This is a genomic window from Colwellia sp. MB3u-4, assembly GCF_014077065.1.
GTDB lineage: Bacteria > Pseudomonadota > Gammaproteobacteria > Enterobacterales > Alteromonadaceae > Cognaticolwellia.
Map to the genome: position 1 here is coordinate 57,672 of NZ_JACGVE010000066.1, position 57,671 is coordinate 115,342.

Genomic DNA, 57,671 nt, shown 5'->3' on the forward strand with positions numbered 1-57,671 from the left:
CCAAGTTATAGACCAACCTGGTTATGACACCTGTGTAGAGTTTACAACACTAACACTAGAATCTTTGCCTAATGAGCTATATCCAAGCGAGATATGGCAGACAAACTGTAAGAAAAAAAATGGCAGTGAAGCCAAAATATTGCATCTGATGTTACTAGGAAAAGACAGTTTTTATCATGTCCAAAAAATTTGGCAAGACAGCTTTATCAGTAGTGAAATCGAGCAATGGCAAAATCGTTTTAAACAAATTTATCTTTGTGACAGCAGGGCAACTGTCACTGTTTGCCCTGATGTTTATTCTTTATAAGTTGTTTTGATATTTTAGATGAAGCAATTAATCAACTTTTCGGCGTTTGCCACTTTCAGCACGTTTTTTGTTTTCGGTTTGGACATAAACGGTATCCGTGGTTGCCATGCTTGCATGACCAAGATCTTCTGAAAGATCTTTTAGGGCACGACCTCTTTCAATTTCCATACTCGCACCTGTGTGCCTCAACCAGTGGGTAGAAGCTTCTTTAAGTTTTAGGGCTCTGTTTTCACCTTCAACTTGCTTCATGTTTTGATAAGCTAAGTCAAAAACTTCTTGCACAATACGCCTTAAATGACGAGAACTCATGCCTCCTTGCCCCCGAATTTTTTCAACTAAAACGGTATTTTCACCATTAGCAGGGAGTTGAGAAAGTCCGCGAGACAATCGATACCGGCTTAGAAAACTCATAAAGTCGGGTGGTACTGTGGTATCACGAAGCTTACGGCCTTTGCCAAACACTTTAAACCACCAGTTTTCATCTTCATCTTGCCAAAAATGCCCCATAATAGGTGACCAAAATTCACGGTCACTAAGCTCTGATACCCTTAGGAATAGGGTTTTTAATGCGGCAATAACGAATAAGTTTCGTTCATAAGACTGGTTTTCGTCTGCCATATCAGTGGCAGTATCTAGCAAATATTGCCACTGACTATTAGTTAAGCGTTTAACTTCTTTAACTTGTACGTCATTAATGAAATGTTTGCAGTCTTTTTTAGCAATTTGTGCAGGGTTGCCGTAGCAAAGTTCTTCAGCCATTAAATAGTTGTAGAAAACGATAATAGCGGTAAATGAAGAAGTTAATGTTTGTTGAGATGGACGATATTTCTTCTTATCAACATCTTTAATAATTTGACTTTTTGCGGCTTGAATTTTAAATGGTTGCCAATGCTCATTAATGACAAAATAGCCGTTAGTTAATTTGAAGCGTTCTTGGTTACTGGTACCAATCCAGGTTACGGGAGGTTTCCAACAAAAGTCAGCATATTGTAAGATGTCAGTTTTTCTTAATCTGTCTATGGGGGTTTTGTTTATAAAGAAACTCCAGAGCAGAAACTTTTCAATTTCATTGCGAAAACGATCGTAAGTATGGGCAGATTTATTTCGACCTGTGTAGGCTAAAAAATCTTTTCCCCAATGCCAATGTTCTAACCACCATACTTGAGGTCCAGATTCTGTCTCAGACACAGCAATAGACTTAGCGTCTAATGCTGTGTCCAATGCAATATCAGGTGTTAATAAAGTTTTAACGCTTGGATAATCTTCAAAGGTAAATTCACATAACTCAGGGTAAGTTGGAAATAATGGCTCGGGACAAGTTTTCAATGCAGACATTAGCTGGCTCAAAATAATCGATAAATACTGTGTGAAGCCACTATAAATGAACTACCCCACTATGTCCAATATTATAGAGTATCGGACATAGTAGGGTGTATGGAGGGCAGTGCTATTGCCCTGTAATCACCTGTTAATCCAAACACATTATTGGATCGTTCCAGTCAATGCTTGCAAACATCTTCAGCTATATTTAGTGGCCTGCTTTAACATTTTGTGTTTTAAGTAAAACGGGTTTACAAATATAACGCTGGATACAATTTGAATTAGCGTTTTTGTATTCCCAATAATAATTCCCACTATTTCTGTGTGTGCGCTACGTGCATGAAATGTTTTATTGTGAGACTTACCTCGTTACTTTTCACGTAGCGTCACGTTCAATTATGTAATTTGATTCAATTTAAAGCTATTTTTAATCTTTCAATGGTATGGCTCCATTTCGGTGTTATCGGTTTACAAACAGAGTTTTGATTACCAAATAAGCCTATTTCACTAAACGCTGTTTTGATTGATTTCGTGTTATGCCATTTTACCACTACCCAGTATTCAGCACTGTTTCATCTAAAGCTTCAAATGATAAGTCATATATTGCGTCAAAAACCTCTGTATTCGCACTCGCCCAAGCAATAGAAAATAACACCTTTTCATGCTTCTTGGTTACGTTAATTTGTTAGGTTCATTTTCGCATTATTGTACTTAAATTTTCATCACCTTTAGTTAGACCCATTTGTTCATCCATTTTTTATATTACAAAATACCGTAACTAACTATTGTTTAAACCTACTTTCTCGATGAAAAGCCAAGTAATCGTGGTGTTGTTCCTTCTTATCCATGATGAGACTAAAACCGTGAGTCATTTTCACAAGGAATGCCGTCTCTATCACCATCCATTTTTGTGTTTGGACAGTAATTAATAAAGTACACGGCTTCTGCGCGAGATGTCATTTGGCTGCAATGCTGCCTGCCGTCACACGAAAATTGTGAGTCATTATTAGAAAAAGCGCCTTCTAACAATGAATTATTTGGTCTTAAAATATTTGGAGTTTGCTGTGTGGGCTTGTTTGAAGGCGCTAACCCTAATCGTTGAAATGCAAAAGCAGCAATCCCTATGACCACAAGTATTAAGACAAGCTTACTTTTAGGCGCTGAGGTGTTTTTATGAATACGAGGTTTATGTCTTTGTATCGCTTTAGCGGCTACACCTTCAATACGACAGTTAATCGCTTTGGTTTTACCGTTATGTTTTTCTACTTCAAAGTAGATGAAATCACCTACTTTAGGCTTCCTGCTCATGTTTTTTTAATGAAGAGATATGAATAAACGTATCTTGAGTAAGGTCTCTCGATTGAATGAAGCCAAATCCTTTATCATCTTTCCAGCTTTTTAACTGTCCTTTGTGCATCACGGTTCCATTGCAGATGTTGCTTTAATCAGGTATTAATTTACTAATATAATGTCTCATTATAACATACACTTAGGTAGTTTATGTTGAACAAACTATATTTGGAATCATGCTTTTAAACATAAGGCATGCCAGGAAACATCATCTCTACTGAGTTTGTCACCTTAATGTTTATTAGATAATATCAGTGATAAACCATGCTGCTTTGCTTCAGCTATTGCTCTTTTTGCATTAAGTTAAAATGCTGTGCGACCGTCTTCAAAATTTCTATGGCACAACGTGATAACAAGGTAACCATTTTTATTTAATAGATTATTGATAGTTTTAAGGCTTTTGCTTTGTTCGTCTGGTGATAACTGCATCTAAATAGCACTTACAAGGATGATATCGAAAGTTTTCTCTATGATTGTTTTAAGATTTGGTAACGAGTCATCTAACCACTAAGTGCCCTTTCTAAGTTTCATTCACGACATAAGTATTTCGATGTTCAAAGCAGTATTACACAACAGGATGACTCATAGCGTCAAATATGTGTAATTTATCTTAGTATAAAGCGAGTGACATCTTATTTATGCTTATTAATAGCAATGTTAAAACCTAGAGTTTTGTTTTTATAATAACTATCATCCATTTACGCATCCATTTTAATATTTAAGCATTGGTTAGCGAAAAAATTACTTTTTGTACGTGATGTCATTTCACTACAGTATCACTCTTTTACAAGGGGTATATCGATGAGATTTTACTTAAATAACTCATTTCACATGGCTTATAGCTCTTGACAATAGTATGGATATTATAAAAAAGTGCATTTTTAAACCTAAGCCGAAAGGTATGGTAAAAGAGTAGGTGCTCGCTGAACCACCGCACTTAACCAAAAAAGTCATGGCTAACTAACCAGCGTTATATTTTTTCGTTGTTCAGTGATAGTTCGCGTGAACTGCTGTTGCAACAAACTCAGTAGAGATGCGTGTTGAACTCCCCCCTTTCTTTCGGCTTAGGTTTAAATTCGAGTTACCTTGATTACATTTACTGATTTAAAACTATAAAATGCGTGTTGTGTGTTGATTCTATTTGTTTTTATGGCTAGTTGGCCACGGTACTTGTGCAGCGTTACGTTTAAAATATATTATTTTGTACTAACCCTTATAGTCACAATGAGTTATATGCTCATTATAATCCTTGCTCTTTAATAACCAGAGTAAGTTGTGAAGTACTCATGAGTTATTCCTCATGATATAAGTAAACCGGCACTGATCTCAGAATAGGTTTTTCTCCAATCACTACTTTAAACGAGCTACGGGTATTTTTATTTTCTTTAATTTTATAGCGAACCTCAACATCTACATCTTTCACATCACCCTCACACAATAAATAAATAGGAGATGAAATTTTTTGTGTCAAAATACTTTTTTCTGATTCACTGCCATCTTTATGCTTTATTATTACCGGCTCTTTTAGTTTAAAGTTTCCGTCCATCGAGCTGTAATGTTTGTCGTAATATAAGGCGAAGGTTTTAAGATGTTTATATTTTTCCAAAGTCTCTCGGTCATATTTAGCTTGCTCTGAGGTGAATTGAGATAACAAGGCTTTAACATCTTCATATGTTTTGCGATAGTTTGGCCGTTGCCAAGTGCCACTGTATGAAATACGGCTATATTGCTGTTTATGCACATTTAAACGACGTTTAACTTGTTTAATATTGGCTCTAGGTCTGCCAATAGCGCGCAATAATTCTTTATTCATCGGTGTCCAATTGCCGTCAACTTTTGTTCTAGCGTCAACAGTTGAAGCTAGTAACTCACCAATAAGATGTTTTGTCTCATTAATATCAATAATGGTTTCTTCACATTCTGTTGGCAATGCAATAACCGCATGAAAAGTTTCCGTACTACCTGGTAACGCAAAAGAACTGGGTGCATCGTTATACTCTAAAGCGAGCACTTTTTGTAAGGCGGTCACTATTTTATATTGCTCTGAAAACCCCTGCTCTTTTTCGTTGAACCTTTGTTCTTCTATAAATAATAGTCGGCCATTAAATTTGCAGTAATTTACAAAGGTTTTTTGTGCTAAGTCTAAAGTAGCAAAATAGCTTTTAAGGGTTTGACCTATTTCATCATAACGTTGTTCAAAGCTGATTTTTTGTTTTGTCATGGTAACTTGAGATTAGCTAAGGAGGGTTAAAATGATTCTACCAAGATAAACTGTATAAATAAACAGTGTACGGTTAAAAGTTAACACTGGCTAAGATAATAAATTAATATGACGTCTGCAGAGGCAAAAAATAGTCTAACTAGTCTTAAAAATTATACTGCAATAGCTAAGAATAAAAACTCGCTCTTGATTAGAAAAGCATACAACCGCCAGTCAACTAATCTGACTCACAAGTTAAAATTAATTCCGCTGATAATTCATAAAAACATCAAAATGTTAAGTGGCTTATTGTTTTGTGCACAGCTGACACTCACTTTAAAACAGGTTAGTTATATACCAAAGCTGCTGAATGGCAGGTGTCTAGGTAGATATAACTGTCGAGTATAAACTTAGCATCTGTGTTCGTAGTTCATAGCTCAGTATTATTTACCGTAACAAATACTGAGCTATGCAATGTCACCTGCACTATTTTTTCAACCATAATTCAATATCTTGACGATGGGGAATAGAGCCACTGTGCACGTTTATTTCATCAATAATTATGGCCGGTGTACTCATTACGCCATAGGCCATAATTATTTCGGGATCAGTCACTTTATTTATTTGGATATCAATATTAAGTTCACTGGCTATTTTTGAAATTATTTCTACTGTTTTTATACACTTAGCACAACCCGTACCTAGTACTTTTATTTCTTTCATTAGCGTTTCCTATTTAATGTAAAACTAAAATAAAGCGTTAAAATTCAAGGCTTAAATAAATGGTGTTAGAAAATTAAAAATCCAACCAATTAATGTAAATGCGATAAGTAATAGCATAAAAAGCACCGCCAATAAGCGCCACTGCATCACTTGCTTTAATAAAATAAACTCGGGAAAACTTGCAGCAACAGTGCTCATACAAAAGGCGAGTGTTGTACCAATAGGCAACCCTTGCTTAATTAAACCTTCCATAACAGGAATAACGCCAGTGGCATTAGAATATAATGGTATGCCAAGTAATACCGCAGCGGGAACCGACCACCACTGACCATCACCTAAATGTGCTTGAATCCAACCGTCAGGCACAAAACCATGTAAAGCAGACCCTAAGCCCACACCTATGATGACCCATTTCCATACCCGAGAAAATATTTCTAACATTTCTTGTTTAGCAAAAGTATGTCTTTCTTTAAAGGATAAAGCTGCTGGTCGTTTGGCTTTCTCTGTAGAAGCGTTTTTGCCTTGTGCTAAAGCTTTTGCAGCAAAAGATTGCAACCAACGTTCCGCTTTGATGGCATCAAGAAAAACGCCGCCTAAAATACCTACCGACATACCCACAACAACGTAAAGCACCGTAAACTTCCAGCCTAATAAACTCAGTAACAATAATACGGCTACTTCATTAATCAGCGGTGATGTAATGAGGAATGACATGGTTATGCCCACAGGAATACCCGCAGAAGTAAAACCTAAAAATACGGGAATGCTTGAACAAGAGCAAAAGGGTGTTATTGCGCCAAAACTTGAGCCTAATAAATAACCGACACCTTTATGTTTACCGGCTAAGTAATCACGAACACGCTCTACATTCATTGACGCTCTTAACAAGGCAATAGCGTAAATCATCACAAGCAACAAAAAAAATATCTTAGTGGTATCTTCAATGAAGAAATGTAATGCGTCGCCTAATTTTGTTGCTTTTGACAGACCGAATATATCAACAACTAACCACGAGGCTAGATCTGTAAATACTTGAAACATAAACGTTCCCTATTGGTTTACCTATAACTAAAAACTAAAACAGGTAGTAAAGTTTATTCTATAAAGATAGATATAAAGTGCTAAAACTAAAACATCTGGTAGCAATAAATTTATAAAGCACAAAAAAGTTAATGCCCTGCTAAGAAAAAATGATGAAATAATAACTTAGGGCCTTTAAACAAATGATGGCCTCAAAAAATCGCCATTAACAATAGAGCCATGACAAAGCAAAATCGACCACAATATTTTTTAAATATACTCTTTCTACTTCATGTAGTTACCTTGATAAAAACAAGATAACAAGTTAACTTAATGTCGATATTTCTTCTTGCAGTTTAAAACGTACAAGTTCTGCTAAAGTTCTTACCTCAAGCTTTTTCATGACTTGTGAGCGGTGTACTTCAACTGTCCTTTCACTTATTCCAAGGTCATGAGCAATAACTTTGTTCATTTCACCTTTTGCCACACGCTCAAAAATTTGCCGTTCGCGTTCAGAAAGTAAGGCCAGTTTGCTTAGTGTAATGCTACGATCATGTTGTTGCTTACTCCTACTAGCATCAATCAAAAGGGCTTGATTAATTCTGTCGAGTAGGTCTTGCTCTCTGAAGGGTTTGCGGATAAAGTCGAGCGCGCCTTGGCGCATAGCCTCAACCGCCATAGGAATATCGCCATGACCGGTAATAAAAATGATGGGTAGCGAAGCGCCACAATTGTTCAATTGTTTTTGTAAGTCTAAACCGGTCATACGCGGCATGCGAATATCTAGAATAAGACAACCGCGCATTGTTTTGTCGTAGTCATCTAAAAAATCAGCCGCATTACTGTATGATTTAACTAATTGCCCTGTAGTTTCTAACAACAGACTTAAGCCTTCTCGAATCCCTTCATCGTCGTCAACAACATACACTATTTGTGCTATTTGCATATTAGCTGTCTCGCTTAGTGGTAGGCAAAGTGAAATAAAAGGTCGCACCACCATTTTTATTATTAAAAAATTTAATCAATCCGTTATGTGCCTCTATAATCGCTCGGCTGATCACTAACCCCATGCCTATGCCCGTTTCTTTGGTGGTTGAAAAGGCTTTAAATAAACTGTTTCCAGCTTGCTCTGATATGCCATCGCCGCTGTCAACAACCCCAATTTCTAATTCATTACGGTTATTCATCTTAGCTTTTAAGAAAATTTCATTACCATTACTACAATTAACTGCACTCATGGCCTGCATGCCATTGCGCAGCAAGTTTAATATAACTTGTTGAATTTGCAATACATCGATCTTAACCATAGGCAGTTTTCTTGCAATAACTAGCTCTATTTTAATATCATAAAAGCGAGCTTCAGCTTGGGCAAGTTGAGCAACCTCAGTGATTAAATCATAGCAGCCTACCAATTTTTTCACCCGATTATGTGGCTTAGCCATCGACTGTATACGCTCAATAATTACACCAGCACGCTGCGCATGTTGACTTAATTTGTCAAACACCTCGGGTACACGTTCGTATTGACCACAAGCTAGCAAGCGTTTTCCTGCTTGCGCAAATAAAGAGATTGCCGCAAGTGGCTGATTAATTTCGTGAGCAATGCCAGACGCCATTTCTCCCAGCGCATTTAAGCGAGCCACATGCGCCAATTTTTCTGTCTGCAAACGAGCGCTATCTTCAGCAATGCGTTGTTGATAAATGTCACTCGAAACCCCCTCAATACGCAGATCATTTGCATCCATAATAAAGCGATAAGTCGTTCCCGGTAATTGTTGAAACAAGCTGGTTAAATACTTGGCTTTGTTTTTTAATTGCTGAGTTCTAATTCTATTCATCAATGCTTGATAGACCAACAGCCCAGACAATACACTCAGTAATAAGCTAACCGTTAAATGACTATTGAATTGACTACCTTGGGCAAAGTTTAACGTAAAAAGAGAATACCCTTCCCCGCTGCCATTCAGCCAAGTGGCATATTGAATGGCCATTACACCCAGCCCAGTTAATAAAGCCAGCCACAAAGCAACCGTCTGCGATAAATTTTGCAGAAAAACAGATGCTTGTATAAGGCGTGGCTCAGTCTTCATAAGGCTCTGAATGAACTTGAAAATGAAATCAGTATATTGAATTTTAAACCCTAAGCCAATTGTGGTTATCCACATAAGCGTGTGGCAATCACCAATTGTTAAGGGAAGTTATTCGCTGATAAATTATGGGTACTTATTAAATTATTGAGCATGTTTGAGTAAACGGCTTAGTGCATGTTCTACAAACACCATTAATTCAATTGGGCTAAACAAGCCAACATAAGCTAATACAAGCTAATAAAAGGCCATTTGCCTCAATAAGCAGCAGTAATTGCCGGTGACTACATATTTAAGGAATGTAAGATGAAAAAAGAAAATTCGCAATATGATGCTATGGATAAAACGCTACATGCCGCTATGTCTAAATTGACATCAGGGTTATCACCAAGCGCACTAATGGCCGCCTATGCTGATTGGGCTGTGCACTTAGCTTTATCACCAGGTAAACAAGCTCACCTTATGGAAAAAGCGACTAGAAAGTCTACTCGACTCGCAGGCTATCTTAGCGAGTGCACAACACAGAAAGGTCAAAATCAGCCTTGCATAGAACCTTTACCCTTCGATAAACGCTTTAGCGACCCAACTTGGAAAAAGTGGCCATTTAATCTTTTATCCCAGTCGTTTTTACTCAACCAGCAGTGGTGGTCAAATGCAACAACCGATGTGAACGGTGTCACTCAACAGCATGAGAATGTGGTTGAGTTTGCCACTCGGCAAATGTTGGATATATTTTCACCCTCAAATTACTTGCTGACCAACCCGCAATTACTGGAACAAACTAAACAAGAAGGTGGTCAAAATTTAGTCCGGGGTATGCAAAACCTGATGGACGACATGCAACGCAATATGGGTAATAAAAAACCTGTGGGTACGGAGGGATATGCGGTTGGCAAAAATCTTGCTGTTACGCCTGGAAAGGTGGTTTATCGCAACCACTTAATTGAATTAATTCAATATGAACCTGTAACAGAGCAGGTTCGTCCAGAGCCTATTCTAATCGTGCCGGCATGGATTATGAAATACTACATTCTTGATTTATCAGCTCAAAACTCGCTAGTTAAATACTTAACCGAGCAAGGGTTTACCGTGTTTATGGTCTCATGGAAAAACCCAGACCAAGACGACCGTGATTTAGGCATGGCTGATTACCGCAAGTATGGCGTTATGGATGCCATCGACACCATAGGTAAAATTACCGGTAAAGCGAAAATCCATGGTATTGGTTATTGCTTAGGCGGTACATTACTCTCAATAGCCGCGGCTGCTATGTCTAGAGACGGTGACGATAGAATTCAATCACTTTCATTATTAGCCACTCAAGTCGATTTTTCAGAAGCCGGTGAATTAATGTTATTTATTAATGAAAGCCAGGTTAGCTTTTTAGAAGACATGATGTGGGAACAAGGCTATTTAGACGCGAAGCAAATGTCGGGCGCTTTTCAATTACTGCGCTCAAATGACTTGATTTGGTCGCGCATGGTACATGATTATTTAATGGGTAACCGCACGCCGGTTAACGACTTAATGGCATGGAATTCCGACACCACTCGTATGCCGTATAAAATGCATTCACATTACTTACGTAAGCTATTTTTAGATAATGACCTGACTGAAGGTCGCTATCTTGTAGACGATAAACCCATTTCTATTTCTGATATCCGCGCTCCTGCATTTGTTGTTGGCACGCAAAAAGACCATGTGGCCCCTTGGCAGTCAGTTTATAAATTTCATTTATTGAGTGATACTGACGTTACCTTTTTGTTAACCAGCGGTGGTCATAATGCCGGCATAGTGAGCGAACCTGGGCATCCACGCAGAAGTTACCAAATAGCCACCACTAAAAAAGAGGCTAAATATACTGACCCAAACAGCTGGGAAGCTAAGCAAGCACATCATGAAGGATCATGGTGGCCAGAGTTAACAAAGTGGCTGCATAACCATTCCAGTAAATTAACTGCCCCGCCTACCATGGGCGCGCCCAACAAAAAACTTAGTGTACTTTGTGATGCCCCTGGCACTTATATATTTCAAAACTAAAAGCTTGAGGAAAAGCAAGATGAAGATACTCGAAGGAAAACGAGGGTTAGTGGTAGGTATTGCCAATGAGCAATCTATCGCAGCGGGCTGTGCTAAGGCATTTTCACTAGCCGGTGCAAAACTTGCTATCACCTATATTAATGAAAAAAGTAAGGCCTATGTTGAACCCGTGGCAACTGAGGTTAACGCCGAAATATTGTTACCACTGGATGTACAAGATGACAGTCAACTTGATGCTGTTTTTCAGCGTATCGCTACAACGTGGGGCGAGTTAGATTTTATTTTACACTCAATTGCCTATTGTCCAAAAGACGACTTACATGGACGGGTCACTGATTGTTCTCGAATAGGCTTTTCTCAAGCAATGGATATTTCTTGCCATTCGTTTATCCGTATGGCCCGTAAAGCAGAACCTTTAATGAAAAATGGCGGCTGCCTACTCACGGTTAGTTACTATGGCGCAGAAAAAGTGGTCGAACATTATAATATTATGGGACCAGTAAAAGCAGCGTTGGAATCGTCGGTACGTTATTTAGCCGCCGAACTTGGTCCAGCAGGTATTCGAGTTAATGCGCTTTCTCCGGGCCCATTACAAACACGCGCAGCCTCTGGCATCGCTTTTTTTGATGAGCTGATCAATGACGCAAGAGCGCGAGCACCTAAGCGCCAACTAGTCACTATCGAAGACGTAGGCAACATAGCCACCGGGCTTGTCAGTGACGCGGCTAAAAGTGTTACCGGCAATATTACCTTTGTTGATGCCGGTTATCACGTGTTGGCTTAAACGAGGAAATGTCATGGAATATATTGAAAACAAGACCTTTGATGAAATAGCTGTCGGCGACATAGCAGAACTGACTCGGGTACTTAAACCGCAAGATATTGAATTGTTTGCCGTCATGTCAGGCGATGTTAACCCTGCCCATGTTGACCTAGAATATGCAAAAGCGGATATTTTTCATAAAGTAATCGCCCATGGTATGTGGGGTGGTGCGCTTATATCAGCCCTATTGGGGACACAATTACCGGGTCCAGGCACCATTTATTTAAATCAATCTTTGAGTTTTAGGCGTCCGGTTAGTATTGGTGACAAGGTATTAGTACGGGTGACAGTGATAGAAAAAATTGCGGACAAAAAACAGGTATTGCTTAAATGTGAATGCCTAAATCAGGACGGCGAATGCGTTATCATAGGCGAAGCTAGGGTTATAGCGCCGAGCGAGAAAGTACGCCGACCCAGAGTGATATTACCTGAGGTGCATTTACATGAGCACGGGGCGCATTATCAGAAATTACTTGAATCAACCAAAGACATTGCCCCCATTAGAGTGGCAGTGGTGCACCCTTGCGATGAAATATCCTTGCTTGGAGCCATTGAGGCAAAACGCCAAGGGGTTATTGAGCCCATTTTGATCGGCCCTAAAGATAAAATTATTGCGGTGGCCAGCCAAGCCGGTTGCAGCTTGGCTGGCATAAAATTGATTGATGCACCACACAGTCATGGTGCAGCGGAAATTGCCGTTGAAGAAGTGCGAAAAAATAATGTTGACGCCATCATGAAAGGTAAATTGCATACTGATGAATTAATGCAAGCTATATTACATAAAAGCAAGGGGTTACGTACTGAACGCAGAATGAGTCATATATTTGCATTAGACGTGCCCACTTACCATAAACCACTATTTATTACCGATGCCGCCATCAATATCGCTCCCGATCTAAACGCCAAGCGTGACATTGTACAAAACGCTATCGATTTACTGCATACTTTAGGCATAACCCTTCCTAAAGTAGCGATTTTATCTGCGGTTGAAACGGTTAATTCAAAAATACTTTCAACCCTAGACGCCGCTGGATTATGCAAAATGGCTGACCGCAAGCAAATAACGGGCGGTATAATCGATGGACCCTTGGCATTTGACAACGCTATTTCAAAATCTGCTGCGGCGGCTAAAGAGCTAGTATCAGAGGTTGCCGGTGACGCCGACATTTTAGTCGCACCCGACTTAGAAGCCGGCAACATGATCGCTAAACAGCTGATATATTTAGCGGGTGCAGAATCTGCCGGTATTGTACTTGGCGCTACAGTACCCATAATTTTAACCAGTCGGGCCGACGGAACACTTTCACGACTTGCCTCTTGTGTGTTAGCTCAGCGCTACGTCGATTATACTAAGAAGACTATTTTATGAACGATGCGGTACTGGTTATTAACGCAGGATCGTCGAGCATCAAGTTTGCGCTTTATAGCTTTGCCACCCCTAGTTCGCAGGCATTACTCAGTGGTAAAGTCGTCAATATTGGTCAAAGTCCGACACTTTATGCCATAGACGCTAAAGGCAATGATTTAACCAACAACGACCTTGCTGCATTTAATGATCAAACGACACATGAAGCGCTAATAAAGTGGCTGATTGAGTGGCTTAATCACCATAACCAAGGTTATAAAATTAAAGCTGTTGGTCATCGTGTAGTACATGGCGGTCGCGACTTTTTAACGCCAACAATACTTACAGTTAGCGTAGTTAAACACTTAAAGACACTGATCCCACTGGCGCCACTGCATCAAGGGCATAACCTTGCCGCTATTGAAGCCTTTTTTAACTGGGCTCCTGAATTACCCCAAGTCGCTTGTTTTGATACCAGTTTTCATTCCACACAACCCGCGCTTGCACAACTGTTTGCTCTACCGCGCGAATATAGCGATAAAGGCATTATTCGTTATGGATTTCATGGTCTTTCTTATCAGTATATTGCCAGCTGTTTGCCACAATATTTGGGCACACTTGCCAATGGACGCGTTATTGTCGCTCATCTAGGCAACGGCGCGAGTATGTGCGCCTTAAAGCAAAGACAAAGCGTAGCAACAACTATGGGCTTTACAGCGCTTGATGGTTTAATGATGGGCCAACGTTGCGGCAGCCTTGATGCCGGTGTTGTTATCCACCTTTTACGCCATTATAAAATGAGTGTAGAAGAGGTAGAACATATGCTCTATAAAGAGTCTGGGCTACTGGGGGTTTCGGGTATTAGCAGCAACATGCAAATACTAGAACAAAGTAACGACCCACAGGCAAAACAAGCCATTGACTTGTTTTGTTATCGCGCTGCTCGCGAACTTGCTGCTCTGGTTAGCACCTTATGTGGCATTGATGCCATTGTTTTTACTGCCGGTATTGGCGAAAATTCCGCGGCCATACGCGGACAAATTTGTCAGCACTTAACTTGGCTTGGGGTTAGTTTAAATGCAAGTAAAAACCGTCAGCATAAAAGCGTTATTAGCCAAGATGACTCAAGCGTTAAGGTGCTGGTAATACCCACAAACGAAGAGATTATTATCGCCCAAGCGACCCAAGAATTACTTATGGGTCGCTAAACGCCTTACTTCAGCAGCAATGAATACAGGATCAATGTCGCGTCTTCTGGATGAACTTTAGCGGACATACCCAGATGTTCAGCTAATTTTTTTATACGATAATTACTGCTGAGTTCAATTGAAAAAAGACGTTTTATATTATTGGCCTTTGCATGCTCAAATAACGAATGCAGTAACACAGTCGCAACCTCCTCATAGGGATAATCATCTGCAACGGTTATTGCCATTTCACTTTCGCCCGGCACTTTGTCAGCCGCGTAGCGACACATTCCAATTTCTTTTTCGCCTTCTCCAGTTTTAATCGTCGCGATATAAGCCATGGTATCTACATAGTCAATATTACTCAGCACGTTCAACATGGAAGGCGATAATTCTTTTAAACCTTCAAAAAATCGTTCATATTTTGTTTGCATTGATAGCTTTTTTACAAAGGCTGCTTCTAAGTGCTTGTCTTCAGGAGTGATGGGCCGGATGGTGATCTCAAGATCGCCAATAGTCACGTTTTTATGATCGCTGGTCAGTTTTTCAGTCATGCTAAATCCTCTTGATGCAAACTTAATTGTTTATGGTGATTGTAAGTAATGATAGAAGAATTTTGTGACTTAACCATTGGGGATTCCCTCTAAAGCACTGTGGTTTGTACTTATACCAAGGGGGAATACCTATACTGATGATTTTTATTATTTTTTTTCTTATGTTATGTGGGCATTATTTCTTATTTAAGACAATGTTCTTGCATCTACAGTGATCACCTAGGTACCTAGTGAGATAAGGTGAAAAGTCACTAAGGGGAAGCCACATTCAAATGTCGGACATCCCTAATATTGGTAAAACAAATACCAAGGTACAGTTTGTTCGATCGCAACACTTAAAGCGTGCATTACAAGCCAAATGTTGCAGATCAAAAAATCCCCCAATATATGCTAGTTGCCACCGATTCAATATAACAAGCATAAACACGACCTTTTATGGAAATAAATGATGAAAAAACCTGTCATTAGGTTAATGGCGTTTAGCCTTATTGTTATTGTGATCGCAGCTTTTTCTTGGCAATGGTGGCAAAGCCAACAAACATTATTGCCTGCAGATATTGCAACAGGTAACGGCAGAATAGAAGCCGACCAGATTGATATTACGACTAAGTACGCCGGCCGCGTTAAACATATTTTAGTTCAGGAGGGTGACCTGGTTACCCTTGATCAAGTGCTAGCTAACATGGATACCACAGAACTTGATGCACAATTAGCACAAACACAAGCACAAGTTCTGCAAACACAGGCTGCTGTAGTCGAAAGTTCCGCATTAATAGCGCAACGAGAAAGTGAATTAACCTTGGCAGAGCTTGAATTCAAGCGCGTTGCTGCGTTAGTTAAAACCGGCGCAATATCACAAAGTTTGGCTGACCAAAAGCAAACCATTAAAGCTACTGCCATTGCGGTTTATAATGCAGCTAAAGCCCATGTAAACACACTTGAACAATCAGTATTGGTTGCTCAAGCCGAAGTCAAACGTGTGCAAACACAAATTGACGAAGCCGTGCTTAAATCTCCTGCAATGGGACGAGTACTCTATCGATTAGCGCAACCCAACGAAGTATTAGGCAGCGGCGGGAAAGTATTAACCATTATTAACCTTGGCGATATATATATGGAGGTTTTTCTCCCCTCTGCACAAGCCTATTTAACCCCCATAGGCGCTCAAGCTAGGGTGAAACTAGACATACTCGATATCGCTATTCCAGCACAAGTGAGCTTTGTTTCTCCTGAATCACAATTCACCCCCAAACAAGTTGAAACACAAAGCGAGCGCGATAAATTAATGTTTCGAGTCAAATTACGCATACCTCAAGCTTTGGTATTAAACCATATTGAGCAAGTTAAAACGGGCGTGCGCGGGGTTGCGTATATTCGCTTGTCAGCAACCAAAGGGAAACAAGCCTCTGCTTGGCCGGTATTTTTACAAAAATTACCTGATGATATTAATCCTGCCGAACAAAGTAGTCAGTAGAGGACACCTTAAGTGAGTAAAACAATGCAAACGGTAACGCGTATCCAAAAAGTTACTCATCATTATCATAATACGCTAGCGCTTGACGATATTACGTTAACTATTTCTGCTGGCATGATGGTCGGATTACTAGGCCCTGATGGTGTGGGTAAGTCAACGCTGATGGGCTTAATTTCTGGCGCACGAAAACTGCAACAAGGTCAATTAACCGTCTTAGATGGCGATATGGCCTTAGCGAAACATCGAGAATTAATTGGTCCTCGCATTGCTTATATGCCACAAGGTCTGGGTAAAAACTTATATGCAGAACTGAGTGTAGAAGAGAATTTAGACTTCTTTGCAAAATTATTTAACCAGCCTGCTCATGAGCGCAAGGCGCGAATTGACAAGTTAACAAAAGCCACCGAATTACACGCTTTTTTATCACGTCCGGTTAAAAAACTCTCAGGTGGCATGAAACAAAAGCTTGGCCTGTGTTGCGCGCTTATTCATGATCCTGACTTACTGATATTAGATGAACCAACTACGGGTGTCGACCCCCTTTCAAGACGACAATTTTGGCAACTTATTGCGTCTATCAGGGCACAACGCCCGACCATGAGTATATTAGTCTCTACCGCCTATATGGATGAAGCTGAAGGTTTTGACTATTTAATTGCCATGGATGCCGGACGTGTTCTTGATACCGGTACGCCACAGGAAATAAAAGCTAAAACCCATACTAAGGATCTAGAAAGCGCATTTGTGCGTTTATTACCGCAAAAAAAACGGGCTAACCATAGTAAATTGATCATCCCACCCTTTAAAAAAAGTAACGCGTCACCTGCAATTATAGCTAAAAATTTAACCCGACGTTTTGGCGATTTTACCGCAGTAAATGATGTCAGTTTTGAAATACAAGCAGGAGAAATTTTTGGTTTTTTAGGCTCAAATGGTTGCGGTAAAACCACAACCATGAAAATGCTCACAGGCTTGCTGTCGGTTAGCAGTGGTGAGGCCTACTTATTTGGTAAAGCGGTCAATGCAAACGATATACAAACACGTCAACGCGTTGGCTTTATGTCACAGGCTTTTTCATTGTATGGCGAATTAACCGTAGCGCAAAATCTGACCTTACATGCGCGTTTGTTTCACCTCGCCCCAGCTCAAGCAGCACAGAGAATTAACACACTCACTAAACGCTTTGGTTTGCATACCTACATGGATGAAGCTGCCGCGTCTTTACCTCTGGGTATGCGCCAACGTCTGTCGCTTGCAGTAGCGGTTATTCATCAACCAGAAATGCTCATTTTAGATGAACCTACGTCAGGTGTTGACCCCGTTGCCCGAGACCAATTTTGGGCTTTATTAGTTGAGCTGTCGCGCACCGACAAGGTGACTATTTTCATCTCTACCCATTTTATGAACGAAGCCTTACGCTGTGATCGCATTTCATTGATGCATGCCGGTGAAGTACTTATCTATGGTACCCCTGAGCAATTGATTGAGAAAAAAGGCGCTGAGACTTTAGAGCAGGCATTTATTGCCTATTTAGAAGCAGCGATTAAACAAAAAAAATCAATTGAAAATATACTTTCATTGCCTATCCCAGCCTCACCTCCAGAGTTACAGCCTAGCGCCTTAGAGCTAGAGTTGCCGGCATCAAATAAAGACAGTGCCAAACATAATCGATTTAGCTTTCATCGGCTATTGGCTTACAGTTACCTTGAAACTATGCAAGTATTGCGCGATCCGATACGCCTTGCCTTTGCCTTTATCGGCAGTGCCATATTATTGATAGTCATCGCTTATGGTATTTCACTCGATGTAGAAGACTTAAATTACGCCGCGTTTGACAATGACCGTAGCCCAGAAAGTCGTCAGTATTTAAGCAATTTTCAGGGCTCACGTTATTTTGTTAGTCGCCCTGATGTTCATAGTAATGATGAGTTAGAGCAACGCTTAACATCCAATGACATTACGCTGGCACTTGAGATCCCTGCCGGATTTGGCCGAGCGCTTAAAAATGGCGAATCGCCTAGCGTATCTGCTTGGATTGACGGCTCCAACACTATTCGCGCTGGCACTATTGCAGGTTATGTAACCGGCGTGCACTTGCATTATATTACCGAGCTAGCCAACAATGCAGGTATTGACGCCAGTGCCTTGGCAAAGGTTAACTTAGCATCGCGTTATAGATACAATCCTGCTTTTAAGACCGTTTTTTCGATAGGGCCTAAAACACCTGCAATGTTGTTGCTATTGTTTCCCGCTATTCTAATGGCCGTTAGCATATCTCGAGAGAAAGAAATGGGCACCATTACTAACTTTTATGTAACACCCACCAACAAACTAGAGTTCTTACTAGGTAAACAACTGCCTTATATAGTTATAGGAATGCTTAATTTTTTCATTTTAACCTTTATGGTGGTGTTTTTACTGCAAGTGCCATTACAAGGCAGCTTTTTTGGTCTTATGCTCGGCGCCTTGTTTTATGTGTTTGCGGCCACAGGTTTTGGCTTGCTGGTGGCTTCAATCACCCAAACCCAAGTGGCTTCAATTTTTGCTACCGCGATCTTATGTATGCTACCCACCTTACAATTTTCAGGCATTGTGCAACCCACTTCAACACTTGAGGGTGCGGGACATATTATTGGCACAATTTGGCCTGCTACTTATTACATGCATTTAAGTGTTGCCGCTTTCACTAAAGGCCTGGTGTTTGGTGATTTAGCGAAAGACATTATTTTACTGGCCCTTTTTGGTCCTGTCTTTATCGCTATAGCCGCTACCTCACTTAAAAAGCAGGAGCGCTAACTGATGAATACCTGGCTCAATATCTATTGGTTAGGCACGAAAGAATTACGTAGCCTAGTAAGCGACTTCATCATGTTGATGCTCATTGTTTACTCGTTTAGTTTGGCCATATATGCCGAGGCGACAGCCATTAGTGAATCGGTACATAATGCGTCAATTGCGATTGTTGATGAAGACCAGTCGGCCTTGTCTGGCACCATTGCTAACGCGCTCTATCCACCCTATTTTAAAACGCCAATATTTATTTCGGCCCCTCAAACAGACCGAGCAATGGATCAAGACAAATTTATGTTTGTGGTTACCATTCCGCCTAAGTTTGAGCAAAATGTGCGTCAGGGTCGTCAACCTACAGTGCAAATAGATATTGACGCTACAGCAGTCACACAAGCCAGTATAGGCAATGGCTATATACAGAGCATTATTAGCCAAGAAGTGAATTATTTTTTTAAGCGCTCAGACCAAAGCACCGCCTACCCAGTAGAACTTATTATGCGCCAAGCCTTCAATCCAAACGGCAACGGCATGTGGTTTAGTGCTATTAATGCACTGCTTAATCAAATCACTATGTTAACCATTATTTTGACCGGCGCAGCACTTTTGCGTGAACGCGAGCATGGCACAATTGAACACTTATTGGTGATGCCTTTGAATGCGTTTCAGATAGTGATGGCTAAAATTTGGGCCAATGGCTTAATTATTTTGATCGCTTTTACTTTGTCAATGTTTCTGGTGGTAGAGAATATACTCGATATCCCCGTTGCCGGTTCAAAATTATTGTTATTATTAGGCACTTCTGCCTACCTTTTTGCCGCTGCTGCCATCGGTATATTTTTAGGGACTATTGCGCAAACCATGGCGCAATTTGCACTTTTGGTGCTTATGGTTATTATTCCTATGGTGATGCTCTCGGGCGGCTTAACACCGATTGAAAGCCAACCTGATATCATTCAACCCTTAACTTGGTTATTACCTTCAAGACACTATATGGAGTTCTCTCAAGCCGTTGTTTTTCGTGGTGCAGGCATTAATTTAGTCTGGCCACAATTGACTATTATTATTGCGCTTGGTGCAGCATTTTTTATCGCCAGCCTTGCCATGTTTAGACGTTCTTTAAAAAGCATGACATAGCAAGGTCAAGCACATACCTATTGTCGCTTATCCTAAATGTGTTTTTTGAATTGTTGCCCTTTTTTAGCAAAATAAAGTCTAACGGTGAGAAACTTGATCACTATCAAAGTTTATAAGCTTACTTATATGATAAAAAAGACCATAACTAGGCTTAACCAAAGAGAAGATTATGCGATTTGAAAGCGCCAGAGATGCACTTAAACATGCGAAAGAATTCCATCAGAAATTAGTTGTTTTTTATCAAAAATTAGCCAAAGATGAAAATATACCAAGAACACAGTTATTGTTGGAATATATGATCAGTGAGGAAAAGAAATTAGCTGAATCATTAACCCATTATGAAAAAAACACGCCATCGGGTGTTTTAGATACTTGGTTACAATATGCCAATGATCAAGAAATTTTAAAACTGCCAATAGTCAAAAATCATCCATCAACACAATCGATGGATGATATTTTAGAATTATCCATGCAAATGAGTGATGAACTCATAGCAGTATATCAAGTAGTAGCAGAGCAAGTTGACGAGCATAAGGTCAAAGACATTTTCAATAACTTAGCTGACATGCAATGGCAAAAACAAAAACGCATATCAATGAATTTTGATAGGTTTATGGATATCTAGCCTACCTGAGCAGGCCACAAGTTTTCTCTCTAAAGAGGCAATACACAATAACTTTGCCTTAGCATAAAAAATAGCGACATCTGCTACTGACAACTATTCGTTATCTTGATTTGTATCAAAATATCGCCTTCAAAAAAGCGTAAAGTGGTGTTTCTAGCCATATAAAGTCAACAAAATTGGGGCACGGTCAATCAATGAAATTTAAAGATTACTACAAGATCCTAGGCTTGGCTGAAAATGCTGATCTAAAGGAAATCAAAACAGTCTATCGTAAGTTGGCCGTAAAATATCATCCTGATAAGAACCCTGAGCCCGGGGCAGAAGAAAAGTTTAAAGAAGTAGCTGAAGCCTACGAAGTATTAAAAAATGAGGGAAGAAGAGCTGAGTACGATAAAATGAGACGCTATGGCTCAGGTTCATCCGAGGGTTTTAATGCACCACACGACTGGCAATCTTCGAGCGGTAACAAGCAATATCAGTCAAACGAAAATGATGATTTTTCTGACTTTTTTAATTCCTTTTTTGCTGACCGAGCCAAGTCTAGAAGACACTCACAAGCGCATAGCGAGGATCTATTTAAAGGCCAAGATTTTGAAATGGAATTACCGGTTTTTTTAGAAGAAAGTGTCTCAGGTGTCACTAAACCCATTGAATATCATGTCCCTGCACCCATCAATGGTCAACTCACTAAAATCAAGAAATCACTTAATGTGAAAGTGCCTAAAGGGGTTAAAGATAGTGAGCGCATAAGGTTAAAAGGCCAAGGCGCACCTGGCAGCAACCATAAGTTAAACGGGGATTTGTATCTGATTATTAGATTGGTGCCGCACCCATTATTTGATGTGCAAGGCTCAAACTTATTATTAAACGTGCCCCTGACGCCTTGGGAAGCTGCACTGGGTATTAAACTTGAAATACCGACACTTGATGGCAAAGTTAAGCTCAACATTCCCGCTAACTGCCAGAGTGGTCAAAAACTACGAGTAAAAGGCAAAGGGCTCAATAGTAAGTCCGGTCAGGGGGACCTGATCACCGTCATCAAAATTGTAATTCCGCCATCAACTACCGATGAAACAAAACAGTTATGGCAACAACTTGCTGAAGTAGAAAAGTATAACCCCAGAACAGAGTGGAGTTAGCCAAAATGACAGACATAAGCTTACATATTTCAGTCAATGAATTGTGTGAAATAGCCGGAATTGAAAAATGCATCATAATAGAAATGGTTGAATACGGCATTGCTGCACCTATATCAGACAGTCAAGATTCAGAATGGATTTTCGATTTGGAGAGTGCTCATTGGATCAAAAAAGCCATTAAATTGAACCAACAACTTTTAATTGACTGGGTCGCCATTAGCTTAGTCATAGATTTAATGAAAGAGAAGAAAAAGCTCGAACAGGAAAATAAACTTTTAAAAGCTAGACTGAATAGAATTGATTAGTTTAATTGAAATCACTCTATAAAATTAGTCAACAACTGAGTGTTAATGGAGTTTATAACTATGAATAAATCAAGCGTTTTTTGGTCTGTGGGCATTGTCGTTGTCGTGAGTTTAACCATAGCGGGTTGCAGCAGTAAATTTGCAGAGTCTATGCGTAAGATAACTTACCCTCCGGGTTTTAAATACACTGAACCCGCTGAGCTTAGATCTGACATGGCTAGATTATCGCAGCAAATGCTATTACTCGATAAAGCACTCATTAAGGGTTATGAACCCACTCAAGATGGTGCGAAGGACCAGCGCCAGCAAGTACTGCAAGCATTACAAAACATGGGAAGGACTGCCGCTAAATTAATTACAGGAGAAGCAGGAGGAAATCACCCTTTTATGCAAGATCACATGCAAGACTTTGTCGCTGCAATTGACCAAGCAAGGGCCGCTGCCGCTCTTCAAGAGCCAAATTATTATTTTGCAGGCAAAGTTTCTGGTGGCTGTACCAATTGCCACAAAGTAAATCGATAATTTTTGCCGATATCAGCCAAAGATAATAAGAAAATAAGAAAATCAAACGAGAAAGTAACCCTTGGCTCTCGCATGATAATTATAACCAAACGTTATTTGCACTTTATTAATCTGTTATACCGACAGTCGGCTGTAATTGTTGTACTTCAAACTTGATACTAAGGTTTATATATCAGCTCTCCCCTTTGTTTGTAGACTGCCGGAAACTAAACAAGTGATAGCCCTTTGGCTAAGTCTATTAATCACGTTAAGTAGTTTCCACAATTCATTAAGTATAATACCGAATAGTATATGACGTGGGTTTGAGTAATTATCATATTAATTTATAGTCAATTTTTAAAGGTAACTCACCATGAAAAAAAATGAGCAAAAAACAGAATTACAAGTCAGTTATAAAGCAATGGTTGATGCCATAGAAGACTTTGTAATAACAGAAGGTAAAACTTTACAGCAGGCTTTTCATGCCGCAGAAGAGAAGCTCAAAGATGCCAAGGAAATTAGCAAAGATAAAATTGAGGAAGCTAGCAAAGACTTAAAAGATAACTTTCGAATGTTAGGTGAAGCATTCGAAGGCGCAGGTGAAGCCTATAAAGAACAAATAAAGTTGGAACTGGCTTTTGTAAATAGTTCAATTTGGGACAAGTTACAAAGTATCGCTAATTCAAATACAGTAGAATTAGTAGCGTTTACCAAGAGCCTTAGAGAACAAGCACAAACTATCATAACAGAGCAGCACCTTGCGGCCCACCAAGAGCACAGTCAATGGAACTCTGAACATGCTTTATGGCTAGATGAGATAAAGTATTGGACAAAAGAGCACCAAAAAGCGCTGACTAAACTAGTCGCCATAGAAGAAACCATGCAGCAACAAACATCAATATTGATCGAGCATAGTCAGGCTATTCAAGCTCAAGCTAAAGTTGCTCATGAACACGAAAAAATCATGAGAAATACTGAAGATAATTTCAGTAGCGAGAGTAAAACCGTGGAGAAAAAATCAGCCCCAATGCATAAAAACGAGCGGAAGATACACACACAGCAAAAAGAATTACATCATAAAATAAAAACCCATCATTTTAAAATAATGGCGATGATCAATATGCTTTATAAAGAAATACATAAAGCAGACTAAAGATGAAATTACCATGAACTAGGCGGGTAAATATTTCCCTAATAGACAAAGATATTATAGCGCTGAAGCAGTACGTTGTTTTTTAATAATGTCGGTTCAGCATGCACCATTTTATTGACCCTCAAGATACAGTCATATCAATGGCGCATTACTACATAGGCTTTTTTCCAACATAATAATCTGTGCCATAGGCTTTTTAGGCTAGTTATTAATTTACTCAACAGCTAGCTTTAAAACGCTAGCCTTTGGCTTTTTACCGGTTTTGCAATCTTCTGTGGTCTTTAGCTGTTTTTAATCTACCAATAGTTGAGACTTTTCAGCTGAAAAATCGATGGATGATATTTTGGTATTATTTATAAAAAAAATTAAATAATTATTCATAGCAGACTACTGGACTTAAGTTTAAGTTTAAGCTATTGATAAAATTAAGTTAATCTTTAAAACACAATCTGTCTACAAACCGAATATCAATAATTTTTGATAGCTTTATGGATATCTAATCTAGCTTAAAAGTTGGTGAACGTTGAACATTAAAAAAGTATTAATTATTGAAGGGGTTATTAACTTCTTATTGATGATGATCAAATTAGCTGTTGGCTTTTCTACCTACTCAACAGCAATATTAGCTGATGCACTCCACTCATTAACCGATATAGCAAACAATATTGTTGCCTGGTTTGCGATCAATCAATCTGAACAACCGCCTGATGAAGATCATCAATATGGTCATAAAAAATTTGTGCCTTTAGCGATATTTTTTCTAGCGACTTTGCTCAGTGTTGTTGCCATTGAAGTTATTGTTCAAGCCGCTAGCCGCTTTGGTGAGCCCGTGTTAAATAGCTCGATTGGCTTAGGGGTAATGTTTATTGTTTTAGGGCTTAATACTGGCCTTACTTTGTGGGAGTCTTTTTGGGCAAAAAAATTAAATTCGACTTTATTACAGGCAGATGCGAGTCACACATTTAGTGATGTACTGACTTCTATTACCGTTATCATTGGCTGGCAACTAGCAGCACGCGGATACTATTGGCTTGATACAGTTTTTGCTATTGCTGTTGCTTTTATTATTATGTTTTTGGCTTATAAGCTATTTGTACAATCCATTCCAATACTGGTTGATAAAAGCCTGTTAAACCAAGCTAAAATTGCGCGCACAGTAACCGAGCTCCCCGAAGTAAAATCAGTTAAATTGGTACGTACCCGTAATGATGGCGAGGCTAACTTTGCTGATATCACCATTAAAGTTGACTTGAACCTTTCTTTAGCTACCTCACACGAACTTGCAGATAAAATCGAAGGCCTTTTAGCAACGCAGTTTAACATTGTCGATACCACTGTTCATATTGAACCCGCTCTTGATGAGGATAAACAAACTCAAGATTGAAAATAACTTGCATTGGTCAGCGAACTATCCTCAATTAAGTAGTCATTCTCAACAAGGGGTAGCATAAAGTAAAATACTGAGCCGACAGGAATATTTTTAGTATAATGAATGCTGCCGCCGTGCTCTTCAATAATACTTTTTGAAATAGAAAGCCCGATACCCATGCCATTCTTTTTTGTTGAAGAAAATGCTGAAAACAACTTATCTAGCATACTGCTAGACAAACCACATCCGCTATCAACAACTGATATTTTAATGCTCTCAATAGCGGTTAACTGAGTCCTTACTTCAATAACACTGCCATTTTTAAAATCGATAGACTGCATAGCTTCCATGCCATTGCGCAATAAATTTAACAAGACTTGCTGTATTTGTACGAGATCAACCAATACAATTAATTTTTCACTACTGTGGCTTATCTTAATATTGATATCACGCATACGAGCATCGTGTTCGGCTAATTTTGCTACTTCGTCAATTAACTTATTGCAATCAAGTAATTCTTTTTGCCTTGCCCCCTGTTTTGTCATGATTTGCATGCGCTCAAGCACGGCACCGGCTCGGTGTGAATGTTGATTCAGCTTTTCGAATATTTCCGGCAATTTTTCGAACTTACCGCTATTACACAGACTTTTACCCGATTGAGAAAATAATGAAATAGCAGTTAACGGCTGATTGACCTCGTGCGCAATACCAGCCGCTATTTCCCCCAATGAATTCAATCTATCGGCATGAGCCATTTGTTCAATGTGCATGCGTCTTTGATCTTCAATGACCCTTTGCTGAGTAATATCTCTGATTAAACCAACAAACATTCTGTCTTCATGGCATTGAATATCATTTATTGAAAGATGAATAGGAAATACACTACCATCCTTGCGCTTGGCGTCTAGTTCTCGTCCAAGGCCAATAATATTGCTTTGGTTGGTACGTATATAGTCGGTTAAATATTGATCATGGTGATTTGCATAAGCGCTCGGCATCAACCGTTTTACATTGGTATTTTCCACTTCATCAAAGGTATAACCAAACATGCGTTGCGCAGCGTTATTAAAGCTTTTTATATCGCCTTTATGATCTATGGTAATCACAGCTTCAACCACTGAATTTACAATAGCATCAGAAAATTTATGGCTGCGTATAAGGGCTTTATCCGTGTTTTTAATATCGGTAATATCTGTGATATAACCCTCGAGAATAGTTTCATTGTTTAACAGTGAAGTAACCGCTTCGCCTTTTTCCCATACGATACGAACCGACTTATTTTTACATATTATGCGATATTCAAATTCGTAAAATTTTTTCTCACTGACCGCTTGCCTAATTATTTCATATACCCGCTGGTAATCGTCTGGGTGTACAACTCTGCGCCATAAAACGCGATGAGACTCAAACTCGTGCTTAGCGTAACCCGTTAACACCTCACAACCTTCACTGACTAGCATCATGGGTCCGTTAGGTTTGTCATAAGCTTGGTATGCCATACCAGGTAGGTTTTTCAATAAATGTCCTACTTTGTTGCGTTCATCTATTATGATTTTAGTTTTATTTCTTGCCGTTAACGCTGTGTATACCGCCAAGGTAACAAATACACTCAGCAAAACACCCAGCAAAAATAAAGTCCCTATCATCCCATAATGTGAGCGACTTAAAAATTCGGATGTGGGTACTATGTCAATTTGCCAAATTTGCTGATGAAATTTAAAACTTGCTTGGCTGTGCCAATGGCTAGTATTTATTGTGGGGGTTGTTTGGTCTGAATATATTTCTTGGCCGTCAATATAGAGTGAAAAATCATGTTCCATCAGTAAATACGAAGGCAGGATTGCAGCTATATAAACGTCGAAAAAAAGTAAGCTACTAATAAAGCCTGCCAATGGTTCATTTAGTGACTTATTATCAAATATTGGCGTGTATATTCCGATCGCCCCGCCACGAATTGAACTCAGTGGCATAGTGATAACGGACTCACCTTTTGGTTGTGCTTTAAATGCGGCAGATAAAGTCTCAGGGTTAAGCGCCAAGTTGAGGTTTTGGTTGATTTTGTTACCCTCAAATGATTTGACTCTGCCAATATGGTAGTCGTTACCAATCCAAGCAATGACTTGATACCCACCACGCGTATCATACAAATTTTTGCTAATGGTGTGCCAGTCGTCATCTGTTATAGTTGAAGTAAGTCGAGATGACTTGGCAAATTCTGTCAGGGTTATTATACGGTTTTTCAAGTCGTCTTTAAGTAACGAAGCTATGCCATTAGCCGTACTCTGCGACAAACGATTAATGTGTGCACGGCCTTGAGATTCTATAGAAACAACCATGAAGGCAATTAAACAAGCCGCCAAAACACCCGTAATGATCGAATAAAAAAGAATGCTTTGTTGTGGTGACAAGGATATTCTCCCAGTCTTATTATTTTGTTCATAATCCATATAAACTCAATCTTCCTTAATTTTGACGACGCATTGCCATGATGCCCTCGTTACCCAGAAAATAATAACCCAAAACATTCACTTTGCCATGTAAGCATTAAATGAATAATAGCTTGCTTTATAGCTATTGAAATTAATAATTCAGCACGCTAATTCAGTATTTAAAATAACAGTTTTAATACTCTTAAGAGGAGATAGCGTTGCAGCAAAAGGCTTTTAGTCCTCTATATTTATTGCTCTGTATTTATTACTCTGTATTTGGTTTTTTTAACTGTGTTAAGGATAGTCGATATCTCACTTTGTTAGCACTGGTGATTTTGGTCTGGATTTTTACTTGCTTAATTCATTATTTTAATCACTATCACTCAAGGCTTCAAAGCCAGAGACCACATCAAATAACTCTTCATCTATATCGCTTTGGCGAAGGCGATGAAAACTTAGATTCAAATCATTCTGTTGTTCCTCGATATTTTTTTCTGCTCGTTGCATCGCCGCAAGACGACTAGCATTTTCGCTTGCCAATGACTCTGCGCACGCTCTGAACAAGCTAACAAAAAGGTATTCACGTACCAATGCTCTTAGGGTTTTATCTCGTTCAGGTAGCACTTCAGGTAGATTATTCGTCGGCCACTTAATATCAGTGAAATTTTTTTGTAAGCTTTCACTCAAGGGCAATAACTGTTGACTCACTGGCTTATAAATAGAGTCAACTTGAGGACGATGATGAAAAAGATAAACTTGATCTATTGTTCCTAGTTCACGCTGTGCTTCAATTTCAGTCAATATGTCAGCCACCAATGCCGTTATAGCATTAATTGAATTGGGTAGTATAAAGTCGTCTTTAAGTGTGACTTCATTTTCAGCCCAATGGGTATCAGCTAAACGCGACTTTATACGTTCGCCTACAGCCCAAACAATTTTATGCCCTGTTTTATGCGCTGATATTGTTGCCAAAGTGCTAGTAACAAATTCTGCCATCACTTCATTAAATTGACCCACTAGCCCCTGATCTGAGCCAAACACGATCACGCCCACACCAAGCCTTTCTTGTTGATTGCTGATTTTTATAGCGTTAGGCGAGCTGTGTCGTTGAAAACAAGCAATTAGCCCAAGTTGCACGGTACGATAGTAATCATCAAGTGAACTCACAGCATGCTCATATTGGCTAATACTTGAAGATGCCATAGCCTTCATGGTACTTACCACAGACTTAAGTTCTTCTGTACTGGTGATTTTTCGCCTTAGACTAGCAACACTGTCGGTCATGTTTTATTACTCATAAATAATCACTTATCGTTCGCTCTGCATCGTTGATCCTTTATAGTTATTCACTAATAGATAGTTATTCACTTATAAAGCCTCGTTAATTAAAACTGCGCTAAGCAATGTTACTTTAGCTTTTCATCCTTGGGTAAGTCATTAACTGAATTATCAGGCAAGTCACTCGCCGAATCACTGCTTGAGTTACTGGGCCTATCACTCGGAAAAAGTGTGATCAATGCATCGCGCGCAAGCTCAATAATACTCGCTCTATCTTCCTTACTTAATGTTTTAACACTTTGTAATCGCTCTGTTATCTCAACAGGAATTTCAGCCGCTGAAACGCGGACTAGATGTTCGGCAGACGTCATATCTGCTAGTGGGATGTCATCAAATAGCTTAGCGGTCAAAGCGAGAAGAACAGAAATTTGTTCAACCATAGAAACAGGACTGAATTCCGACTGTTTCAGGCAGGCACGAATACGCCGACCATGTTCGATAATTTTTAGTGTGCTGTCATCGAGTTTAGCGCCAAAGCGGGCAAAGGCTTCAAGCTCTTCAAATTGTGCATAAGCCAGTTTTAGGTTAGCTGTTACCGCACGGTAGGCAGCGTTTTGTGCCTTACCACCAACACGTGATACAGATTTTCCTACATCAACCGCCGGCAAAACACCCAGTTCAAACAGCGATGGTGAGAGATAAATTTGGCCATCGGTAATAGAAATAAGATTAGTTGGAATGTAGGCGGAGATATCCTGCGCTTCGGTTTCAATAATAGGCAATGCCGTCAAGGAGCCACCGCCAAGCTCTTCACGCAAATGCGTTGCGCGTTCCAGTAAGCGAGAGTGAATATAAAAAATATCACCCGGGAATGCTTCACGACCAGGCGGTCGCCGCAACAATAAAGACAGTTCGCGATAGGCACGCGCGTGATGAGTCAAATCGTCATAAACAATCAAAACATCACGGCCCTTTTGCATAAAATACTCGGCGATGCTTGTTGCCGAATAAGGTGCAATATAGGCAAGTCCGGGTGGTTCATTACCTTCAGTAACCACTACTATAGTGTAGGCTAACGCACCTTTTTCGCGTAATGTTGCAATAACTTTAGCCACACCTGAAGCGCGCTGGCCAATGGCACAATACACGCAGAGTACGTTCTGATCTTTCTGATTTAAAATAGTATCAAGGGCAATCGCTGTTTTACCCGTCTGGCGGTCACCCAAAATCAATTCCCGCTGACCGCGCCCAACAGGCACAAGGGCATCAATAACTTTGATACCCGTTTGCAAGGGTACGCTGACCGGTGCGCGATCCATAATAGGCGCAGATGGTCGTTCAACAGGAAGGCGTGTGCTAGTCAGTAATTTTCCCTTAGCGTCTAGCGGTTCACCAATCGGATTAATGATACGCCCGATCAGTGCATCGCCCACAGGTACATCAACCACATTACCTCTGCGTTCAACTTCATCACCCACCTGCAAATGCCAATAATCACCAAGCAGCACAACACCGATTTCATTTTCATCAACATTAAAGGCAATACCAGAGATACCACCTGGAAAGCTAAGTAACTCTTCAAAACCTACGTTAGGCAAACCTGAAACTATGGCAATGCCCGTTGTGATGCGGATAATATTACCGACTTCTTTGGCCTGAAATGGTGGCGTAAAAGCTGCCCGTGCTTTTGCCATGCTTGAAAAAACATCATCAAAGGTTATTTGTAACAAGTTTGCTTTGATAAAATCAGCCTCAGGTTTCATTACGGCCCTTTTCAGTTTTATTGGTGGGTATTGCATCATTAGCATCAGTAATAACAGCAGTTTCGTTTTGACTCTTTGCTTTATCATTGATTTGGCTATTATCTAAGCTGTTATCTAAGTTATTGCCTTCACTATCACCTTCACTATTACTTTGCGCTTTGCTTTCAACATGAACTAAGCTTTGTAATATTTGATCCACCCCCTTAGCCAAGGAGGTGAGGTAATCACTGATACTCCAGGCTACTTTTTGGCCATTCGCACTGATTTCAATACCACTAACGACAGTTGAATCGATGACAAATGCAAAGGCTATTGCATCGTTATCGTCATAGCCAAGGGTATGTTTAATCGTGCTTTCAATCTGCGCACGCTGTACCTCAGTTAAAGTAAAGCCTGTACGCACTACCAATGGGGTTTTATTGGTTGGTATCAATGATTGAAATGCCAATTTAAAGGCTGCCTTTTCTTCAACGCTGATTGTTTTAAAACGTTGAAGAAACACTAAAACTATTTGTTCTTCTAAACTTACTTGTGCTAAATCATTAAGTACCTTGCGAACAATGTTAAACACCTCTTCACGTGCGCGCTGGCTAAGTGCATCTTGCAAACTTAGTTGCTCATTTTTAAGTGCAAGCTGAAGTTTTACACGTAAGTCGTCTGATTGTTGTCTAACCTCGTCGAATAAACGCGCACGCTCAGTTTTTACCTCAGCGCTAAGCTGATTGGTGCGCGTTGTCTGTTGGGCATCAAACACAGCATTTTTATGCACAAACTCATTACGCTGCTGCTCGGCTTCAACACTTTTTTTGTCCGCATCAGCAAGCGCACTAGCAATGCGCTTTTCACGAGCGTCAATCGCATTGAGAATAGGTCGATATAAAAAGCGCTTTAGTAACCACGCGAGAATCAGAAAATTGATGACTTGCGCAATCACGGTAAACCAATCAATAAGCATAATTTATGGCCCTACCACCTGAGCAGCAAGCACATAATTCCAAAATGGATTGGCGAACAACAAAATCATCGAAACTACAAAACAATAGATGGCAGTAGATTCGATCATTGCCAAACCAACGAATAATGTCCGGGTGATGGTTGCCGATGCGTCGGGCTGCTGAGCCAGAGAAGACAGCGCAACCGCCACTGCCTTACCTTCAGCAAGCGACGGGCCGACAACACCAATAGCAATAGTAATCCCAGCAGTGATAATAGATACCACCGCAATTATAGTCATGCTGTCCATAAGTTCTCCAAAGTTAATCCTAGTTGTTTATGCATTGTCTAACTGCCCTTGGCGGTAGGTTTTATTGTACTAGTAGCCGCAGCGATATAGACAGTGGCTAAAATAAAAAAAATATAAGCTTGCACAATACCCGTGAGCAAGCCAAGTACGGTCATCACGATGGGAAACAAAAAAGGCGTAATACTGACAAGAATACCGATGATCATGGCACCGCTCATCATGTTGCCAAAAAGACGTACGGCCAGAGCGAGCGTACGAGATATTTCGCTGATAATGTTAAAAGGTAGCATGATAAAAGTGGGCTTAGTATAAGAAGCAAGGTAGCTAGCTAGGCCTTGTTCTTGAATACCGTATAGTGGCACCGCGATAAAAACACATAGCGCCAGCGCCGCTGTGGTCGAGAGTGAACCTGTCGCGGGTTCAAAACCTGGAAAGACAGTACCCAAGGCAGAAATGGCAATAAATAAAAACAGTGAACCGAGAAAAGCTAAGTAATGGTGAGGGTACTTTAAGCCAACGTCTTCGATTTGTTTACTGATATTAATCACCACGACTTCAAGCAGATTTTGCCAGCGAGAACGATGTAAATGGGTGCTTAGCTTATGGGTAATCAGCATCGAGCTCAGTACCAAGACCAAGATCACCGCCCAAGTGGAAACTATAGTAGCGTTGAGTTTTATAAACCCCAGTTGCCAGAAAATGATTTGATCAGGGCTAAGATTCATAAATTACGGCCATAGGCTGTTTGCTTTTGTACTGGCTCTGACGGCTTGTTTTCTCTCAGGTTTTTTTGAGGTTTTTTGTGAATACTTTTTTCAGTACTGTTGTCAGAGTATCGCGTTGCCAAAAAGCGCACCACCATAAAACCGACTAAGCCAGCAACCAAGCGTAACCAGTTGTCACCAAGGATTAAATAAAAACCAACAATGACCGTACTGGTTCGAAACAACAGGCTAAAGACAAATAACAGCGCAACATATTGACTTGAGCCAAGCTGACGCACAGTCCACCAAAGCCCTGCAAAATAAAATACGCCAAGCATTGCCCCCACTAGCAAGGCAAATAATCCCTCTAGGTTATCAATCATCATTATTTTCGTCCTCGTCTCGGTGAATCTCTTTATATTCCTTATCGACCCAGCGCCAAGCGGTAAAACAGCCAAGGCATAAACCGATAATGAGTAAGGTTAATGTCCAAGAGTTTTCGCTTGGATAATGCTTATCTAACCAAATGCCTAATGCGGCGCTAAGTAGTGTTGGTATTGCCACCGACCAGCCCACTAGCCCCATCATACCTAGGCCAGACCACACGGTTTGATTAACATGTCGCTGCGCTTTAAGTTTTCGTGTGGCCATATCACCAACCTGTTGACTAAACTTAGTGTCGCGGTGCTTAGCTTGAGATATTTTAGTGTTAGCTAACTTAACCTCAGCCAATTGCGCTGCATTTAACTCAGCTTTAAGTTTAGGTTTGGGTTTGGGTTTATCAGGCATCACAATTACCTTTCCTGCTTAAAGGTCACTAGGCGACGTATAAAACCACTTTCAATTTTTACCAGTACCGAGCGCAATTTTTGCTCTTGTTCGTCAAGTTTTATAAATTTTTGTTCTATGGCCTCACGTAAATCAGCCAGTGCTGTGCCAGCAATTGCATTACGCACTGAAATCAGTACCTCAAAACCTGTCTTAACCAATATACCTTCGTCAACGGCAATGTATACTTCATCAGCGCCTTGGGTTTCAAAGACTAATATTCCTGCAGATAGTGCGATAACACAGTCAAGTCGGTGCGGAAAAATGCCAAATGCACCCTCGTTTGTCACCGCAATAATACGCATGACTTGGGCTTGCTCAATAAACACCTTATAGGGTAATAAAACCTTAAGCTTCATCTGGGCTGCTTGCATCTGCCGCCTCCTTTGCCATCTTGTTTTTATTCTCTGCAGTTTGCTCCTCGGGTGCTAGTTGTTTAACTTTTTCACTAGCCTCACTAATCGCCCCAATCATATACAGCGCATTTTCTGGTGTATCTTTAAACTCATCTTGGAGTATGCGTTCGCAACCATCTAAAGCATCACTTAAACTCACCAACTTACCCGACATACTAGTGAACTGCTCTGTAGTAAAAAAAGGCTGAGTAAGAAAACGTTCCAGACGACGAGCACGCCCCACCACGTTATGATCCTCGGGTGACAGCTGTTCCATGCCAAGCATGGCAATAATATCTTTAAGATCTGCGTATTGCGCCAAAGTACTGCGTATTTTTTGTGCTAAGTCATAGTGTCGCTGACCAATAATGCCAGGGGTAGCCATTTTTGAATTAGATTGTAACGGATCGATAGCCGGATATAGCCCTTCACTGGCACGTTTACGCGATAACACAATTGAGGCAGATAAGTGCGAAAAGGTATGCACTGCAGCAGGGTCAGTAAAATCATCTGCGGGGACATATACCGCTTGAATTGAGGTTATCGCTCCACTGCCAGTATTGGCAATACGCTCTTCTAGTTGTGACAACTCGGTACCCATGGTCGGCTGATAACCGAGTCGAGCGGGCATATGCCCCATCAAACCAGACACTTCCATACCTGCCTGAATAAAGCGAAATATATTATCAATCAGTAACAGAACATCACGGTGTTCATCATCACGAAAGTATTCCGCCATGGTTAATGCCGCATGACCCACCCGAAAACGCGCTCCTGGCGGCTCATTCATCTGGCCGAACACCATTACCATGTTGTCTAAAACGCCGGCCGCTTTCATCTCTCGGTAGAGTTCTTCACCTTCTCTACAGCGTTCACCAATGCCACAAAAAATACTGACCCCAGCATGTTGTCCAACCATGTTGTGAATCATTTCTGTCAGCAATACCGTTTTGCCAACACCCGCACCACCAAACAAGCCAGCTTTACCCCCGCGCTCAAGGGGCATTAAGACATCAATTACCTTGATACCGGTCTCAAACACTTCACTTTTAGTCGCGCGTTTGTCTAGGCTTGGTGGTACATTGTGAACTGAACGCCACTGCACGTCGTTCGGTGGTGATTCGCGATCAATCGCGTTACCAAAAACATCAAACATACGAGACAAAATACCTTTACCTACTAAGGCCTGTAACGGTGCTCCCGTGTCTTTTACTAACATGCCACGAGCTAAACCTTGGGTAGGTGTTAGGGCAATACCCCGCACACGACGGGTATCAAGTTGTGAAAAAACTTCGATTGAAATTTGATTATTCTCGCCCGCATGCAATAAGGAACGTATGGGGGGAAGTTGATCCGAAAATGCTATATCTACCACACTGCCGCGCACAGCTATCACACGACCCGTATTTTTAATTGCTGTGACTGGCTTTTTGGGCTCGCATTTTTGGTCATAGCTCTGGTCAGTGTTTTGGTCATTTTTATTCTCTGACTTTTGCTCAGACCTTTGCTCAGACATGGTTATATCAGTACTCTGTGAGGTTTTATTTTTACTGTTCATAAAACGCTACAGCATTTTTATTAGGCTGGTTAACATCCAAAGGGGGTATGTTATCGCTAGCTCAGGTGAGTTAAACTTGTGATTAAAACAACCATAGAGCCGCTGATAAGGCAAACCAAAATACCCACGCTTGTAATATAGTTGAATCATATTTATCTCCTGATAACAAATTTCCATACAGACAACGGCTGACTGACAGCTGTCTGTTAATACTAAGTACTTAGTAAAATTATTATAGGGTAGTATTTGTGATAGTTCTTTGCGTTAGCTCAATAAAAGCTACACTAAGTTAATTGGGAAGGTTAGCTCACTGTTTTACAAGTTTATTGTTTTATACTCGTCAAACTAAGTAAGCTGTTGAAATGTTTTGCATACGCCATAAAATGGCTAATAACCTTGGCAATACCTTAGTAATACCTTAGTAATAACAACATCATTAAAATTGCCGATAGGCCACTACCGCGCAAGCAAGTTTGCCGTTGTTAATATTTATCCTGATGGCTTATGTTAAAATACAGTTGAACCATTAATGAATTTATTGGCGTTTACTAAAAAATAAAAGGCTTTTTATTGGCTTTCATTCGAATCCAATTTAAGGAATACCTCACCGACTTACGTGCAACAATGGTTTGTTCAAGCTTGTTTTTACCTGGAAACGGCATCAAGCTCAGCCCCATCAACATGGTGAGCAGACCTTGACCCGGTAAAACTAACATCACCAGCCCACAGATTAACAAGAATAGGCCAACCATAATCTTCACTATGTTGATCATCAAGCTTACGCTGCGATTTATGGGTGTTAAGATCGAAGTTTCATTCGTATCATCAGCAGAGCTATTTTTTCCAAGTTGATTTTTATGAGCTATATTTTTATCAGCTAGGTTTTCACGGCTTAAGTTGTTTCGGACAAAGTATCGTGAATCCATTTGTGTAATGACATAACTTATTATGATGAAATAAACAATGGCAGTGGCTGTCGTTAAAAACATGGTTAAGAGCATAAAATTAGCATCAAAATTTGCCATTAAATAGCTTGCCACTTGGTTATAATAGTCTTTAAGCACTTTAGTTTTCCACGATTAATTAAACAGCTGATTTAGCAGCATATTATTTGGGTTGGTCTTTATGCAAATATTTGAAGAATTAGTCCAATGGCTCAGCACCCACTGGGTAACCATCATAGTTATTTTCCATATTAGCTTATCTTTTATAACATCGATACATGTACTTCTGTTCAAAGAAAACGAACGCACATCACTCGCTTGGATTGGTCTTGTCATACTTTCACCTGTTATCGGCAGCCTATTTTATTGGTTGTTTGGTATAAATCGTATCCAGCGTTTAGCACAAAAAAAACACCCTCCAATACTTAAGCAAGACTTCTGCTCAACAGAAAAAACCATTAAATTTCACCAGTTACCTAAAAGTTGGCATTCAGCCATTATCGCGGCTCATACTATTCACCCCGTTAATTACCTGGCTAATAACAGCGTTGAGCCACTGATTAATGGCGATACAGCTTACCCAACCATGATCCAGTCTATTGATGACGCTAAGAATTATATTGTTTTATCGAGTTATATATTTGCTTACGATTCACTGGGTCGCCAATTTGTTAACGCTTTAGCTCAAGCGCACCAAAGAGGTGTAACGGTAAATGTTTTACTGGACGGAATTGGTATTGGCTATAGTTGGCAGAAAGTCGACCGTGCCTTAAAAAAAATGGGGGTAAAAACGGCTCGTTTCTTACCCGCTATTTCCCTTACCAGCTTTCGCTTTATTAACTTAAGAAATCACCGAAAAACACTGTGTATAGATGGTGAAGTAGCCTACATGGGGGGCATAAACATCAGTAAAAATAATATCATTAAAGCGGCAATACACCCCATTGATGATATTCACTTTAAAGTTACCGGTCCAGTGATTGACCAAATTAGTCAAGTATTCATCGAAGATTGGTTTTTTGCCACCGGCGAGCACATTAATTTTCCCTACTGGCAGCCAAACACTGCTGAGCAAAAAAATAGTCATTCTGTTATTGCTCGAGTCATACAAGATGGGCCCGATGAACACCATAACAGAGTCAGGTGGACATTAATTAATGCCTTAGTTTGCGCAAATAAGAGTGTAAAAATAATGACACCTTATTTTATCCCTGACCAAACATTAATGACGTCTCTTCACGCCGCCGCATTGCGTGGCGTGTCAATCGAAATTATTGTGCCTGAGCACAGCGACATTACTTTTGTAGACTGGGTAATGGCAGCAAATTTCTCAAGAATAATAAAACACGGTATAAAGATATACCAAAACCAAAGGCCTTTTGACCACAGTAAAATTGTGATCATTGATGACATTTGGTCGTTTATAGGATCCAGCAACTGGGACGCCAGAAGTCTCGAGCTCAACTTTGAAATCAACCTAGAATGCTATGATGTGAATCTCAATGCAAAACTGACCGCCTTTTTTGCCTTAAAAAAGCAAAATACTACACCCGTTATTGCAAGCGAATTTAATGATTTGCCAATCTACAAAAAAATTCGCAACAACTTATTTCGTTTGTTTTCGCCTTATTTGTAGATAGAACCAAACCAAAGCCTAACGGTCATAAGTTTTATTAAAGAGGGTTTTTCATGATTAAAGGTCGATATAGCAAAGTAGAATCGCTGAAAATTATGGGCCACGCTTCGAAGCAGGTATTAGGACCAAACATAGAGATATTGATGTGGAATGTTTTTAAATGCAAAAAAAAAGGCTGGCAAGACGATTTTATAACACTGATGCGCGAAAAAGATTTAATTCTCTTGCAGGAAGCTATTATCAATTCCCCCTTCGACAGCCATTTTAAAGCCTCGTTGCAGCATCAGTGGATTATGGCGCGTAGTTTTAAAAACATAAAAACCAACATAGAAACCGGTGTTAAAACCGGATCGACTGTTGCGGCAAACAAACATTATTATTCAGTGTCTGAGCACAGCGAACCCATTTCTAAAACAAAAAAAATGTTATTAGCAAGCGTATATCCTTTACATACCCTTGAGCAGTCGTTGCTGGTGGTCAATGCCCATATTATCAACTTTGTTTCTTTCGAAAAATTCAAAACACATTTAGATCAAGTATTTAACACGCTTGAACATCATGATGGGCCGATATTAATGGCCGGCGATTTTAATACCTGGAATAGTAAAAGATTGAAATATTTTAATCAGCTCACCAGGTTATTTTCGTTAAATGAAGTAAAAATGAAGCGTCAGCCAAGATTAAAGCATTTATTTCAGCACCTTGACCATATTTACTGTCGCGGGTTAACGGTTGTCGATGTGCACGTACATACACATATTCACTCTTCTGATCACTACCCTATCAGCTTGTCTTTACGGAGCTCAAATCCAACAAAAATAAAATAACCTCTCTTGTAGAGGTCATATTATCAACTATTTTTGCTGCTCAAGAACCATGATTTAGCATGGTACTTCTCCTATTTATTACCTTACTCAATTACCTTACACAAAGTAGTCACAGTCTAAGGGGTTTTGTGCCCATCCCCTCGAAATTGCTATCAAGCCTATTTTTCACACAATTGATTGATGTATGATAATGAAAAAACTCCTAGGGTAAATAATCATCGTCACTCAAAAAACTAAACGTATTCAAATACTTAGCCAATCTGAGATTACCGAACTTTACACCCCCCCAAACTTTAATCACTATGATAGAGAGGAGTACTTTTCTTTAGACAGCGAAACAAAAAAAATCATCAATAAATGAAGTTTGTTTCGGCTTTGAAAGTGACTTCGCTAAGGTTGAACCTGTAATACGAAAACCATTAGCACGATTTAATCACTATAGTGAATAGGATTCGGCAGTTAAAGCTGCTGCGTTAATTTACGGGTTGTGTAACTGGATGAAGCACTACCTTAAAGGTGATGGTCAATTATTTCCAAAAGAGTTAATTGATGCAATGGATAAAGCCTCAGATTTAAAGTCAGATAAAGAGTGGGAATATGAAGTGTATTCAGGCGGTGAATATAACTTTTTGATGAAAAAACCTGAATGATTTTTCTGTGTATGATTTTAAAAACACACGTGGATAGTAGAGTAGTCAGAGATAGTTAAAAAACCTTATTAGCAATTTCGAGGGGATGGGCACAAAACCCCTTAATCCTAACGTCCGCTTTAAGCTCAAAGCCGCCAGTCGCATTTCGTTTCTGAACGCTAACTTTTGCCACAGTATAGACATTAGCATCAAGTGACTAAAATTGAATTCAGATTAGATTTTGTATCGATAACACGCCCAATTAACAGGCTAAAAATAGTGGGCTAAAATGGAGCGAAGCGAACAGCCCGCTGTTTTTAGTGCTTGTTTAATTGCTTATGCTCCCTGCATACGATACTGATATTATTCACTCATGTTATTGATTTTGTCCTTTCCAGCGACAACTGGCAAGCCCATCTCTATCCATTTGAGAATACCTTCGTCAATAACTCCAGTATTTTTGTATCCTAAACTGCGAAGATGATTTATCACCGAATCTGACGCAGCATGAGGGCATGCACAATAAGCAATGATCCAAGTATCATCATTGGGTAAGTCTTCAGTAATCTTTGATTTATCTCGATAATAAGGCATCGGAACTGCGCCAGGAATATGAATGCGTTGCCATGCTGAGCCTGGTCTTGTATCCAAAATAATAATTTTTTTCTTATCTATTAATGCTTTTTCAACTTCACGAGCAGGGACATACCTGCCTTCTCTTAGAGTAAATTGTGGTGATTCGCCGGTGGGGTTGATAATGTATTCGTTTGGATTCGGCCATTTGGCAAGTTGACGAGGTTTAGCGCTCCAACCTGATGCTTGGCTTCTTAGATATGCAACTACATCATTGATATCATGATCCTGCATAGTTTCATCGAAACTCTGCATCGGCGTACCATCCCTACCATTTACAATAGCGTGTTTTAGATAACTGTCAGTAGCGCTTGAAAGGAATAATTGATCACCTAAAGCAGGCGCAGTGATTCCCTGTCCTTGTGTACCATGACAATTCGTACAATTTTTAGAAAAAATCTTTTTACCTTTTGAAGCGTCACCCGATATAGGTGACTCATCCAAATCAATAGGAGTTATATTTTCTTTTTGAGCTAGCCATCTAATTAATAAAATTATATCTGAGTCAGTAAGTGGACCACCTGTTTGCTCGCTATACCCATCCATAGGAGAATTAACTCTTCCCCATGAAATAGAATCAAATAACATTTGGGGATAAGCAGTGCTTAGCATCGATTTTGAACGTAAAGATGGTGCATGATCAGCGGCGTAACCCTCGCGATCCTTTCCGTGGCACAAAGAACAATATCGTTGGTACATTGAATTCGCTTTTGCCATTTCATTTTGATCTAAAGTAAGAGATAGATCAGCTCTACAAAAGGGAAGAAAGATCAGACTTAGCGTAAATACAAAGATTTTTCGCTTGAACATAGTAAATAATTCCTTTTAAGTTAATACATTATTATGTAGGTAAGTTAGACTGCCAAATTTGGGACCAACGCCCCATTAAGAGGCTAAAAATAGTTGGCTAAAATAAGCGAGGCAAGAGCAGTAGCCAACTGTTTTTAGTCCTGCTTGAATGACTTGTAGGATTATTTTACTTCAACTTTTATTACTTTCAATAGATTGTTTCGTGTACGTTCCCACCACACATCATTATCCATATTGATTAAGTCCAAAGCTTTTAAAAGTAAAGGTATTGCACCTTTTTCATCGCCTACTTTAATCAAGCATTCTCCTTGCATTGCGAAAGCTATATTTCTTTTCTTTTTGTAATCATTTGCCATTGTCTCTAAAGGTATTAACGGCTTTAACTTCGCGTATGAATATCCTTTTCTATCATCATAACTGGCGCCATAATAAGGGTCTAATGAAGCTTGAATCATATTGGCAAGCCAGTTAGATTTTTTTGAATAGTCAATTAAAACAGGAATAGCACCTTTACAGTCACCAGCATTAAAAAGTGATTTGGCTTTTTCCTCTAAAGCATCAACTTCTGGCTTAGTGATTAAACCTAATTCTTTTACCTTCGATGCAGAGGCCGATAAATCGAAAGGATCTACAGATTTTGTTTCTTCTGCATAAACGTTTGAGGTAGCTAATACGGCAAGTAGTAGTAATTTTTTCATAGTTCATCCATGGTTGATTGTAATTCTAACAGCTTATTATTTAGACGTCTCAGTAATGTCCGTCTACTTGATTACGTATTAATCTACCTTAATCGCTTTAAATTTCAAGAGTTTAATTTTAATTTGATGCTTAGTATTTAACGATTTATTGGTATTACTAAGAACTATCAGTAATACGTTTATATAAAAGTTGATTAATTAACTAATTTTCAAGTAGTTAATATAAATAGCGTACTGGTTGATGTGTTTTACTGAGAAGTATCAGTTACATGATGGTTATGTTCCATTAGAAAATATATGGTAAGTAGGTTTTTGGCTAACGTCAGTAATGCGCACAAAGTGATCGTTAATAATTCAAAAGTGTATGACCGCTGTGTTTAGGTTTGTTTGTCACCAGCCGCCAATCTCAAGCCAAAGAATCACCCTCCATCCTAGTCAGGCTGGTGTCGAACAAAGCTCCATTGTGGAAACCGCGTGAACTAGATGCTTACTATGGGGATTGTTACACTGTGGTTGGTTGTTAAGTGAGGAAAGACTGAAATCATTGAAGGTTGATAAGCTATTTCATTGAGCATAAATCACTTTTATGTGGCTTTTCTTAGTTAAAGTATAGTTTGTTTTGTCGATTTATTTTCTTTAGGCAAAGCTATCCCTTATCAAGTATTTGATAATTTTTAATGCCTTGTCACGCCTATTAATTCACAAGTTTCATCGGTGGTGCCCGAGGTTTCAACTGACTGATTAAGATTTCGTTGATCACCATCGGCCCGCCACATTTTGGGCAGACAAAGACTGGCTCTTGCTTAATCGACTTTTCTTTAACTAAGTCCTTATTTTCAGGAACGACTTCAACCACGTTAAGTAATTGGCGAGCCTTAACTAAGTTCTTTTTACAGCCCGTATTGGCGATCAAACCATAGTGACGAATACGATGAAATCCAGAAGGTAGTGTGTGTAACAAAAACCTGCGAATAAACTCACCATTATCTAGCGTCATGGTTCGATAGCGCACGGATGCTTTAGCTCGGTAATTCTTACAGCGAAACGTTATATTATTGCTATCACTCTTAACTAATCGGCTATTCGATATCGCAACCCTATGCGTATATCGTGACAAGTAGGCAAATACAGATTTTGGCCCAGCAAAGGGACGTTTAGCATAGACAATCCATTCTTTTTTACGTAATGGCGTAAGCCATTGAGCAAACAATTCCTCATCTTCAAGCGGTTCATCATTGCCAAAAAACAACAGAGAATGTTGCTGATGTGCTTGATATAACTTTTCAAGGTACAAACGTCTAAACAATCTTGATAGCACTCGAACAGGAAGAAAGAATCCTGATTTGCACGATACCCAATGCTCACCATCAGCAGATAATCCACCACCAGGTACAATACCATGTACATGCGGGTGATGAGTCATTGTAGAACCCCATGTATGCAACACAAATGTCACACCCAGTTTAGCCCCTAGCCATTTTACATCAGCGCCAATCGTCAGTAATGTTTCTGCCGCTACTTTGAGTAATAAACCATACATCACCGACTTGTTGTAATACGCTAAGTTGGCAACTTCTTTGGGTAAGGTAAACACCAAGTGATAGTAATCCACAGGCAACAGTTGTGCTTGTCGAGCTTCAAGCCACCTTTTTGCCGAGCTTGTTTGGCACTTTGGACAATGACGATTACGGCAGGAATTGTAAGATATGTGAGTGTACTCGCATGCTTGGCAATGTAATAAATGCCCACCTAACACTTGAGTTCGACAGTGTTCAATCGCTGACATGACTTTCAATTGATTTAAGCTTACATGCCCTTGATGAGTCTCACGCCATTGCTGTCCATGATGACGAAATATATCGGCTATTTCTAATTGAGGACGAGTCATGGTGAATACTCACGACTTGTCCTTATCTTTTGTCTTATCCTTGTTTTCTAAGGCATCGAGTGGACTGATAACTTCTCGTAATAAGTTAGTAGCGACTTGCGCATATAAAGCGGTAGTGCTTAACCGAGCGTGCCCAAGTAACACTTGAATGACACGAATATCAACATGAGCTTCGAGTAAGTGGGTAGCAAAGCTATGTAAAGTATGCATCGAAACTTGCTTTGTTATCCCTGCCAGTTTAGCCGTTTCTACACATATTCGGCTTAATTGACGAGCGGACATATGATTAATGGGATCAAGCCCTGGAAACAACCAACCCTCACGATACATTTGTCCGTGCTTATTGGCAAAGCACCACCAATGTCGTCAATGTTGATGTAAGGCAGGAGATAACTTAGCATATCGATCTTTGCTTCCTTTGCCTTGCTCAACACGAAGTACCATACGCTCTTTGTCTACATCACTGACCTTCAGCGATACCACCTCACTAACCCGAAGCCCAGCACCATAGGCGACAGAGAATGCCGCATGATATTTGGGATGAACAGCAGCCGCAAGAAAGCGTTTCATCTCTTCAAGGTTTAATACGATAGGTAAGTTACGTGCCACGGGAATAGTATTTAACTTGGAGACAAGTTGTGAGTTGTCTAACGTGATTTTATACAAGAATTTCAAGCCAGAAATGATGCCATTAATGGTTGTTCCCGTGGCCCCATCATTCACTAAGAACAATTGAAATTCACGCAACTCTTCACGCGTAGTGTTCTCAGGCGAATGTTGTAAATACTCACATAAGCGATTAATGGCTCGGATGTAAGATATTTGGGTTTTTACGGCAAACTTACGCAGACTCATATCTTCGTTAATGCGCTGACGAAGGACTGGGGGGAAATGTGCTGAAATCTTCATAGTAAATACTCCTAGCAAATAAAGGCGGAATGCCTCAATACTAAGAATAGAAAAGAGTACATAAGTTAAAATAAGATACAGAGCTAGCCAAGATCACCATTACCGCGGGGAGCGGTTTAGTTCTATGGTGGCTAAGCCGACTATTTATTGTGATAAATATGTGTCTAAATTAGGTCGGCTTTGTGGCAAAAGTGAATGTTCAGATACGAGTCGCCACAGGCAGAAATGAGCTGCTTTCTGTCTGTCAGGTTTAACCAAGCTTCGATATTGAAAAGCGTCAGATCAAGTTTGAGCTACTACACATTAGTTTGTTAACATTAGTTAACTATATCTCATTTTCATTATGTGACTCATCCCGATGCTGTATTTTTAGATAGGAATACAACGTCTGTCGACTAATATCATATTCTCTTGCTAAAGCTGTTTTATTTTCTCCTGCCGCTACCCTTTCCTTTAGCTCTTTTACTTGGTTGTTATCAATAGATGGTTTTCTGCCTTTATACACACCTTTCTTTTTCGTGAATGCATTACTTATGTTAATTTTTACAGCTTTTACGATGACAATATTTTGGGCAATGGCCGTTTTTATAGCGCCTGTTGGTTTAATCTACCTATATTTTTGTCACTCCAAATAACACAATTAACTTTCCTTTGTTAGCCAGGTGAAAAATTTTCACCTTAAGTAGCTATGAGAAAATACCTACTTAGGTATTTAAAGCAAGTGCTATTTCGAGGGGATGGGCGCGCACCCCCTCTAAGATAATCAATGATGATAAATCACAGCACAAAAATAACCGTAATTAGGTATTACTGTTCATCGTGTTTTTTAGCTTTTGGTTCAACCAAATGCACAATACCCAAGGCTTTTAATAGGTATTTTTCGTAAACAGGCGATGTTGAGCCGTGACGTATTTTATAAAGAAAGTATTTCTCAAAGGCAATCTTAGCAAAATGCACCCATTTGCCTTTTGAATACCAAGTTCTGTTTCTTGGCGGAATTTGTGGCAAAGCAACAAAGGCGGCTCCGGTATCACCCATATCTGCCAAGCATATTGCATTCCAAGTAGCTTGTGCCGTAGCGGGTTGTCCGGCAATATCTGCCGCTATATTTTCAACAATGGCAGTTACCATAGACTCAATCATGTAGCCGGTTTTTGGCGCGCCAATGGGTACTGGTGTTTTTTCTATCGGTGGAATAGCGACGCAAACACCAGCGGAGAAAATATTGTGATAGCTTGGGTTACGCTGGTATTCATCAATCAAAACAAATCCGCGTGGGTTACATAAACCCTCGACCTTCGCCACCGCATCAACCCCCTTAAAAGCAGGTAACATCATAGCAAGTAGAAAAGGAATATCATGTTTGAATTCCACTTCGCCTTTGCGGTTCAACTCTTCACAGTGCAGCATGTTTTTTTCAACACTCGTCGTTTTGGCATTAGTGATCCAACGTATATCGCGATCGCGAAATTCAGACTCCAACAAGCTCTTAGAATCGCCGACACCGCCCAGACCCAAATGACCAATATAAGGCTCACTAGTGACATAGGTCATCGGCACTTTATTGCGAATTTTGCGCCTGCGTAAATCAGTGTCGAGTATAAAGGCAAATTCGTAGGCGGGTCCAAAGCAACTGGCCCCCGGCATTGCGCCTATTACGACCGGCCCAGGATTTTTCAAAAACTCCTGATAAGCTTGATAAGCCTGCTGTGCGTGGTTCACTGTACAAATTGATTCAGTAAATGCATTCGGCCCAGCGCCTGGAACATCGTCAAAGGCCAGCGCTGGCCCTGTAGTAATAATCAAATAGTCGTAGTGCAATTCTTGTTGATCGGCGAGTATAATTTTGTTTGCCTTTGCATCAACACTTTCAGCCGCTTGCGCAATAAAATCAATATTAAGTTTTTCCAAAATAGGGGCAATAGGTTCAGTAATTGCTTCACGTTCGCGCCACCCAATGGCTAACCAAGGGTTAGATGGGACAAATTGAAAGTAATCATCTTTATTTACCACTGTTATCTTGTGTGCATTGCCGAGCTTGTGTCGCAACTCAAACGCTGCTGGCATGCCCCCAATACCGGCACCTAAAATCACAATATGTTTCATATAACACCTCCTTGTCCTGACTAATAAGAAATAGTCAGGGTTAAATAAAATCGAGGTTTGTCGATTTACGACTCATGCAATAAAATCGTTAGGCAGAGCTGTTAATCTAAACTTATAGTATCCTCGAGCGGTAAACCTTTGCGTCGCAGTAATGCATAGTACAACAAAGGAATAATTAACAAGGTCAAAACTGTTGACACCAAGATGCCAAAAATCAAACTCACAGCAAGACCATTAAAAATAGGATCATCAAGAATAAAAAAGGCGCCAAGCATGGCAGCAAGTGCAGTCAAAACGATAGGTTTTGCCCGCACACTCGCTGAATTAACAATCGCCTCTTCTAACGCCATGCCTGAGGCAAGGGATTGATTAATAAAATCGACCAACAAAATTGAATTGCGCACCAAAATTCCGGCTAATGCGATCATGCCAATCATAGACGTGGCGGTAAATTGTGCACCAAGTAAGGCATGGCCGGGCATGATGCCAATCAGCGTCAGTGGAATCGGTGCCATAATAACAAGCGGCACTAAATAAGATTTAAACTGACTCACCACCAAGATGTAAATAAGTAATAGCCCGACCGCATAAGCCGTACCCATATCACGAAATGTTTCATAGGTGATTTGCCATTCTCCGTCCCACTTCACACTATAAGCAAAAGGCGTATCGGGTTGTTGGATAAAATACTGCTGTACTGAGTCATCAAGCTGATTGACTAAATCAACCATGCCATATAGCGGACTGTCTACATCACCTGCCACATCTCCGGTGACATAAACCACAGGTAACAGGTCTTTGTGATAAATCGTTTGTTGCCAGCTAGATAATTCAGTATAAGTAAAACTAGCTAGCGGAATGAGCACGCCGCTTTGATTACGTACTTCAATTTGCAATAGATCTTCAATTTTAGCTTTATCAGCGACCGCAAAATTTAATTGAATGGGAATAGGATATTTAGCATGACCCGTATGTAAATAAGCAATATTTTCGCCGCCTAAGGCTACTGTTAAGGCGTCTGTTACTTGTTCTTGACCAAGACCTAAATGTGCGGCACGTTCACGGTCAACACGCACAATATAGCGTGGGGCGCTATTGCTATTAAAATTGCTAGCCATATTAGCCTCACGGTAAGCATTTATGCTTTCATCAATAGTGTCATCGACATCAACAAGGTCAATAGTATTGGCAAATTGCACACGCAACTTCCTCGCAACATTAATTTGACCCGCATAATCTGGCCCATAAATTTCCGCCACTAACGGCGAAAAAACAGGGGGTCCTGGCGGCGGCTCAACAACTTTTATTACCGCATGAAAACGTTGCGCAATGTCAACAAGATGAGGACGAACTGCACGGGCAATATCGTGACTAGTCCTGTCTCGGTCATGTTTATCCAGTAAATTCACTTGAATATCACCCAGATTTGACGCTTGGCGTAAATAATACTGACGTACCAAACCATTAAACCCAATGGGTGATGCGGTGCCTGCGTATACCTGCAAGTCTGTCACCTCATCTACGCTTAATAAATAATGGCTCAATGCAGCCAGTACCGCATTGGTATGTTCTAACGAAGTCCCTTCCGGTAAATCAACAACAATTTTAAATTCACTTTTATTGTCAAACGGCAGCATTTTCAATATCACCAGTTTAAAAAAGCTTAGTGAGCAAGATAATACAATAAGCACCACTAAACCTGCTATAAGACCATAGCGATTACGGCGTTTGTTATCACCCAAAAATGGACGCATAAGCTGGCCAAAAAACGCCTGTGTCGCGTGGGTTAATTTTTCGGGGTTACTATCACTTTGTGATGGATCATTATGTGAATTGTCATGACTTATTTGACGTTCAGATAATAATTTATAAGTGAGCCAAGGCGTAAAAGTAAATGCCACGACCAGTGAAATAAACATTCCCATTGATGCATTAATCGGAATGGGACTCATATAAGGCCCCATCAAACCACTGACAAAGGCCATCGGCAGTAATGCGGCAATAACGGTAAAGGTTGCCAAAATAGTTGGACCACCTACTTCACTAACAGCAAGGGGAATAACATCGAGTAGCTTTTTACGCCCTAAGTTTACATGTCGGTGAATGTTTTCAACAATAACAATGGCATCGTCAACCAAAATACCAATGGAAAAAATTAAGGCAAACAACGATACTCGATTCAAAGTAAAACCATAGGCCCACGACGCAAACAACGTAATAGCCAATGTCAACACAACGGCTGCACCTACGACAATAGCTTCTCGAATGCCCATGGTTAATGCCACTAATACAATAACAGACAAACTTGCAAAGACTAATTTTTGAATAAGTTTGTTGGCTTTAGCATTGGCAGTTTCACCATAGTTACGCGTTACACTAATATTTACACCTTCTGGGATCAAAACTCCTTTAAGTAATTCAATACGTTGAATAATTTTCTCAGCTATATTAACCGCGTTCTCGCCAGGTTTTTTACTAATTTCAACAGTAACTGCTGGTGCAATTAATTTGTCGGTGCTACGTGCATAGCTAACATACTGGTTATTTTCAGGCGCACCAAATTCAATGGTAGCCACAGCACTAAGATATACAGGTCGCCCGTTATGTAAGCCCACCACCAAATTCCTGAGATCTTCAGGACGCGAAAAGAACAGCCCAGCCTGCACAGGAATAGCTTGATCATGATTAACCAGTACACCCGCATGACTGACCACATTGTTTGCTTGTAATGCGCTACGTAATTCTGCTATTGCAATGCCATGGGCCGAGAGTTTTTCCGGTGAAAGCAGCACACGAACCGTTGGTTGCACAGCACCAATTGTATCGATATTACGGGTACCAGGAATGCGCTTTAATTCGATTTCTAAGCTGTGGGCAATTTGGGTTAATTCTAGGGCGCCGCGTGCTGGATCATCAGTCCATAAGGTTAGCGCAACAACCGGTACATCATCAATCCCCTTAGGTTTAACAAGTACAGGTCCTATGCCTAAATTCGCTGGTCGCCAATCATTGTTTGAATGCACCGCGTTATATAAACGCACTAATGCTTCGGTGCGAGGAATACCCACTTTAAATTGCACGGTTATTACCGACATTCCCGGTCTAGAAATAGAAAAGATATGCTCAACATCGCCTATTTCTGCCAGCACTTGTTCCATGGGCGTGGTAACTAAACTCGCTACATCAATTGCCGACGCGCCCGCAAAAGGAATAAAAACATTGGCCATAGTCACGTCAATTTGCGGTTCTTCTTCGCGCGGGGTTATCAAGGCGGCGAATATCCCAAGTATTAAACCAAATAAGGCTAATAAGGGAGTTAACTGGGAACGAGACGCTTTTAGCGCCACCTGCCCAGAAAAATTTTCTTGTGTACTCAAGGTATTGACTCAAGGTTTGCTAAACGGGCACTTGTCAGCTCAGTAGAAGCCGCTACGGGATCTGTGGCAACAATTTCGCCAGCACTAAGTCCTGCTAACACTTCCAATTGATCGGCAAAAATAGCACCAGAACGAATTTGCCGTAACGCTGGTTTACCTCCTTTAAGCACGTAAACACCGGTGACTTCAGAACGATAAACGACACTACTAAGAGGGATTAATAAACGCTGGATTTCACCAACCTTAAATAGCACCTTAACAAACTCCCCTGGGCTTAACTCGTTAAAATACTGCTCGTTGACTTGTTGCAGATCAGAAGATGGTGGGCTTGAGTATTGTGATAACTCTAATCGCACACGCACCGTACTTGTGGCCGGATCAGCTGTGGGATATAAAATTAATTTTGAAGGTAATATCGCATCTGTGAAAGTGTTTCCTGCCATAGGTACGACACTCGCTATACGCAATTCACGCACTTTATCAGCAATATTTTGTGGTACATCAACCTCTACGCGCAGCGCATTAGGGTTGTAGCCTGACATTAATACTGTGCCTGGCTGAACCAGTTCACCGGGTTCGACAAAACGTGCGCTAACAATACCAGTATAAGGTGCCTTAACGGCGGTGTAAGATAACTCTTCTTTAGCTGTATTCATCGCAGCTTGAGCGCTGTCTACTTTTGCCGTGGCCGCACTAAGCCTTGCATTGGCTTTGTCCATTTCTGTTTTGGCAATAAATTCAAGACCAAACAAATTTTTAATGCGTTGATGCTCAGATGTTTCTGCCGCAAGATTTGACTTTGCCTCGACAAAGTTCGCTTCTGCTTGTGATAAGCCGGCCCGTTGTTCTGTACTCACAATAGTGAGAATGACCGCACCCGCGTCGACTACATCACCAATATCTACATTAATTTCCTCAATTCTCCCTCGGGTTTGGGCCGAAATAGTGGCTTGATTGATGGCTTGAACTCGACCGTCAAAACTTCGCTGTTCCGGCATGTTATGAAGACTAGCAGTTATCGATGCTAATTCTGCATTAGCAGAACAAGACCAAAATAAAATGAACAATGCCATCGCTGCGGCGCTTGAGCGGTCCATCAATATCTCCTTATCATTTTCTAATGTTTCTTTTTAAAGCACCAATATAAAAGCAGTCAATTACCACGCGTTATTGACCAAATGTCCGCTTTACTGTTTGTCGTGCAATATCATTAACATTGAGAGGCTAATTTACTCCCCCCTGCCTTTGCCTTTACTCATGCTGTTATGTTAAATTCAGACCTGTTTTATGACTTATCCACTATATTTTTAGTCTAGTATTGTTACTGTAGATTTACTAATCTAATGTGATGCGTTATACCAATCGAACTAATGCTTTTAAATGGAGATAACTACTAATGACCAAGTCGATACAATGTTTGAAGCAACTTGAAATTAACGGTGAAGTTTGCAACTACCACAGTTTTGATGGTTTGGCAGATAAGTATGATCTTTCACGTTTACCTTTTGCCGCTAAAATTCTCTTGGAAAATTTATTGCGTCATGCCGATAGTGACTTTGTCCAACAAGCGGATATTGAAACCTTAGCCAAATGGGATGTAGACAACTGGCAGGATACCGAAATTGCCTTTGTACCTTCCCGTGTTATTTTGCAAGACTTTACTGGCGTACCCGCTGTGGTTGATTTGGCGGCTATGCGTGATGCTATCGTAAAAATGGGTGGCAAAGCAGAAAGAATTAATCCGTTAAATCCGGTAGAACTGGTGATTGACCATTCGGTGATGGTAGACGTATTCGGCCAAGCCGATGCGATGCAACAAAATACCGCTATTGAATTTCAACGTAATCGTGAACGTTATCAGTTTTTACGCTGGGGCCAGCAAAGTTTTGATAACTTTAAAGTCGTCCCCCCAGGGCGCGGTATTGTCCATCAGGTTAATCTGGAATATTTAGCCAGAGTGGTATTCAAAAAACCGGATGAAGATAATTTACTTTATCCAGATACCTTAGTTGGTACCGATTCACATACCACCATGATTAATGGTTTAGGTGTATTGGGTTGGGGAGTTGGCGGCATAGAAGCTGAAGCGGCTATGTTAGGGCAACCCGTCACCATGTTATTACCAAAAATAGTCGGTTTTGAATTAACGGGCAAGTTACCTGCAGGTACTACAGCCACTGATTTAGTCTTGACCGTGACCGAACAGTTACGTGCTGCCGGTGTGGTAGGTAAGTTTGTCGAATTTTTTGGTGCCGGCGTGAATGAACTGACCTTGGCCGACAGAGCCACTATTGCCAATATGGCGCCCGAGTATGGGGCAACTTGTGGTATTTTTCCTATTGATCATCAAACAACAGACTATTTGCAATTAACCGGCCGTGACAGCGAGCATATTGACCGCATTAAAACTTATTTAAAAGTAATGGATATGTGGGGTACTGAGTCTCAACAGCATGCGGTTTATCACAGCAAATTATCGTTAAAACTAGATGATGTGGTGCCTTCTATTGCCGGTCCCAAACGTCCACAGGACAGAATTTCATTAGACCAAGCCGGCCTTGCTTATCGTGACTGGTTGGCTTTACAAAATGGCATCAAACAAGTTGATTCCAATCAAAGTGAAAGTGGTTTTGAAAGCGAAGGCGGACAACCGTCGGTAATGCTACCTGCCAGTGATGCAGATTCAGGCGTACCTTGTCAGTATGGTGATGAAAATTTTGCATTAAAACATGGATCAGTGGTAATTGCGGCAATTACTAGCTGTACTAACACCTCGAATCCATCGGTATTAATTGCCGCAGGTTTATTAGCTAGAAATGCCAGACAAAAGGGATTAGATGTTAAACCTTGGGTGAAAACCAGTTTTGCACCTGGTTCACAAGTGGTCACCGACTATCTGTTAAAATCAGGCTTAAATGAAGACTTAGATGCCCTTGGTTTTCAGCTAGTGGGATATGGCTGTACTACGTGTATTGGTAATTCAGGTCCCCTACCCAGAGAAATTAGCGAAGCCATTCATCAAGGTGACTTGTCTGTCACCTCTGTTTTATCGGGCAATCGCAACTTTGAAGGACGCATTCACCCCGAAGTACAGGCCAATTATTTAGCTTCACCGCCGCTTGTGGTTGCCTATGCATTGGCCGGTAATATGAAGATAGACATTACGACTGAATCTTTGGGTAATGATACTTCAGGTAAGCCGGTTTACTTGCATGACATCTGGCCAGATAGTCAGGAAATTAAACAAGTGATAGAAAAAGTGATTGACAGTTCAATGTTTATCTCACGTTATGCGGATGTTTATAGCGGTAATAAAGACTGGCAAGCACTAGATATAGTAGAAAGCCAAAAGTATGATTGGCCAGATTCTACTTACGTCAAACTACCGCCATTTTTTGACAATATTACCGCTAAAATACCGGATATTAACCCGATTGAAAATGCCCGATGCTTGTTAAAGTTGGGCGATAGTGTCACCACAGATCATATATCACCTGCCGGTTCAATTGCGCTAGATAGTCCAGCGGCCGCATATTTACAAAGTGCAGGAGTAGCGCCTAAAGATTTTAATTCTTATGGTTCTAGACGTGGCAATCATGAAGTGATGATGCGCGGTACTTTTGCTAATGTGCGTTTACGTAATTTATTAGCGCCAGGCACCGAAGGCTGTTGGACTCGACTAATGCCATCGGGTGAAAAGATGAGTGTCTTTGATGCTGCCATGCAATACCAACAACAAAAAGTTGCTTCGATTGTACTCGCTGGCAAAGAATATGGTACGGGCAGCTCTCGTGACTGGGCTGCTAAAGGGCCAGCCTTATTGGGCGTTAAAGCGGTTATCGCACAAAGTTATGAACGTATTCATCGCTCTAACTTAGTCGGCATGGGGATTTTACCATTGCAGTTTATGCCTGGTGATAGTGCCGAGTCATTAAAGCTCACAGGGGAAGAGCAATTCAATATTCCAGCCGTGAGTGCAGGACAAAAAACAGTGAAAGTGTCGCTCACAGCTCAAGATGGCAGTAAACACTCTTTTGATGCGAATATTCGCATTGATACACCAAACGAATTTAGTTATTACCAACATGGGGGCATATTACATTATGTGCTACGTAATTTAGCCGCCTCTGACTAGCCTTATGACTGTTTCGCGATAGATAAAAGATAGGCCATATTTTATTGGCCTGTCTTATGATTGGCGCAGATGTCGTTGTTTAACCCTCTGCGCTTTTTTTTAGCTATTCCAGCCTAAATAATGTCACGAATTAACCACGACTAAATTTATTTGCTCGCTTTTTCTGGTGAATCTACTTACATCTGATATTTTTATGCAAGAAACGAGATTTTAATTTTTTATATAGCTTAAGCTTTTATATAAGTTAAGCTTTATTAATAAATGGTATTGACGTTAACCTAATACCAACCTCACTAATTATCTGATCATTTTTACTGGTTAAAATAACCAACTACTGCGTTATTTATTTAATAATTAGAACGACTAGTTATTAAAATAAATGCCTTATATTTGGCCATTTTTCCTGCGTATAAAGTAGACCACCTAATTAATGAAATTGGTATAAGCTAATTTTTGCCAATCCAGCCTTTGTGCCAAAAATAAAATACCATCGCGATGGTAAGCAAGATAAAAACACACCATATTGCTGGATAAGCCCAGCGCCAAGTTAATTCCGGCATATACTCAAAATTCATCCCGTAAACACCCACGATAAAGGTTAATGGAATAAACACTGAGGCCATAATAGTTAACACCTTCATGATTTCATTCATACGATTTGACACGGCAGACATGTATAAATCGGTCAGGCCACTCGCCATCTCACGATAGGATTCTATAATTTCAACAATTTGAATTGTGTGCTCATAGACATCACGCAAATAAGGCTTGGTGGTATCAGTGATGCGACCATCCTCCTCACGATAGAGTTGATCAACAACTTCTCGCATCGGCCAAACAATACGTCGCAAAAGGGCAAGTTGCTGTTTAACACTATGGATGCTGTGCAAGACTTCCACTGAGGGGTTATTCAGCGTGACCTGTTCAAGCGCTTCAAGCACATCACCATATTGTTCTAGCACCGGAAAACAATGATCAACAATGGCATCAAGTAGTGCATAGAGCAGATAATCTGTGCCATTTTTACGAATGCGCACGTTATCTTTTTGCAGTCGGTCACGGATAGGTTGCCAGACATCACCCTTTTTTTCCTGAAAGGTGATCAAGACATTATCATAAAGAAAAAGACTGACTTGCTCAGAATCTAGTTCATTACTCGTTGCAATGTTATTGATGTGGCTAGGTTCGGCTTGAATCAGTTGCATTATACGCAATACCACAAATAGATGATCGTCGAAGAGCTCTACTCTAGGACGTTGAGGAATATGCATAACGTCTTCTGCCGCTAGCGTGTGAAACTCAAAATGTTGCCGAAATTGATTAATAACATAAGGGTGCGGTGGACTGATGTTAATCCATCTGACAGTTACCCAGTCGGGCAGTGGCTTAGCAAGAAATTCGTCAAGATCAGTAACACTTCCAGTTTCTAGTTGATTAGCACAATAATCGATATAATTAATACAAATGCTGTCAGGTGCAGGAGCAGTAGAAGCATCGGCAATATGTTCAATACCAGGTAAGGCTCCTGGTTTAACTCGGTGCTGGCGATTTTTCGTCCTGACACCAGACAGACCCAAGGAAGAAGCAAGTAAATTAATGCCTTTATTGGGCTTACCGATAACAACCTTAGCCGTGCTACTTTTACTATTACGTGCTTTTTTAGCCATATTCATCCCTTATATCTATTGAAATAATCAATCCGGACCAAAAAAGCGCTAGCACGGATTTGCCAAATGCATTCAAGGCGTACAGACTTTACACGCACCAACCTATAACTATAATTTATACGAGTAGACTTGCAGCGATAAATAACAATAAAGCCAATTTAATTTCCTCATCTGTCTGAGGTATTTTCGGCAATATTTTATGCCTCATTCAATAGTTGATACAAACTTTCTGCACTGAAAAAACATTCTGTATAAATGTTTACAAACCGCTAAGTACTAACAGGTTTAGTAATATTAGCTAACATCTACGCTGATGCTAATTTAGCCACTAAAAAACTGGCCAGAGCTTTGACTTATTCGGTTATTCTAATAAACAACAGTATTTACTCATTGCTGTTGTTTATTAGTGCAAAAATATTTCCTGTGGTATTACTTCTGTTCACTGTAAAGCATAGATCAATATATTTAGTGTTACGCGTTACCAAAATAAAGCAATAAGCCTTTGTTTTTATGTAATATTAAAAGAAGACATTCATTGCTGTTATTCTGAAGTAAAAATAAAAACCTAGTACATTTAATGTTTAGTCTCACGACAGTAGCTATATTATGGCGATAACTCTGACCCGTTTTTTGCTGAAATATGACTGATTTTTTTGTTTTACTATTTTTGACTATATTTAATCATCAAATAAAATTAACCCTGAAACTTGGCTCGACATCGAGCATCTCTGTCATAGCACATGGAAATACTATCACTAAAATTAGTATTATAAGCTAACAAAAATCTATCGAAAAAAACGAAATAAGGCATGGGTGAACACCAAAATTAACACTCTTTTTTTTCATCTATTTATCTACATTATTTGCACTCGCTCTTGTCAGTACCTCTTCAATATTAGGGTTAACTACCTACCAATTAAGCCAATATTGATCTTAATCAATATTGGGCCTTATAAACTAGTGCTACCTGAGGAACTAACTGCCAAGCTAAATACAATTAGATTATTAAGTGATCTGTAGCCGATGTTTCTGCAGACAATATTAATCGGACAAACTGTGAGTAAAATTTTCACAATACGCTAGTTTACATTGTGCGGTAATCGCAGCATATATTTATTGTTTGAGTGGGCCGCTGACTAGGCTATACCTCAGCAATTAGGCGTAATACTTTGCTATAGAAAAGAAAATTATATGTTTTATTATCAAACGTTAAAGCCGTTATAAGGCGTGATGTTAAAGATGACAGTATTTCAAATGCTCTAGAAAAAGTCAGTTCAAAAGTGTATCCCTTATTTTCCCATTACTTATTAAATAAGTGATTAAATAAGAGGTTGAATTAATAATGTATTTAATGAGTGATTTAGTTAAACCGGCCAAAAAAAATTAAGGAATAATAATGAAATATACCCTGCTTACTTTACTTGTCATTATGTCATTAACACTACTGAGTTGTAGTGAAGGCGTTGATTCACCACGAGGCTTTAGTCTGCCTAAAGGCAATATTGACTCAGGAAAAAAAGTATTTTTAAAGTTTAAATGTTCAGCTTGCCACACACTTAACAATGTTAATGATATTGAAATTGCTGAAGAAAATGTTGAAAAACATCCAACAATTGCTATTACTATTGGTGGTAATAAAACCCGAATCGTCACTTACGCAGAGTTAGTGACTTCGGTTATCAACCCTTCGCATAAATTTTCTAGCCCATATTTACCAGCAGCTAAAGCTGCAGATGGTCAATCAAATATGAAGATCTTTAATGATGTG

Annotated in this window: 45 protein-coding genes and 3 pseudogenes (2 of these 48 cut by a window edge); 19 read left to right on the forward strand and 29 right to left on the reverse strand. The window is 40.0% G+C overall.

Features of this window, described 5'->3' with window-relative positions; translation table 11 throughout:
- Window positions 1–307: the 3' portion of a hypothetical protein gene (locus H4J61_RS03185; protein WP_182183618.1), read on the forward strand. 272 nt of this gene lie to the left of the window's left edge; only the last 307 of its 579 coding nucleotides appear in the window; the start codon falls outside the window, past its left edge; the stop codon is at window positions 305–307.
- A gap of 27 nt (window positions 308–334) precedes the next feature.
- Here the strand turns inward: H4J61_RS03185 and H4J61_RS03190 are convergent, their stop codons facing one another.
- The 8 genes and pseudogenes from H4J61_RS03190 to H4J61_RS03220 all read right to left on the reverse strand — a co-directional run bounded on the left by H4J61_RS03190 (window position 335) and on the right by H4J61_RS03220 (window position 9,010).
- Window positions 335–1,642, reverse strand: a complete 1,308-nt coding sequence (locus H4J61_RS03190) for a site-specific integrase (protein WP_182183620.1) — start codon at window positions 1,640–1,642, stop codon at window positions 335–337.
- 840 nt (window positions 1,643–2,482) lie between these two features.
- A pseudogene (locus H4J61_RS18130) lies at window positions 2,483–2,620 on the reverse strand (excalibur calcium-binding domain-containing protein); the annotation flags it as partial.
- A gap of 212 nt (window positions 2,621–2,832) precedes the next feature.
- Window positions 2,833–3,044: pseudogene (locus tag H4J61_RS18135) on the reverse strand (cold shock domain-containing protein); the annotation flags it as partial.
- A gap of 1,224 nt (window positions 3,045–4,268) precedes the next feature.
- A complete protein-coding gene (locus H4J61_RS03200; protein WP_182183622.1) occupies window positions 4,269–5,198 on the reverse strand; it encodes a hypothetical protein in 930 nt (309 codons plus the stop codon).
- A gap of 465 nt (window positions 5,199–5,663) precedes the next feature.
- A complete protein-coding gene (locus tag H4J61_RS03205) occupies window positions 5,664–5,900 on the reverse strand; it encodes a thioredoxin family protein (protein ID WP_182183624.1) in 237 nt (78 codons plus the stop codon).
- A 51-nt stretch (window positions 5,901–5,951) separates the two neighbouring features.
- Window positions 5,952–6,941: a permease gene (locus tag H4J61_RS03210; RefSeq protein ID WP_182137968.1), complete on the reverse strand. Its 990-nt coding sequence runs from the start codon at window positions 6,939–6,941 to the stop codon at window positions 5,952–5,954.
- Window positions 6,942–7,245: 304 nt separating this feature from the next.
- Window positions 7,246–7,866, reverse strand: a complete 621-nt coding sequence (locus tag H4J61_RS03215) for a response regulator transcription factor (RefSeq protein WP_182183626.1) — start codon at window positions 7,864–7,866, stop codon at window positions 7,246–7,248.
- A gap of 1 nt (window position 7,867) precedes the next feature.
- Window positions 7,868–9,010: a sensor histidine kinase gene (locus tag H4J61_RS03220; protein WP_182183629.1), complete on the reverse strand. Its 1,143-nt coding sequence runs from the start codon at window positions 9,008–9,010 to the stop codon at window positions 7,868–7,870.
- A gap of 303 nt (window positions 9,011–9,313) precedes the next feature.
- Between H4J61_RS03220 and H4J61_RS03225 the strand changes: the two genes are divergently transcribed.
- Genes H4J61_RS03225 through H4J61_RS03240 form a run of 4 tightly spaced genes read left to right on the forward strand, consistent with a single transcriptional unit; the run spans window position 9,314 to window position 14,423 of the window.
- Window positions 9,314–11,047 carry an alpha/beta hydrolase gene (locus H4J61_RS03225; RefSeq protein WP_182183631.1) on the forward strand — a complete coding sequence of 578 codons (1,734 nt, stop codon included), beginning with the start codon at window positions 9,314–9,316 and terminating at the stop codon, window positions 11,045–11,047.
- 19 nt (window positions 11,048–11,066) lie between these two features.
- Window positions 11,067–11,831 (forward strand): enoyl-ACP reductase FabI, encoded by a 765-nt coding sequence (gene fabI / locus H4J61_RS03230; RefSeq protein WP_220461173.1) that lies wholly within the window; start codon window positions 11,067–11,069, stop codon window positions 11,829–11,831.
- Window positions 11,832–11,844: 13 nt separating this feature from the next.
- Entirely contained in the window at window positions 11,845–13,239 is a 1,395-nt protein-coding gene (locus H4J61_RS03235) for a bifunctional enoyl-CoA hydratase/phosphate acetyltransferase (RefSeq protein WP_182137964.1), read from the forward strand.
- On the forward strand, window positions 13,236–14,423 hold the full coding sequence (locus H4J61_RS03240) for an acetate/propionate family kinase (protein WP_182183633.1): 1,188 nt from the start codon (window positions 13,236–13,238) through the stop codon (window positions 14,421–14,423). Before H4J61_RS03235 ends, H4J61_RS03240 begins: the two co-directional genes overlap by 4 nt.
- 5 nt (window positions 14,424–14,428) lie before the next feature.
- On the opposite strand, the gene H4J61_RS03245 is transcribed toward H4J61_RS03240, so the two are convergent.
- Window positions 14,429–14,956: a GNAT family N-acetyltransferase gene (locus H4J61_RS03245; RefSeq protein WP_182137962.1), complete on the reverse strand. Its 528-nt coding sequence runs from the start codon at window positions 14,954–14,956 to the stop codon at window positions 14,429–14,431.
- Window positions 14,957–15,401: 445 nt separating this feature from the next.
- On the opposite strand from H4J61_RS03245, the gene H4J61_RS03250 reads away from it, so the two are divergent.
- The 9 genes from H4J61_RS03250 (at window position 15,402) to H4J61_RS03290 (ending at window position 25,461) form a co-directional block, all read left to right on the forward strand.
- On the forward strand, window positions 15,402–16,430 hold the full coding sequence (locus H4J61_RS03250) for an HlyD family secretion protein (RefSeq protein WP_259363074.1): 1,029 nt from the start codon (window positions 15,402–15,404) through the stop codon (window positions 16,428–16,430).
- A 24-nt stretch (window positions 16,431–16,454) separates the two neighbouring features.
- Window positions 16,455–19,226 carry a ribosome-associated ATPase/putative transporter RbbA gene (gene rbbA, locus H4J61_RS03255; RefSeq protein WP_182183703.1) on the forward strand — a complete coding sequence of 924 codons (2,772 nt, stop codon included), beginning with the start codon at window positions 16,455–16,457 and terminating at the stop codon, window positions 19,224–19,226.
- Window positions 19,227–19,229: 3 nt separating this feature from the next.
- Window positions 19,230–20,354 carry an ABC transporter permease gene (locus H4J61_RS03260; protein ID WP_182183635.1) on the forward strand — a complete coding sequence of 375 codons (1,125 nt, stop codon included), beginning with the start codon at window positions 19,230–19,232 and terminating at the stop codon, window positions 20,352–20,354.
- A 169-nt stretch (window positions 20,355–20,523) separates the two neighbouring features.
- Window positions 20,524–20,979 carry a hypothetical protein gene (locus H4J61_RS03265; RefSeq protein WP_182183637.1) on the forward strand — a complete coding sequence of 152 codons (456 nt, stop codon included), beginning with the start codon at window positions 20,524–20,526 and terminating at the stop codon, window positions 20,977–20,979.
- A gap of 194 nt (window positions 20,980–21,173) precedes the next feature.
- On the forward strand, window positions 21,174–22,118 hold the full coding sequence (locus H4J61_RS03270) for a DnaJ C-terminal domain-containing protein (protein WP_182183639.1): 945 nt from the start codon (window positions 21,174–21,176) through the stop codon (window positions 22,116–22,118).
- A 5-nt stretch (window positions 22,119–22,123) separates the two neighbouring features.
- Window positions 22,124–22,423, forward strand: coding sequence for a chaperone modulator CbpM (locus H4J61_RS03275; protein ID WP_182137959.1), 300 nt, complete (start codon window positions 22,124–22,126; stop codon window positions 22,421–22,423).
- A gap of 60 nt (window positions 22,424–22,483) precedes the next feature.
- Window positions 22,484–22,945, forward strand: coding sequence for a hypothetical protein (locus H4J61_RS03280; RefSeq protein WP_182183641.1), 462 nt, complete (start codon window positions 22,484–22,486; stop codon window positions 22,943–22,945).
- Between the two features lie 352 nt (window positions 22,946–23,297).
- Window positions 23,298–24,077: a zinc ribbon-containing protein gene (locus H4J61_RS03285; protein ID WP_182137957.1), complete on the forward strand. Its 780-nt coding sequence runs from the start codon at window positions 23,298–23,300 to the stop codon at window positions 24,075–24,077.
- Between the two features lie 523 nt (window positions 24,078–24,600).
- Window positions 24,601–25,461: a cation diffusion facilitator family transporter gene (locus H4J61_RS03290; protein WP_182183643.1), complete on the forward strand. Its 861-nt coding sequence runs from the start codon at window positions 24,601–24,603 to the stop codon at window positions 25,459–25,461.
- On the opposite strand, the gene H4J61_RS03295 is transcribed toward H4J61_RS03290, so the two are convergent.
- From H4J61_RS03295 to H4J61_RS03345, 11 genes are all read right to left on the reverse strand, one after another.
- On the reverse strand, window positions 25,452–27,893 hold the full coding sequence (locus tag H4J61_RS03295) for a PAS domain S-box protein (protein ID WP_182183645.1): 2,442 nt from the start codon (window positions 27,891–27,893) through the stop codon (window positions 25,452–25,454). The two genes, H4J61_RS03290 and H4J61_RS03295, sit on opposite strands and share 10 nt — an antisense overlap.
- Before the next feature lie 351 nt (window positions 27,894–28,244).
- On the reverse strand, window positions 28,245–29,159 hold the full coding sequence (locus H4J61_RS03300) for a F0F1 ATP synthase subunit gamma (RefSeq protein ID WP_182183647.1): 915 nt from the start codon (window positions 29,157–29,159) through the stop codon (window positions 28,245–28,247).
- A 122-nt stretch (window positions 29,160–29,281) separates the two neighbouring features.
- The gene (locus tag H4J61_RS03305; protein ID WP_182183649.1) at window positions 29,282–30,916 is read right to left on the reverse strand and encodes an alternate F1F0 ATPase, F1 subunit alpha; all 1,635 of its coding nucleotides are present in this window, start codon (window positions 30,914–30,916) and stop codon (window positions 29,282–29,284) included.
- Window positions 30,906–31,871 carry a F0F1 ATP synthase subunit B gene (locus H4J61_RS03310; protein WP_182183652.1) on the reverse strand — a complete coding sequence of 322 codons (966 nt, stop codon included), beginning with the start codon at window positions 31,869–31,871 and terminating at the stop codon, window positions 30,906–30,908. Before H4J61_RS03310 ends, H4J61_RS03305 begins: the two co-directional genes overlap by 11 nt.
- 3 nt (window positions 31,872–31,874) lie before the next feature.
- Window positions 31,875–32,159 (reverse strand): F0F1 ATP synthase subunit C, encoded by a 285-nt coding sequence (locus H4J61_RS03315; RefSeq protein WP_182137951.1) that lies wholly within the window; start codon window positions 32,157–32,159, stop codon window positions 31,875–31,877.
- Window positions 32,160–32,197: 38 nt separating this feature from the next.
- Window positions 32,198–32,884 carry a F0F1 ATP synthase subunit A gene (locus tag H4J61_RS03320; RefSeq protein WP_182183654.1) on the reverse strand — a complete coding sequence of 229 codons (687 nt, stop codon included), beginning with the start codon at window positions 32,882–32,884 and terminating at the stop codon, window positions 32,198–32,200.
- Window positions 32,881–33,249, reverse strand: coding sequence for an ATP synthase subunit I (locus tag H4J61_RS03325; RefSeq protein ID WP_182183657.1), 369 nt, complete (start codon window positions 33,247–33,249; stop codon window positions 32,881–32,883). The genes H4J61_RS03320 and H4J61_RS03325 overlap by 4 nt, the downstream gene beginning before the upstream one ends.
- Window positions 33,239–33,652: an AtpZ/AtpI family protein gene (locus tag H4J61_RS03330; protein ID WP_182183659.1), complete on the reverse strand. Its 414-nt coding sequence runs from the start codon at window positions 33,650–33,652 to the stop codon at window positions 33,239–33,241. The genes H4J61_RS03325 and H4J61_RS03330 overlap by 11 nt, the downstream gene beginning before the upstream one ends.
- Window positions 33,653–33,657: 5 nt before the next feature.
- Window positions 33,658–34,065, reverse strand: coding sequence for a F0F1 ATP synthase subunit epsilon (locus H4J61_RS03335; RefSeq protein WP_182137947.1), 408 nt, complete (start codon window positions 34,063–34,065; stop codon window positions 33,658–33,660).
- Window positions 34,040–35,644, reverse strand: coding sequence for a F0F1 ATP synthase subunit beta (gene atpD / locus H4J61_RS03340; protein ID WP_259363075.1), 1,605 nt, complete (start codon window positions 35,642–35,644; stop codon window positions 34,040–34,042). Before atpD ends, H4J61_RS03335 begins: the two co-directional genes overlap by 26 nt.
- Window positions 35,645–36,192: 548 nt before the next feature.
- The gene (locus tag H4J61_RS03345) at window positions 36,193–36,708 is read right to left on the reverse strand and encodes a hypothetical protein (protein ID WP_182183723.1); all 516 of its coding nucleotides are present in this window, start codon (window positions 36,706–36,708) and stop codon (window positions 36,193–36,195) included.
- 61 nt (window positions 36,709–36,769) lie between these two features.
- Here H4J61_RS03345 and cls point away from each other — a divergent pair, with 61 nt between their 5' ends.
- The 3 genes from cls (at window position 36,770) to H4J61_RS03360 (ending at window position 39,701) form a co-directional block, all read left to right on the forward strand.
- Entirely contained in the window at window positions 36,770–38,224 is a 1,455-nt protein-coding gene (cls, locus tag H4J61_RS03350; RefSeq protein ID WP_182183661.1) for a cardiolipin synthase, read from the forward strand.
- 53 nt (window positions 38,225–38,277) lie between these two features.
- Window positions 38,278–39,051, forward strand: coding sequence for an endonuclease/exonuclease/phosphatase family protein (locus tag H4J61_RS03355; protein ID WP_182183663.1), 774 nt, complete (start codon window positions 38,278–38,280; stop codon window positions 39,049–39,051).
- 497 nt (window positions 39,052–39,548) lie between these two features.
- Window positions 39,549–39,701, forward strand: a complete 153-nt coding sequence (locus tag H4J61_RS03360; RefSeq protein WP_182183665.1) for a hypothetical protein — start codon at window positions 39,549–39,551, stop codon at window positions 39,699–39,701.
- 342 nt (window positions 39,702–40,043) lie between these two features.
- Here H4J61_RS03360 and H4J61_RS03365 read toward each other — a convergent pair whose 3' ends face one another.
- The 8 genes and pseudogenes from H4J61_RS03365 to H4J61_RS03400 form a co-directional block, all read right to left on the reverse strand.
- Window positions 40,044–41,123 (reverse strand): c-type cytochrome, encoded by a 1,080-nt coding sequence (locus tag H4J61_RS03365; RefSeq protein ID WP_182183667.1) that lies wholly within the window; start codon window positions 41,121–41,123, stop codon window positions 40,044–40,046.
- Window positions 41,124–41,284: 161 nt separating this feature from the next.
- Window positions 41,285–41,821, reverse strand: a complete 537-nt coding sequence (locus H4J61_RS03370) for a hypothetical protein (RefSeq protein ID WP_182183669.1) — start codon at window positions 41,819–41,821, stop codon at window positions 41,285–41,287.
- Between the two features lie 694 nt (window positions 41,822–42,515).
- Window positions 42,516–43,709, reverse strand: coding sequence for an IS91 family transposase (locus tag H4J61_RS03375; RefSeq protein ID WP_182183671.1), 1,194 nt, complete (start codon window positions 43,707–43,709; stop codon window positions 42,516–42,518).
- A gap of 9 nt (window positions 43,710–43,718) precedes the next feature.
- Window positions 43,719–44,618, reverse strand: a pseudogene (locus H4J61_RS03380) (tyrosine-type recombinase/integrase).
- 325 nt (window positions 44,619–44,943) lie between these two features.
- A complete protein-coding gene (locus H4J61_RS03385; RefSeq protein WP_310650026.1) occupies window positions 44,944–45,123 on the reverse strand; it encodes a helix-turn-helix domain-containing protein in 180 nt (59 codons plus the stop codon).
- Window positions 45,124–45,425: 302 nt separating this feature from the next.
- The gene (locus H4J61_RS03390) at window positions 45,426–46,724 is read right to left on the reverse strand and encodes an NAD(P)/FAD-dependent oxidoreductase (protein ID WP_182183673.1); all 1,299 of its coding nucleotides are present in this window, start codon (window positions 46,722–46,724) and stop codon (window positions 45,426–45,428) included.
- 101 nt (window positions 46,725–46,825) lie between these two features.
- Entirely contained in the window at window positions 46,826–50,101 is a 3,276-nt protein-coding gene (locus tag H4J61_RS03395) for an efflux RND transporter permease subunit (RefSeq protein ID WP_182183675.1), read from the reverse strand.
- Window positions 50,098–51,198 carry an efflux RND transporter periplasmic adaptor subunit gene (locus H4J61_RS03400; RefSeq protein ID WP_182183677.1) on the reverse strand — a complete coding sequence of 367 codons (1,101 nt, stop codon included), beginning with the start codon at window positions 51,196–51,198 and terminating at the stop codon, window positions 50,098–50,100. Before H4J61_RS03400 ends, H4J61_RS03395 begins: the two co-directional genes overlap by 4 nt.
- Before the next feature lie 299 nt (window positions 51,199–51,497).
- Between H4J61_RS03400 and acnA the strand changes: the two genes are divergently transcribed.
- On the forward strand, window positions 51,498–54,236 hold the full coding sequence (acnA, locus tag H4J61_RS03405; RefSeq protein ID WP_182183679.1) for an aconitate hydratase AcnA: 2,739 nt from the start codon (window positions 51,498–51,500) through the stop codon (window positions 54,234–54,236).
- 446 nt (window positions 54,237–54,682) lie between these two features.
- Here the strand turns inward: acnA and corA are convergent, their stop codons facing one another.
- Window positions 54,683–55,903: a magnesium/cobalt transporter CorA gene (gene corA, locus H4J61_RS03410; RefSeq protein ID WP_182183681.1), complete on the reverse strand. Its 1,221-nt coding sequence runs from the start codon at window positions 55,901–55,903 to the stop codon at window positions 54,683–54,685.
- 1,396 nt (window positions 55,904–57,299) lie between these two features.
- On the opposite strand from corA, the gene H4J61_RS03415 reads away from it, so the two are divergent.
- Window positions 57,300–57,671, forward strand: partial view of a cytochrome C gene (locus H4J61_RS03415; RefSeq protein WP_182183683.1) — the 5' portion only. The gene runs 99 nt beyond the window's last position; 372 of the gene's 471 nt are visible here — the first part of the coding sequence; the start codon lies at window positions 57,300–57,302; the stop codon falls past the right edge of the window.

Bases quoted from the DNA above. Each gene is read 5' to 3' on its own strand.
- corA (WP_182183681.1), bottom strand. From the start codon at position 55,903: ATGGCTAAAAAAGCACGTAATAGTAAAAGTAGCACGGCTAAGGTTGTT.
- fabI (WP_220461173.1), top strand. From the start codon at position 11,067: ATGAAGATACTCGAAGGAAAACGAGGGTTAGTGGTAGGTATTGCCAAT.
- H4J61_RS03245 (WP_182137962.1), bottom strand. From the start codon at position 14,956: ATGACTGAAAAACTGACCAGCGATCATAAAAACGTGACTATTGGCGAT.
- H4J61_RS03190 (WP_182183620.1), bottom strand. From the start codon at position 1,642: ATGTCTGCATTGAAAACTTGTCCCGAGCCATTATTTCCAACTTACCCT.
- H4J61_RS03335 (WP_182137947.1), bottom strand. From the start codon at position 34,065: ATGCAAGCAGCCCAGATGAAGCTTAAGGTTTTATTACCCTATAAGGTG.
- H4J61_RS03370 (WP_182183669.1), bottom strand. From the start codon at position 41,821: ATGAAAAAATTACTACTACTTGCCGTATTAGCTACCTCAAACGTTTAT.
- H4J61_RS03320 (WP_182183654.1), bottom strand. From the start codon at position 32,884: ATGAATCTTAGCCCTGATCAAATCATTTTCTGGCAACTGGGGTTTATA.
- H4J61_RS03310 (WP_182183652.1), bottom strand. From the start codon at position 31,871: ATGCTTATTGATTGGTTTACCGTGATTGCGCAAGTCATCAATTTTCTG.
- acnA (WP_182183679.1), top strand. From the start codon at position 51,498: ATGACCAAGTCGATACAATGTTTGAAGCAACTTGAAATTAACGGTGAA.
- H4J61_RS03240 (WP_182183633.1), top strand. From the start codon at position 13,236: ATGAACGATGCGGTACTGGTTATTAACGCAGGATCGTCGAGCATCAAG.
- cls (WP_182183661.1), top strand. From the start codon at position 36,770: ATGCAAATATTTGAAGAATTAGTCCAATGGCTCAGCACCCACTGGGTA.
- rbbA (WP_182183703.1), top strand. From the start codon at position 16,455: ATGCAAACGGTAACGCGTATCCAAAAAGTTACTCATCATTATCATAAT.
- H4J61_RS03210 (WP_182137968.1), bottom strand. From the start codon at position 6,941: ATGTTTCAAGTATTTACAGATCTAGCCTCGTGGTTAGTTGTTGATATA.
- H4J61_RS03235 (WP_182137964.1), top strand. From the start codon at position 11,845: ATGGAATATATTGAAAACAAGACCTTTGATGAAATAGCTGTCGGCGAC.
- H4J61_RS03285 (WP_182137957.1), top strand. From the start codon at position 23,298: ATGAAAAAAAATGAGCAAAAAACAGAATTACAAGTCAGTTATAAAGCA.
- H4J61_RS03355 (WP_182183663.1), top strand. From the start codon at position 38,278: ATGATTAAAGGTCGATATAGCAAAGTAGAATCGCTGAAAATTATGGGC.
- H4J61_RS03360 (WP_182183665.1), top strand. From the start codon at position 39,549: ATGAAGCACTACCTTAAAGGTGATGGTCAATTATTTCCAAAAGAGTTA.
- H4J61_RS03225 (WP_182183631.1), top strand. From the start codon at position 9,314: ATGAAAAAAGAAAATTCGCAATATGATGCTATGGATAAAACGCTACAT.
- H4J61_RS03215 (WP_182183626.1), bottom strand. From the start codon at position 7,866: ATGCAAATAGCACAAATAGTGTATGTTGTTGACGACGATGAAGGGATT.
- H4J61_RS03390 (WP_182183673.1), bottom strand. From the start codon at position 46,724: ATGAAACATATTGTGATTTTAGGTGCCGGTATTGGGGGCATGCCAGCA.
- H4J61_RS03270 (WP_182183639.1), top strand. From the start codon at position 21,174: ATGAAATTTAAAGATTACTACAAGATCCTAGGCTTGGCTGAAAATGCT.
- H4J61_RS03220 (WP_182183629.1), bottom strand. From the start codon at position 9,010: ATGAAGACTGAGCCACGCCTTATACAAGCATCTGTTTTTCTGCAAAAT.
- H4J61_RS03305 (WP_182183649.1), bottom strand. From the start codon at position 30,916: ATGAAACCTGAGGCTGATTTTATCAAAGCAAACTTGTTACAAATAACC.
- H4J61_RS03275 (WP_182137959.1), top strand. From the start codon at position 22,124: ATGACAGACATAAGCTTACATATTTCAGTCAATGAATTGTGTGAAATA.
- H4J61_RS03375 (WP_182183671.1), bottom strand. From the start codon at position 43,709: ATGACTCGTCCTCAATTAGAAATAGCCGATATATTTCGTCATCATGGA.
- atpD (WP_259363075.1), bottom strand. From the start codon at position 35,644: ATGAACAGTAAAAATAAAACCTCACAGAGTACTGATATAACCATGTCT.
- H4J61_RS03295 (WP_182183645.1), bottom strand. From the start codon at position 27,893: ATGGATTATGAACAAAATAATAAGACTGGGAGAATATCCTTGTCACCA.
- H4J61_RS03280 (WP_182183641.1), top strand. From the start codon at position 22,484: ATGAATAAATCAAGCGTTTTTTGGTCTGTGGGCATTGTCGTTGTCGTG.
- H4J61_RS03260 (WP_182183635.1), top strand. From the start codon at position 19,230: ATGAATACCTGGCTCAATATCTATTGGTTAGGCACGAAAGAATTACGT.
- H4J61_RS03365 (WP_182183667.1), bottom strand. From the start codon at position 41,123: ATGTTCAAGCGAAAAATCTTTGTATTTACGCTAAGTCTGATCTTTCTT.
- H4J61_RS03250 (WP_259363074.1), top strand. From the start codon at position 15,402: ATGATGAAAAAACCTGTCATTAGGTTAATGGCGTTTAGCCTTATTGTT.
- H4J61_RS03300 (WP_182183647.1), bottom strand. From the start codon at position 29,159: ATGACCGACAGTGTTGCTAGTCTAAGGCGAAAAATCACCAGTACAGAA.
- H4J61_RS03205 (WP_182183624.1), bottom strand. From the start codon at position 5,900: ATGAAAGAAATAAAAGTACTAGGTACGGGTTGTGCTAAGTGTATAAAA.
- H4J61_RS03265 (WP_182183637.1), top strand. From the start codon at position 20,524: ATGCGATTTGAAAGCGCCAGAGATGCACTTAAACATGCGAAAGAATTC.
- H4J61_RS03330 (WP_182183659.1), bottom strand. From the start codon at position 33,652: ATGCCTGATAAACCCAAACCCAAACCTAAACTTAAAGCTGAGTTAAAT.
- H4J61_RS03400 (WP_182183677.1), bottom strand. From the start codon at position 51,198: ATGGACCGCTCAAGCGCCGCAGCGATGGCATTGTTCATTTTATTTTGG.
- H4J61_RS03315 (WP_182137951.1), bottom strand. From the start codon at position 32,159: ATGGACAGCATGACTATAATTGCGGTGGTATCTATTATCACTGCTGGG.
- H4J61_RS03325 (WP_182183657.1), bottom strand. From the start codon at position 33,249: ATGATGATTGATAACCTAGAGGGATTATTTGCCTTGCTAGTGGGGGCA.
- H4J61_RS03200 (WP_182183622.1), bottom strand. From the start codon at position 5,198: ATGACAAAACAAAAAATCAGCTTTGAACAACGTTATGATGAAATAGGT.